This window comes from Acidovorax sp. Root217 (assembly GCF_001428645.1).
GTDB lineage: Bacteria > Pseudomonadota > Gammaproteobacteria > Burkholderiales > Burkholderiaceae_C > Acidovorax.
On record NZ_LMIH01000006.1, the window covers coordinates 152,134 to 207,923 of the forward strand.

Annotated in this window: 51 protein-coding genes (2 of these 51 only partly in view); 29 read left to right on the top strand and 22 right to left on the bottom strand. The window is 68.4% G+C overall.

Annotated features, from left to right (window positions below):
- The 3 genes from rsmG to mnmG form a co-directional block, all read right to left on the bottom strand.
- Positions 1-149, bottom strand: partial view of a 16S rRNA (guanine(527)-N(7))-methyltransferase RsmG gene (gene rsmG, locus ASE31_RS04770; protein ID WP_057200797.1) — the start only. Its footprint begins 529 nt before the window's first position; the window shows 149 of its 678 coding nt (coding positions 1-149); the start codon lies at positions 147-149; the stop codon falls past the left edge of the window.
- A 96-nt stretch (positions 150-245) separates the two neighbouring features.
- Entirely contained in the window at positions 246-1,025 is a 780-nt protein-coding gene (locus ASE31_RS04775) for a hypothetical protein (RefSeq protein ID WP_157412361.1), read from the bottom strand.
- A complete protein-coding gene (mnmG, locus tag ASE31_RS04780; RefSeq protein WP_057200395.1) occupies positions 1,003-2,976 on the bottom strand; it encodes a tRNA uridine-5-carboxymethylaminomethyl(34) synthesis enzyme MnmG in 1,974 nt (657 codons plus the stop codon). The genes ASE31_RS04775 and mnmG overlap by 23 nt, the downstream gene beginning before the upstream one ends.
- Positions 2,977-3,349: 373 nt before the next feature.
- On the opposite strand from mnmG, the gene ASE31_RS04785 reads away from it, so the two are divergent.
- A complete protein-coding gene (locus ASE31_RS04785) occupies positions 3,350-3,940 on the top strand; it encodes an NADPH-dependent FMN reductase (RefSeq protein ID WP_057200396.1) in 591 nt (196 codons plus the stop codon).
- 23 nt (positions 3,941-3,963) lie between these two features.
- Positions 3,964-4,224, top strand: a complete 261-nt coding sequence (locus tag ASE31_RS04790; RefSeq protein WP_057200397.1) for a YkgJ family cysteine cluster protein — start codon at positions 3,964-3,966, stop codon at positions 4,222-4,224.
- Here ASE31_RS04790 and ASE31_RS04795 read toward each other — a convergent pair whose 3' ends face one another.
- Entirely contained in the window at positions 4,225-4,725 is a 501-nt protein-coding gene (locus tag ASE31_RS04795) for an Lrp/AsnC family transcriptional regulator (protein ID WP_057200798.1), read from the bottom strand.
- A gap of 158 nt (positions 4,726-4,883) precedes the next feature.
- On the opposite strand from ASE31_RS04795, the gene ASE31_RS04800 reads away from it, so the two are divergent.
- The 6 genes from ASE31_RS04800 to ASE31_RS04825 all read left to right on the top strand — a co-directional run bounded on the left by ASE31_RS04800 (position 4,884) and on the right by ASE31_RS04825 (position 10,987).
- Entirely contained in the window at positions 4,884-6,056 is a 1,173-nt protein-coding gene (locus ASE31_RS04800) for a M20 aminoacylase family protein (RefSeq protein WP_057200398.1), read from the top strand.
- Positions 6,057-6,069: 13 nt separating this feature from the next.
- A complete protein-coding gene (locus ASE31_RS04805; protein WP_057200399.1) occupies positions 6,070-7,305 on the top strand; it encodes a diaminopropionate ammonia-lyase in 1,236 nt (411 codons plus the stop codon).
- A gap of 32 nt (positions 7,306-7,337) precedes the next feature.
- Positions 7,338-8,063: an aldolase gene (locus ASE31_RS04810; protein WP_057200400.1), complete on the top strand. Its 726-nt coding sequence runs from the start codon at positions 7,338-7,340 to the stop codon at positions 8,061-8,063.
- Positions 8,064-8,143: 80 nt separating this feature from the next.
- On the top strand, positions 8,144-9,043 hold the full coding sequence (locus tag ASE31_RS04815; RefSeq protein ID WP_057200401.1) for an RNA polymerase sigma-70 factor: 900 nt from the start codon (positions 8,144-8,146) through the stop codon (positions 9,041-9,043).
- 125 nt (positions 9,044-9,168) lie between these two features.
- Complete coding sequence (locus ASE31_RS04820; protein WP_057200402.1) at positions 9,169-9,627, top strand: carboxymuconolactone decarboxylase family protein; 459 nt, start codon at positions 9,169-9,171, stop codon at positions 9,625-9,627.
- A gap of 127 nt (positions 9,628-9,754) precedes the next feature.
- Positions 9,755-10,987, top strand: a complete 1,233-nt coding sequence (locus ASE31_RS04825; RefSeq protein WP_057200403.1) for a GAF domain-containing sensor histidine kinase — start codon at positions 9,755-9,757, stop codon at positions 10,985-10,987.
- Between the two features lie 52 nt (positions 10,988-11,039).
- On the opposite strand, the gene ASE31_RS04830 is transcribed toward ASE31_RS04825, so the two are convergent.
- Genes ASE31_RS04830 through ASE31_RS04850 form a run of 5 tightly spaced genes read right to left on the bottom strand, consistent with a single transcriptional unit; the run spans position 11,040 to position 15,477 of the window.
- Positions 11,040-11,921, bottom strand: a complete 882-nt coding sequence (locus ASE31_RS04830; protein WP_057200404.1) for an amino acid ABC transporter substrate-binding protein — start codon at positions 11,919-11,921, stop codon at positions 11,040-11,042.
- A 10-nt stretch (positions 11,922-11,931) separates the two neighbouring features.
- Positions 11,932-13,326 carry an amidase gene (locus tag ASE31_RS04835; protein ID WP_235514267.1) on the bottom strand — a complete coding sequence of 465 codons (1,395 nt, stop codon included), beginning with the start codon at positions 13,324-13,326 and terminating at the stop codon, positions 11,932-11,934.
- 17 nt (positions 13,327-13,343) lie between these two features.
- Entirely contained in the window at positions 13,344-14,030 is a 687-nt protein-coding gene (locus ASE31_RS04840) for an amino acid ABC transporter permease (protein WP_057200406.1), read from the bottom strand.
- Positions 14,027-14,692, bottom strand: a complete 666-nt coding sequence (locus ASE31_RS04845) for an amino acid ABC transporter permease (RefSeq protein WP_235514269.1) — start codon at positions 14,690-14,692, stop codon at positions 14,027-14,029. The genes ASE31_RS04840 and ASE31_RS04845 overlap by 4 nt, the downstream gene beginning before the upstream one ends.
- Positions 14,689-15,477 (bottom strand): amino acid ABC transporter ATP-binding protein, encoded by a 789-nt coding sequence (locus ASE31_RS04850; protein WP_057200408.1) that lies wholly within the window; start codon positions 15,475-15,477, stop codon positions 14,689-14,691. The genes ASE31_RS04845 and ASE31_RS04850 overlap by 4 nt, the downstream gene beginning before the upstream one ends.
- 153 nt (positions 15,478-15,630) lie before the next feature.
- Here ASE31_RS04850 and ASE31_RS04855 point away from each other — a divergent pair, with 153 nt between their 5' ends.
- Positions 15,631-16,773, top strand: a complete 1,143-nt coding sequence (locus tag ASE31_RS04855) for a GlxA family transcriptional regulator (protein WP_057200409.1) — start codon at positions 15,631-15,633, stop codon at positions 16,771-16,773.
- On the opposite strand, the gene ASE31_RS04860 is transcribed toward ASE31_RS04855, so the two are convergent.
- Both ASE31_RS04860 and ASE31_RS04865 read right to left on the bottom strand, forming a co-directional pair.
- On the bottom strand, positions 16,749-18,404 hold the full coding sequence (locus tag ASE31_RS04860) for a methyl-accepting chemotaxis protein (protein ID WP_162261375.1): 1,656 nt from the start codon (positions 18,402-18,404) through the stop codon (positions 16,749-16,751). The two genes, ASE31_RS04855 and ASE31_RS04860, sit on opposite strands and share 25 nt — an antisense overlap.
- A 104-nt stretch (positions 18,405-18,508) precedes the next feature.
- Positions 18,509-19,378, bottom strand: coding sequence for an ABC transporter substrate-binding protein (locus ASE31_RS04865; protein ID WP_057200411.1), 870 nt, complete (start codon positions 19,376-19,378; stop codon positions 18,509-18,511).
- A 237-nt stretch (positions 19,379-19,615) separates the two neighbouring features.
- Here ASE31_RS04865 and ASE31_RS04870 point away from each other — a divergent pair, with 237 nt between their 5' ends.
- Together ASE31_RS04870 and gstA are read left to right on the top strand one after the other, a co-directional pair.
- The gene (locus tag ASE31_RS04870; RefSeq protein WP_057200412.1) at positions 19,616-20,386 is read left to right on the top strand and encodes a class II aldolase/adducin family protein; all 771 of its coding nucleotides are present in this window, start codon (positions 19,616-19,618) and stop codon (positions 20,384-20,386) included.
- A gap of 96 nt (positions 20,387-20,482) precedes the next feature.
- Positions 20,483-21,091, top strand: a complete 609-nt coding sequence (gene gstA / locus ASE31_RS04875) for a glutathione transferase GstA (protein ID WP_057200413.1) — start codon at positions 20,483-20,485, stop codon at positions 21,089-21,091.
- Positions 21,092-21,119: 28 nt separating this feature from the next.
- On the opposite strand, the gene ASE31_RS04880 is transcribed toward gstA, so the two are convergent.
- Positions 21,120-22,340, bottom strand: coding sequence for a YbfB/YjiJ family MFS transporter (locus ASE31_RS04880; protein WP_057200799.1), 1,221 nt, complete (start codon positions 22,338-22,340; stop codon positions 21,120-21,122).
- A gap of 198 nt (positions 22,341-22,538) precedes the next feature.
- Here ASE31_RS04880 and ASE31_RS04885 point away from each other — a divergent pair, with 198 nt between their 5' ends.
- A complete protein-coding gene (locus tag ASE31_RS04885; RefSeq protein WP_057200800.1) occupies positions 22,539-23,669 on the top strand; it encodes an alkene reductase in 1,131 nt (376 codons plus the stop codon).
- Positions 23,670-23,814: 145 nt separating this feature from the next.
- On the opposite strand, the gene ASE31_RS04890 is transcribed toward ASE31_RS04885, so the two are convergent.
- The 3 genes from ASE31_RS04890 to ASE31_RS04900 all read right to left on the bottom strand — a co-directional run bounded on the left by ASE31_RS04890 (position 23,815) and on the right by ASE31_RS04900 (position 28,604).
- Positions 23,815-24,393: a hemerythrin domain-containing protein gene (locus ASE31_RS04890; RefSeq protein WP_057200414.1), complete on the bottom strand. Its 579-nt coding sequence runs from the start codon at positions 24,391-24,393 to the stop codon at positions 23,815-23,817.
- Between the two features lie 150 nt (positions 24,394-24,543).
- Positions 24,544-26,217: a methyl-accepting chemotaxis protein gene (locus tag ASE31_RS04895; RefSeq protein WP_057200415.1), complete on the bottom strand. Its 1,674-nt coding sequence runs from the start codon at positions 26,215-26,217 to the stop codon at positions 24,544-24,546.
- A 149-nt stretch (positions 26,218-26,366) separates the two neighbouring features.
- Positions 26,367-28,604: a cation-translocating P-type ATPase gene (locus tag ASE31_RS04900; protein WP_057200416.1), complete on the bottom strand. Its 2,238-nt coding sequence runs from the start codon at positions 28,602-28,604 to the stop codon at positions 26,367-26,369.
- A 109-nt stretch (positions 28,605-28,713) separates the two neighbouring features.
- Between ASE31_RS04900 and ASE31_RS04905 the strand changes: the two genes are divergently transcribed.
- From ASE31_RS04905 to cueR, 3 genes are all read left to right on the top strand, one after another.
- Complete coding sequence (locus ASE31_RS04905; protein WP_057200417.1) at positions 28,714-29,802, top strand: flavodoxin family protein; 1,089 nt, start codon at positions 28,714-28,716, stop codon at positions 29,800-29,802.
- 107 nt (positions 29,803-29,909) lie between these two features.
- Positions 29,910-30,128: a heavy-metal-associated domain-containing protein gene (locus tag ASE31_RS04910; protein ID WP_057200418.1), complete on the top strand. Its 219-nt coding sequence runs from the start codon at positions 29,910-29,912 to the stop codon at positions 30,126-30,128.
- Positions 30,125-30,586 (top strand): Cu(I)-responsive transcriptional regulator, encoded by a 462-nt coding sequence (cueR, locus tag ASE31_RS04915; protein ID WP_057200419.1) that lies wholly within the window; start codon positions 30,125-30,127, stop codon positions 30,584-30,586. The genes ASE31_RS04910 and cueR overlap by 4 nt, the downstream gene beginning before the upstream one ends.
- On the opposite strand, the gene ASE31_RS04920 is transcribed toward cueR, so the two are convergent.
- Positions 30,583-31,323 carry a TetR/AcrR family transcriptional regulator gene (locus ASE31_RS04920; protein ID WP_057200420.1) on the bottom strand — a complete coding sequence of 247 codons (741 nt, stop codon included), beginning with the start codon at positions 31,321-31,323 and terminating at the stop codon, positions 30,583-30,585. The genes cueR and ASE31_RS04920 overlap by 4 nt on opposite strands.
- Before the next feature lie 150 nt (positions 31,324-31,473).
- Here ASE31_RS04920 and ASE31_RS04925 point away from each other — a divergent pair, with 150 nt between their 5' ends.
- The 9 genes from ASE31_RS04925 (at position 31,474) to ASE31_RS04965 (ending at position 41,459) form a co-directional block, all read left to right on the top strand.
- Complete coding sequence (locus tag ASE31_RS04925; protein WP_057200421.1) at positions 31,474-32,340, top strand: ABC transporter ATP-binding protein; 867 nt, start codon at positions 31,474-31,476, stop codon at positions 32,338-32,340.
- Positions 32,337-33,218: a branched-chain amino acid ABC transporter permease gene (locus ASE31_RS04930; protein WP_057200422.1), complete on the top strand. Its 882-nt coding sequence runs from the start codon at positions 32,337-32,339 to the stop codon at positions 33,216-33,218. The genes ASE31_RS04925 and ASE31_RS04930 overlap by 4 nt, the downstream gene beginning before the upstream one ends.
- Before the next feature lie 90 nt (positions 33,219-33,308).
- Positions 33,309-34,346, top strand: coding sequence for a branched-chain amino acid ABC transporter permease (locus ASE31_RS04935; protein WP_057200423.1), 1,038 nt, complete (start codon positions 33,309-33,311; stop codon positions 34,344-34,346).
- A 43-nt stretch (positions 34,347-34,389) separates the two neighbouring features.
- Positions 34,390-35,580, top strand: coding sequence for an ABC transporter substrate-binding protein (locus tag ASE31_RS04940; RefSeq protein WP_057200801.1), 1,191 nt, complete (start codon positions 34,390-34,392; stop codon positions 35,578-35,580).
- 166 nt (positions 35,581-35,746) lie between these two features.
- Positions 35,747-36,562, top strand: coding sequence for an ABC transporter ATP-binding protein (locus ASE31_RS04945; protein WP_057200802.1), 816 nt, complete (start codon positions 35,747-35,749; stop codon positions 36,560-36,562).
- Positions 36,559-38,358 carry a long-chain fatty acid--CoA ligase gene (locus tag ASE31_RS04950; RefSeq protein WP_057200424.1) on the top strand — a complete coding sequence of 600 codons (1,800 nt, stop codon included), beginning with the start codon at positions 36,559-36,561 and terminating at the stop codon, positions 38,356-38,358. Before ASE31_RS04945 ends, ASE31_RS04950 begins: the two co-directional genes overlap by 4 nt.
- Positions 38,359-38,367: 9 nt before the next feature.
- The gene (locus ASE31_RS04955; RefSeq protein ID WP_057200425.1) at positions 38,368-39,165 is read left to right on the top strand and encodes an enoyl-CoA hydratase/isomerase family protein; all 798 of its coding nucleotides are present in this window, start codon (positions 38,368-38,370) and stop codon (positions 39,163-39,165) included.
- A gap of 31 nt (positions 39,166-39,196) precedes the next feature.
- Entirely contained in the window at positions 39,197-40,384 is a 1,188-nt protein-coding gene (locus tag ASE31_RS04960) for an acetyl-CoA C-acyltransferase family protein (RefSeq protein ID WP_057200426.1), read from the top strand.
- A gap of 175 nt (positions 40,385-40,559) precedes the next feature.
- Entirely contained in the window at positions 40,560-41,459 is a 900-nt protein-coding gene (locus ASE31_RS04965; RefSeq protein ID WP_057200427.1) for a DMT family transporter, read from the top strand.
- Here the strand turns inward: ASE31_RS04965 and ASE31_RS04970 are convergent.
- The gene (locus ASE31_RS04970; RefSeq protein ID WP_057200428.1) at positions 41,443-42,342 is read right to left on the bottom strand and encodes a LysR substrate-binding domain-containing protein; all 900 of its coding nucleotides are present in this window, start codon (positions 42,340-42,342) and stop codon (positions 41,443-41,445) included. The genes ASE31_RS04965 and ASE31_RS04970 overlap by 17 nt on opposite strands.
- A gap of 49 nt (positions 42,343-42,391) precedes the next feature.
- Positions 42,392-43,450 carry a recombination-associated protein RdgC gene (locus ASE31_RS04975; RefSeq protein WP_057200429.1) on the bottom strand — a complete coding sequence of 353 codons (1,059 nt, stop codon included), beginning with the start codon at positions 43,448-43,450 and terminating at the stop codon, positions 42,392-42,394.
- 312 nt (positions 43,451-43,762) lie between these two features.
- On the opposite strand from ASE31_RS04975, the gene ASE31_RS04980 reads away from it, so the two are divergent.
- Positions 43,763-44,320, top strand: a complete 558-nt coding sequence (locus ASE31_RS04980; protein ID WP_057200430.1) for a Spy/CpxP family protein refolding chaperone — start codon at positions 43,763-43,765, stop codon at positions 44,318-44,320.
- A 181-nt stretch (positions 44,321-44,501) separates the two neighbouring features.
- Positions 44,502-45,098 (top strand): acyloxyacyl hydrolase, encoded by a 597-nt coding sequence (locus ASE31_RS04985; protein WP_057200431.1) that lies wholly within the window; start codon positions 44,502-44,504, stop codon positions 45,096-45,098.
- 1,065 nt (positions 45,099-46,163) lie between these two features.
- On the opposite strand, the gene ASE31_RS04990 is transcribed toward ASE31_RS04985, so the two are convergent.
- A complete protein-coding gene (locus ASE31_RS04990; protein ID WP_057200432.1) occupies positions 46,164-51,038 on the bottom strand; it encodes an EAL domain-containing protein in 4,875 nt (1,624 codons plus the stop codon).
- Positions 51,039-51,370: 332 nt separating this feature from the next.
- On the opposite strand from ASE31_RS04990, the gene ASE31_RS04995 reads away from it, so the two are divergent.
- Together ASE31_RS04995 and ASE31_RS05000 are read left to right on the top strand one after the other, a co-directional pair.
- Complete coding sequence (locus ASE31_RS04995; protein WP_057200433.1) at positions 51,371-51,826, top strand: MerR family DNA-binding transcriptional regulator; 456 nt, start codon at positions 51,371-51,373, stop codon at positions 51,824-51,826.
- Positions 51,823-52,287, top strand: coding sequence for a PaaI family thioesterase (locus ASE31_RS05000; RefSeq protein WP_057200434.1), 465 nt, complete (start codon positions 51,823-51,825; stop codon positions 52,285-52,287). The genes ASE31_RS04995 and ASE31_RS05000 overlap by 4 nt, the downstream gene beginning before the upstream one ends.
- A 1-nt stretch (position 52,288) precedes the next feature.
- Here ASE31_RS05000 and ASE31_RS05005 read toward each other — a convergent pair whose 3' ends face one another.
- The gene (locus tag ASE31_RS05005; protein WP_057200803.1) at positions 52,289-53,401 is read right to left on the bottom strand and encodes a 3-deoxy-7-phosphoheptulonate synthase; all 1,113 of its coding nucleotides are present in this window, start codon (positions 53,399-53,401) and stop codon (positions 52,289-52,291) included.
- A 118-nt stretch (positions 53,402-53,519) separates the two neighbouring features.
- On the opposite strand from ASE31_RS05005, the gene ASE31_RS05010 reads away from it, so the two are divergent.
- Positions 53,520-53,879 carry a VOC family protein gene (locus ASE31_RS05010; RefSeq protein ID WP_057200435.1) on the top strand — a complete coding sequence of 120 codons (360 nt, stop codon included), beginning with the start codon at positions 53,520-53,522 and terminating at the stop codon, positions 53,877-53,879.
- Here the strand turns inward: ASE31_RS05010 and ASE31_RS05015 are convergent, their stop codons facing one another.
- Together ASE31_RS05015 and leuA are read right to left on the bottom strand one after the other, a co-directional pair.
- Positions 53,880-54,383: a C40 family peptidase gene (locus ASE31_RS05015; RefSeq protein WP_057200436.1), complete on the bottom strand. Its 504-nt coding sequence runs from the start codon at positions 54,381-54,383 to the stop codon at positions 53,880-53,882.
- A gap of 97 nt (positions 54,384-54,480) precedes the next feature.
- A protein-coding gene (gene leuA / locus ASE31_RS05020) for a 2-isopropylmalate synthase (protein ID WP_057200804.1) crosses the window boundary here: on the bottom strand, positions 54,481-55,790 show its 3' portion. It continues 373 nt past the right edge of the window; only the last 1,310 of its 1,683 coding nucleotides appear in the window; the start codon falls outside the window, past its right edge — the gene reads right to left on this strand; the stop codon is at positions 54,481-54,483.

Sequence of the window (55,790 nt, forward strand, 5' to 3'; positions counted from 1 at the left end):
AGGTTGTAGACCTTGGTCCACTTCTGGATCAGGTCCAGGTAGCACAGCAGGGCATCGGCCTGCGCACCGGTGAGCGGTACGCCCAGTTGCTCGGCGGCCGACAGCAGCGTGGGGCGGAAGGCCGCCGTGGTGGCGGAAGGGGTGTTCATGACCATCTCTCGGTATCCGTTGTTCAGTAGGCAGTGCGTCGGGTTGCGTGGTTTCGCTCGGTGGTTCCACGTGAAACCACCCAACCACTGCGGCCATCAGGAGCCGGCGCTGTTCCAGCAGTTGGCTGGCTGGTCCTTGGTCTGCACCCAGTAGCGGGTGCCCTGACCCAGGGTCGTATTCGTGGTGCGCATGCCCTGCAGGCCGCCGCTGTTCAGGCCATCCAGCACATCGGCCATGCGCCAGCCGCTGCCTAACTCCTTTTCGCACCGGGCCGACGCCAGGGCTGCGGAGGTCAGGATCGCGCCCATCACGGGCTGGGTCGGTGCCAGCATGCCACCGGTCCAACCGGCATAGATGGCATCGGAGGCCCCTGCAGGTTTGGCAGCTGTGCCGGGTTGGATGCACAGCACGGGCAGCACCACGCGGCACGAGGTGTCGCCCTGCTGGTGGTTGCAGGGGTGGTCGTCCTTCAAGGGCCGATCCGTCGCGCGGGGCTCCCCTGCGCAGCCCAGGCGAGCGATCTCGGCGGGCACGGTGGCATCGTCCGCCACCACCGCAAAGGTGAGGCCATGGCCGATGCCCGAGCTGGCCGCCGCTGGCACCGCTGCCGTGGACACCGCCCCGGACGCCACCGTCTGTGCCGGGCGGACGGGAACAGGAGTGCCTCGCGACAACACAGCGCTTTCCTTGCCGGTTTGCGCCTCGGCGCGCTTGTCGCGCTGGTGCTTCATCCACAGCGGAATGGCCAGCAGCAGCACCAAAACAGCCACCACGGCGATGGCACGCACCATCAACAACTCGCCGCGCTGGCGCGCGCGCAGCCCTGCCCTGCCTTTGCCGGCCACGGGCCGCTCAGTGCGCTGTGGTTTCTGCATGGGCACGTGCGCCGGCAATACCACGGAAAGCGCCCTTCTTGAGATGCACCATGAGCAGTGAAATCGTCGCAGGCGTGATGCCCGAGATGCGCGATGCCAGGCCCAGCGTTTCGGGGCGGTGGCGGGTCAAAATCTGGCGCGCCTCGATGGAGAGCGCCGACACCTGCATGTAATCCAGGTCGTCCGGCAGCTTGAGGCTCTCGTAGTGGGCGGCGCGCTCCACCTCATCCTTCTGGCGGTCGATGTAGCCCGAGTACTTGGCCGCGATCTCCAGCTGCTCAACAACAGACTCGTTCAAGCTGCCCAGGGTTTCACGTGAAACATCGGCCGAGGCGTACTTGCCACCGTCCATACCCACCAGCGCCGCGTAGCCCACATCAGGTCGGCGCAGCAGCTCGAACAGGTTGTACTCGTGCTCGATGCTCTTGCCCAATACCCGTTCGGACTCGGCCGCAGGCAGGCTGCGTGGGTTCACCCAGGTGGCCTTGAGGCGCTCTGTTTCACGTGAAACAGCGTCGCGCTTGCGGCTGAAGGCGTCCCAGCGGGCATCGTCCACCAGACCCATCTTGCGGCCCATCTCGGTCAGGCGCAGGTCGGCATTGTCCTCACGCAGCTGCAGGCGGAACTCGGCCCGGCTGGTGAACATGCGGTAGGGCTCGTTCACGCCCTTGGTGATCAGGTCGTCCACCAGCACGCCCAGGTAGGCCTCGTCGCGGCCCGGCAGCCAGGGGCCATCGCCCCGGCACTGCAACGCCGCGTTGACGCCAGCGAACAGACCTTGGGCGGCGGCTTCTTCGTAGCCCGTTGTTCCATTGATCTGGCCTGCAAAGAACAGGCCCTGGATCTGGCGCGTCTCGAAGCTGCTCTTGAGCGAGCGCGGGTCGAAGTAGTCGTACTCGATGGCGTATCCCGGGCGCAGGATGTGCGCGTTCTCCAGACCCGGCATGCTGCGCACCAGCTCGTACTGGATGTCGAACGGCAGGCTGGTGCTGATGCCGTTGGGGTAAAACTCGTGCGTGGTCAGGCCTTCGGGTTCCAGAAAGATCTGGTGGCTGTCCTTGTCGGCAAAGCGGTTGATCTTGTCTTCCACGCTCGGGCAGTAGCGCGGGCCCACGCCCTCGATCTTGCCGGTGAACATGGGGCTGCGGTCGAAGCCGCTGCGGATGATCTCGTGCGTGCGCTCGTTGGTGTGCGTCACCCAGCACGGCATCTGGCGCGGGTGCATGGTCGCATGGCCCATGAAGCTGAACACCGGCACCGTGCCCTCGTTCACGCCGCCCGGCATGCCGTCGCCGGGCTGCTCCGCGCACTTGGAAAAGTCGATGCTGCGCCCATCCAGGCGCGGCGGCGTACCGGTCTTCAGGCGCCCCTGGGGCAGCTTGAGCTCCTTGAGGCGTGCCGACAGCGACACGGCGGGTGGGTCCCCTGCCCGGCCGGCCGCGTAGTTGTTCAAGCCCACATGGATCTTGCCATCGAGGAAGGTGCCGGCCGTGAGCACCACCGTGCGCGAACGGAAGCGGATGCCCACCTGCGTGACGGCGCCCACCACCCGGTCGCCCTCCACCATCAGGTCGTCCACCGCCTGCTGGAACAGCCACAGGTTGGGCTGGTTCTCCAGCATGCGGCGGATGGCGGCCTTGTACAGAATGCGGTCGGCCTGCGCACGGGTAGCGCGCACGGCTGGGCCCTTGGAACTGTTGAGGATGCGGAACTGGATGCCGCCCTCGTCCGTGGCCAACGCCATGGCGCCGCCCAGGGCGTCCACCTCCTTGACCAGGTGGCCTTTGCCGATGCCGCCGATGCTGGGGTTGCAGCTCATCTGCCCCAGCGTCTCGATGTTGTGCGTGAGCAGCAGCGTCTTGCTGCCCATGCGGGCAGCCGCCAGCGCGGCCTCGGTGCCGGCATGGCCACCGCCGACGACGATCACATCAAATTCCTGGGGGTACAACATGGGAACGCTCCGGGGCCTGTCGGGCCCGATAATCAAAAAACCCGGTACGACACCTGTGGGCGGGCCCCGCCAGGGCCTGCCGTATGTACCGGCCCCGCCCGAGTGCGGGGATGCAAGCCTGCACCCTGCCCGGGCGGGCAACCCGGGATTTTCCCACTTTGCGCCAGCCCTGTCTGCGGGCAGCCCTATCGTCCGCCGCCCTACCCGACTGGTGGGCGATTAGCGGGTACGGATGGCAGCGGTCCACACGGACAGCTGCACAGCGATGTTTCACGTGGAACCCTTCACTGTGCAGCTTCCAAGTTGCGCCACGGCGAGAGCACTCCGGCGCGCTTGCAGGAATCCTGCCCTTGCCCTGTGCTCCAATCCAGCTATGCACAAGAACCCGCTCCTCGTCTTCGCCGGCAGCACGCGCCAGCAATCGTTCAACCGCCGCCTGGCCCACGCGACCGCCGCGATCGCCCGCGATGCGGGTGCCGAGGTCACGCTGCTGGAGCTGTCGGACTTCGACATCCCCATGTACAACGCCGACCTGGAGGCGCAAGGCACGCCGGCCGACGTGGTGCGGCTCAAACAGGTGCTGTGGGCGCACCCGGCCTGGATCGTCTGCTCGCCCGAGTACAACGGCAGCTACACCGCCCTGCTCAAGAACACCATCGACTGGGCATCGAGCCCCGTGAACGGCAACCCCGAGTGGCAGGACGGCACCAAGCCCTTCCGCGGCAAGGTGGTGGGCATGCTCAGCGCCTCCAACGGCGGCCTGGGCGGCCTGCGCTCGCAAAGCCACCTGGCACCGCTGCTGCACAACCTGGAGTGCTGGCTGGCACCCAAAGCCTTTGCCCTGGGCCAGGCCAGCACGGCTTTCGACCAAGCGGGTGCCCTGGTGCAACCCGTCCATCGCGAACGCGTGCGTGCCGTGGTCGACCAGGTGCTGTGGGCCTCCGCCCGCCTGAACGCCGCTTAAGCTATAAAATTTATAGCAATCTGATGCAATGCCGATCCGGCTGCGGCGCCTGCTGCACCGCCCCGTCCATCAGCTCGCCCATCCCCGGCATGCCCCAGGGCAAGCCGGCGGGTGTGCGCTGCATCCAGCTCGGGGACGACGCACGCTGCCTCATTTTTGGGCACCCTGCACGCCCTGCCGTCTGCAGCGGCCTGCAGCCCTCGGCCGAGATGTGCGCCGACAGCACGCCAGCGGCCATGGCCTTCCTGACCCGGCTCGAAGACCTTACCCGCCCCTCGGCCTGATCAGTCTTCCTCGTCGTCGTCCTTGTCGGCCTCGGGCGGCACATCCAGCGCCACCCGGGTTTCGAACTTGGAGCAGTTCATCGCGAAGGTGCTCTTGAAGTTGCGCACATTGTTGTTCGACGAAAACACCTCGCGCGTAAACGCGTGGTAGCGCTCCATCGACGCGGAGTTGATGATCAGCAGAAAGTCGAACTCACCCGAGACCTCGTAGCAGGCCATCACATCGTCCTGCGCCGCCATCTTGGCCTCGAAGTTGCGCAGCAGCGCATCGTTCTGCTTGTCCAGCTCCACCGACACGAACACCGTGAGCGCGCGCCCCACGCGCTGCCGGTTCACCACCGCGACCTGCTTGAGCAGGATGCCCGCCGCGCGCAGGATGGCAATGCGCCGCTGGCAGGTGGCCGGCGAGCTGTTGACCTTGCGGGCCAGCACGCGCAGCGGCTGCGAGGCGTCTTCCTGCAGCAGGTTGAGGATCTGGATGTCCAGGCGGTCAAGGTTCATGGGCCCGCCCACGATACCAAAGGACGATGGGACAAATGCATCACGCTTCTCCAAATGGTGAGACAGATACGTCATTGAACGCCGTATTGCGGTGGTTTCAACCGGGCACCCACCCCAACAATGCGTAGGAACCATCCGACATCTGGGAGCGCATTGCCATGACCACCCCCGCCGCCGACTTCGACCAGCAGCTCGTGCGCTGGCGCCACCACCTGCACCGCCACCCCGAGACCGGATTCAACGAGGTGCAGACGGCCGACTACGTGGCGCGCATCCTCTCGGCATTGGGCCTCGACGTCCATCGAGGCATCGGCGGCACCGGGGTGGTGGCCAACCTCAGCGTGGGCAGCGGCGGCCCCACCATCGGCCTGCGCGCCGATATGGATGCCCTGGCAATGGCCGAGGCCGCCCCCGGCCGGGCCCATGCCTCCAGCCACCCAGGCTGCATGCATGCCTGCGGGCACGACGGCCACATGGCCATGGTGCTCGGCGCCGCGCAGCTGCTGGCCGAGCGCCGCGACTTCGACGGCACGGTGCGCTTCATCTTCCAGCCTGCCGAGGAGCATGGCAAAGGCGCCGCCGCGATGATGGCCGATGGCCTGTTCGAGCGCTTCCCCGTCGATGAGATCTACGGCGCACACAACATCCCCGGCATGCCGGCCGGCCACATGGCCATACGCAGCGGCGGCCTCATGGCCAGCGAGGACAACTTCACCATAGCGATCACCGGTCGCGGCGGCCACGCGGCGCGCCCGCACATGGCGGTGGACCCGCTGGTCATCGGCGCCGAGATCGTGCTCGCCCTGCAGACCGTGGTGGCCCGCTCGGTGGACCCGAGCCAGCCCGCCGTCATCTCATGCACCGAATTCACCACCGACGGCATCCGCAACGCCCTGCCCACCCACGTCACCATCCAGGGCGACACGCGCAGCTATTCGCCGGCGGTCCAGGCCCTCCTGGAAAAACGCATGCGCGAGATCTGCGAAGGCATCTGCGCGGCGCACGGCGCCACCTGCCGCTTCAGCTACACACACGAGTTCGCACCCACCGTGAACTGGCCGGCCTGCGTGGAGGTGGCCAGTGCCGCCGCAGAGGCCGTCATCGGTGCCGAGCGCCTGGACCGCAATGTCACACCGATGATGATCTCCGAGGATTTCGGCGCCTTCCTGCAGGTGGTCCCCGGGGCGTTCATGTTCATCGGCAACGGCGAGGCCGGCGGCCCCGGTGGCGTGCCCTTGCACAACGCCGGCTACGACTTCAACGATACCGTGTTGCCTATAGGCGCGCGCTACTTCGCAGAAATCGCCCGCGTGCGCCTGCCCATTTCCTGAATCCGAGAATCCCATGCTGTTCACCAACCCCCAGGCCACACGCCGCCCCTACGACACCCACCTGCAGCGCGTGATGAACCTCGCCCAGGGCCACGAAAGCCGCCTGTGGCTCTCTGGCTGGAATCAGCTGCGCCTTGGCAGCACCCCGCTGCACGCCCTGCCCCACCTGGCGCGGCAACTGGGGCTCGGTCAGATCCATGTGAAGGACGAATCGGTGCGCTCGCCGCTCGCCAGCTTCAAGGCACTGGGTGCGCCCGTGGCGCTGCTGCGCCTGGTGCGGCGCCAGTGGCCCGCTGAAGCCTGGGCACCCGCCGACCTGCTCGCCGGCCGGCATGCGTCGGACCTTGCCGATTTCACGGTCATCAGCGCCACCGACGGCAACCACGGCCGGGCCCTGGCCGCTGCTGCGCAGAGCATCGGCTGCCGCTGCGTCATCGTTCTGCATGCCCACGTCAGCGCCGAGCGCGAGCAGCCCATCCGCGCGCTGGGCGCCGAGGTCGTGCGCATCGCCGGCAACTACGACGATTCCGTGCAGGAGGCCGAGCGCCTGGCCCGCGCCCACGGCTGGTGGGTGGTCTCCGACACCTCGTACGACGGCTACGAAGAGATTCCGCGCGACGTGATGCAGGGCTACGGCATCCTGGTCGAGGAGCTGCTCGAGCAGATCCCCACGCGCACCGATGGCGCCAGCCCCTTCACCCATGTGCTGCTGCAGGGTGGCGTGGGCGGCCTGACCGCGGGCGTCGTCGGCCATTTCTGGGAGCGCTACGGCGCCCGGCGCCCGGCCTTCATCGCCGTGGAGCCCGAACAGGCCGACTGCCTGCTGCAGAGCGCCATCGCTGGCCGGCCGGCACGCGCCACGGGCAGCGTGGACTCGGTGATGGCGGGCCTGGCCTGCGGCGAGACCTCGCCCCTGGCCTGGCGCTTTCTGCAGCCTGCGGTGGACCTGTTCATGACGGTGGGCGACGCCCAGGCCGAGGAGGCCATGCGCACCCTGGCCAGTGGCGCCGCCGGCGACATGCCCGTGCTCAGCGGCGAATCGGGCGCCGCCAGCCTGGCCGGGCTGGTCGCGCTCATGGCCAACCCGGAGCTGGCCGCCCAGGCCGGCCTCGGCGCCGACTCCCGCGTGCTGCTGATCAGCACCGAAGGCGCTACCGCCCCGGGCGTCTACGAAGCCATCACCGGCCGCAGCCCTGCCAGCGTGCTGCAGGCCCAGCTTGCATGGATGGCACGCCCGTCGCACGGATGACAATGGATGAACCCACGACCCCAGGAACCCCGATGACCCCTTCCGCCCTTGATTTCGACGCACCCGAGGTGCGCCGCCTGCGCGACGACCTGGCCCTGGCCCTGCGTGCCGCCGCCCACCACGGCCTGTCCGAAGGCGTGTGCAACCATTTCAGCGTCGAACTGCCCGATGGCTCGGGCCGCTTCCTGCTCAATCCGCGCGGCCTGATGTGGAGCGAGGTGCAGGCCGAGGACATCGTGCTCATCGACGAACAGGGCCAGCGCCTGGCTGGCCGCCACGAGGTGGAACCCACGGCCATGTTCATCCATGCCGCGATCCACCGCATCTGCAAGAAGGCCTGCGTGCTGCACACCCACATGCCCTACGCCACGGCGCTCACGCTCACCACCGACCGCTGCCTGGACACCACGCTCTCGCAGAACGCCATGCGCTTCCATGGCCGCACGGCCGTGGACCCGCACTACAACGGCTTCGCACTCGATGTGCACGAGGGCGAACGCATCGCCGGCGTGCTGCAGGCGGCGGACATCGGCTTCCTCGGCAACCACGGCGTGGTCGTCTGCGGCGACCGCATCGACTACGCCTACGACGACCTGTACTACCTGGAGCGCGCCTGCATGGCCCAGGTGCTGGCGCAGTCCACCGGCCGCCCCCTGGCCCCGGCGAGCGCCGCGCTGGCGCAGCACGTCAGCGAGCAGTCCATGGGCGAGCGCCTGCAGTCCGAGCTGTTCTTCGAGGCGCTGAGCAGGACGCTCTGAGCATTTTGCGGTTCCGGGCTGTCACACAGCGGACCCCTGGCGCGTCTGGTTATCGACCAGACTACGCTTGGAGATGCGCCATGACCACCAACCTGCCCCCGGCCTACCAGGCCGGTGACACCTTCACCGCCCTGCGCCCGCGCCTGTTCGGCATTGCCTACCGCATGCTGGGCGTGCGTGCCGATGCCGAGGACGCCCTGCAGGACGCCTGGCTGCGCTGGAGCCACGCGGACACCAGCACCCTGCAGTCGGCCGAGGCCTGGCTGGTCACCGTGGTCACGCGCCTGTCCATCGACCGGCTGCGTGCCGCCAAGGCTGAGCGCGAGGCCTATGTCGGCTGGTGGCTGCCCGAGCCGCTGGTGGAGCAGCTCGACGAGCACACGCCCGAGGCCGCGGCCGAGCTGGCGGGCGAACTCTCGGTCGCCTTCCTGTACGTGCTCGAACGCCTAGGGCCCGAGGAGCGTGCCGCCTTTCTGCTGCGCCAGGTGTTCGACTACGACTACCCCGAGATCGCCGCCCAGCTGGGCAAGACCGAGGCCACCTGTCGGCAGATGGTGCACCGCGCCAGCGAGCGCGTGCAGCAGGCGCGCACCCGCTTCGAGGTGCCCCGGGGCGTGCACCACCAGCTGCTCGAACGCTTCATCGCCGCCGCCCACAGCGGCCAGCGCGATGCCATACAGGCCCTGCTGTCCGAAGACGCGATGCTCATCGGTGACGGCGGTGGCAAGGTGCAGTCCTTCCCGCACCCGCTGGTGGGCGCCTTCCGCATCGCCAACCTGTTCTGGGCCCAGTGGCGGCGCATGGCCGAGCAGGTGGTCTACCGCCCGGTGCTGATCAATGGCGAGCCGGGCCTGCTGCGCTACATCGACGGCCGGCTCGAATCGGCCCAGGCCATCGTGACCGACGGCGAGCGCATCGTCGCCATCTACGCGATCCGCAACCCGGACAAGCTCGCGGGCATCCCGCTCACACTCGGCTGAAAACTTTTTTGCGATCGGCTGTCACAAGGGCACATGCCCACGCGTCTTGAAGTGTATGGAAGCCAACGAAAGGCCCGGCGCCTTCCAGTTTCCACCCTTCATCACCACCACCAGGAGTTTCCACCATGTCCCAGCACACCGCCCGCCTGCCCTACCACCAGCTCGCCAACAAGGCCTTCATGGGCCTCGTGAACCTGTCCGAGACCATCAAGAAGGGCAGCATCGGCGCCCGCCTGGCCGAACTCGTCTTCCTGCGCGTCTCGCAGATCAACGGCTGCGCCTACTGCATGGACATGCACTGGACCTATCTGGTCAAGGACGGCATGGAGCCGCGCCACCTCAACGCCGTGGCCGGCTGGCGCGAAGCGCCCTTCTTCAGCGAGCGCGAGCGCACCGCCTTGCGCTGGGCCGAGATCATCACCGCCACGCCGCACAGCGACGCCAGCGACGCAGAGTTCGCCCTGCTCAAGGCACAGTTCAACGACACCGAAATCGCCGAGCTGGGCTTTGCCATCGGCGTCATCAACGCCTGGAACCTGATCAACGCAGGCATGCGCGCGCCCATCCCGGTCCAGGCGGGCTGAACGCGCGCGTTTTCCCGCCCTGAACCCAGGTCGGCGACAATACGGGGCCGGCCGGTGTGGTGCGGCCCGGATCCTGATGCGCGCCCTGCCTCGGACCCCAGCGAGCCCCCTGGCGCAAAGGACCGGCATGCCGATCGCCCCGCAGGAGCTGGTGGCCCAACTGGACCCCCTGGTCTCCGATCCCCGCCGGCTGGCCGCCGTCCATAGCGTGGCGCTGCTGGACAGCCCGGCCGAGGAGGCCTTCGACGCCATGAGCCGCCTGGCCGTGAACCTCGTGGGCGCGCCCGCGAGCTTCCTTTCCATCGTCGACGCCGAGCGCGACTTCTACAAGAGCGCCCACGGCTTTCCGCAAGAGCTGGCCTCTGCCCGCGAGGTGCATGGCCGCACCTTCTGCCACTACGCCATCGCCAGCACCGATCCGCTGGTGATCGGAGACACCCACGCCGACCCGCTGTGGCGTGCCGTGCCCATCGTCGACAGCCTGGACGTGCGCGCCTACGTCGGCGTGCCCCTCATCGTCGATGGCCAGCCCATCGGCAGCTTCTGCGTCATCGACAACCAGCCACGCACCTGGACCGAGACCGAGATCGAGACCCTGGTACAGCTCGCCAAGGCCGCCGCGCGCGAGATCCAGCTGCGCAGCGCGCTCAAGGAGTCCGAGGCCAATGCCGAACGCGCCCATGCGCTGGCCAAGGCCAACGAAGAGCTGCTCGCCGTGGTCGCGCACGACCTGCGCTCGCCGCTGCAGGTGATGGGCCTGAACACCACCGTGCTCGCCCGCGCCGGCCATGCCCCCTCGCTGCCGGCCATCCGCCGCATCGAAGGCGCCATCACCTCCATGAAACGCCTGGTGGACGACCTGCTCTCCACCCATGCCGTCGACAGCCGCGAACGCACCTTGTGCGAGACCATCGCACCGACCCGGCTGCTGGCCGATGCGGCAGACGCCATGGGCATGGTGGCCGAGCGCGCCGGCATCCACCTGCACCTGGTGCCCGGGCAGACCGGCGAGGTCTTCGTGGACTACGCCCAGCTGCTGCGCGTGCTGTGCAACCTGATCGGCAACTGCCTCAAGTACTGCCCGGCGGGCAGCACCGTCTCCCTCAGCGCGACGGAGACCGCCGACAGCATCGTCATCCGGGTCACCGACGATGGTCCCGGCATGGGCGAGGCCGAGCAGTCCTGCGCCTTCGAGCGCGGCTGGCAGGGCAGCGCCGGCGTGGCCGGGCAGGACGGCGCGGGCCTGGGCCTGTGGATCGTGCGCACCCTGGTCGAGCAGAACCAGGGCCGCGTCGCGCTGCACAGCGCAGCCGGCCAGGGCACCGAGGTCGCCGTGCGCCTGCCGCGCCACCGCAGCTGAGCGCCCGAGCGGCCGCTGCGGCGGCCCGACGCGAGCAACACCGGCACGGGACTCAGGGAATGCCGTACTTGTTGGGGTAGCGGATGTTCTCGCGCATGTGCGCGCTCATCGGGATGCGCAGCGTGGCCGTGTCGAACCACTGGCGGTACAGCGCCGCCAGCTCGCCCGAGTGCATGAGGCCCAGCACCGTGCGGTCCACCACCTCGCGCAGCGGCAGGTCGTCCTTGGGCAGCATGAAGGCATAGGGCTCCACGGTGAGGTGGCGGCCGGTCACATGCAGCTCGTCGCGCAGCGGCGATGATGCGATGAGGCCGTAGAGCAGCACATCGTCCTGCGCGAAGGCATCGACCTGGCCCCGCTCCACCAGGCGCACGCCCTCGGCGTCGGTGGCCACCAGGGTCACGGCGATCTCCTGCTCACGCTCCACGCGCTGCAGCGTCTCCTGCGCCGTCGTGCCCCGGCTCACGGCAATGCGCCGCCGCCACAGGCTGGGCACCCCGTCGAGCTGCACCGACTGGCGCGCGAGAAAGCGCACACCCGTGGTGAACAGCGTGTGCGAAAAGTCCACCTCCTTTTGCCGGCCCACGGTGTTGGTGTTGCCCCCGCACTCGATGTCGATGCGGCCGGCCGCAAGCAGCGGGATGCGCTGCGCCGCCTCCAGCGGGCGGAACGCCACGCGCAGGTCCGGCAGGCCCAGCTGTTTGCGCAGCGCCTCCATGACCTTGTTGCACACGGCGATCGAATAGCCCACGGTATTGCCCGCCGCATCGCGAAAGGCAAAGGTGCCGGGCGTGGGGATATAGCCCACGTGCACCGTGCCGCTGCGCGCGATGCGGGCCAGTGCGCCGCCCGTGCCCTGGGCATGGGCCAGAGGGCCCAGCAGGGCCAGCACGATCAGGACCGACAGGGACTTCGCGAGAACACGTGCATACATGGCTCACTCCCTAGCCCAGCCCCGGCGGCACCGCCAGGTACCAGCGCGTCGCCTGCTCGAAGGCATGGCCCACGCGCAAGGCCGTGGCCTCGTCGAACGGCCGCGCAATGAACTGCAGCGACACCGGCAGCCCCAGGCGCGTAAAGCCCGCCGGCACCGCCACCGAGCACAGGTCCAGCAGGTTCACGAAGCGGCCGAAGCGCGACAGCGGCGTGGCCAGCTCGTCCACCTCGGTGAGCGGTATCGCGGCGATAGCATTGGTCGGAAAGGCACAGACATCGATCCCGTCCATCGCGGCCAGCATCTCGGCCTTGGCCTGCTCGCGCAGCCTGAGCAGCTGCAGGTACTGCGCCGCGCCGATATCGCGCCCGAGCAGGATGCGCCGGCGCACATGCGGGTCGAACTCCAGCCCCTCCTGCTCGAACAGCGTGCCCAGGTTCGCATAACCCTCGGCGCTCATCAGGCTGCCTGCCACGCGCATGGATTCGGCCAGGCTCTGCGGCAGCGTGCGCTCCACGCGCTGCAGGCCCAGGCCCTCCAGCACGCGCACGGCCTCGTCGCAGGCGGCCAGCACCTCGGGGTCCATGTCCACGCGCTCGGCCTCGGGCAGCACCCACATGCGCATGCCGGCCACACCGCGTGCGGCATCGAGCTGCGGCAGCACCGCGCGTGCAGGCACCGGCAGCGACACGGCATCGCGCGGGTCGGGGCCCGAGAGCACGTCCAGCAAAATGGCGCTGTCGCGCACCGTGCGCGTGAGCGGGCCCACGGTGTCGTGCGTGGGGCACAGCTCGATGAGCCCGTGGCGGCTGATCAGCCCCCGCGTGGTTTTCAGGCCCACCACCCCGCACAGCCCCGAAGGGATACGCACCGAGCCGCCCGTGTCCGTGCCTATGCTGGCCGTGCACAGGCCCGCCGCCAGCGCCACGGCCGAACCGCTGCTGCTGCCGCCGGGCGTGCGGTGGGTGCGCAGGTCCCAGGGGTTCCAGGGCGTGCCCACGGCCGCATTGGTGCCCCAGCCGCCAAAGGCGAACTCCACGGTGTGCGTCTTGCCGATCACCACGGCACCGGCCGCGCGCAGCCGCTCCACCACGGCCGCGCTGATCACCGAGGTGCGCGGCGGCCGTGCCCTGGAGCCCGCCGCGATGGGTTTGCCCTGCACCTCGAACAGGTCCTTCACCGCCACCGCCACGCCATGCAGCGGCCCCAGGCGAATGCCGGCGCGCGCCATCTGGTCCAGGCTGCGCGCCGCGGCGCGGGCCTCGTCGGCATACACGTCGGTGAAGGCGTGCAACTGGCCGCCAAGGCGCGCTATGCGCGCGAGCTGGTGTTCCAGCAAGGCCTCGCTCGACAACTCTCCACAGGCGATGGCTTGGGCCAACTGCTCCAGTGGTGCGTAGGTCATGGATGTCACAAGGTCTTTCATGCCGCACCCACCGTGCGGCGCCCCAGGGCCAGGCGGCGCTCCAGCCACCGCGACAGCATGGACAGGGGAAAGGCGATGGCGAAGTACAGCAGCCCCACCAGGATGAAGATGTGCAGCGGCAGGAAGTACTCGCTGGACATGGCCTTGGCCGTGAGCATCAGCTCGTTGGTGGCGAGCAGCGCGCACAGCGAGCTGTCCTTGAGCAGCGCGACGTAGCTGTTGAGCAGCGGCGGCAGCATCACCCGCAGGGCTTGCGGCAGCGTGACGTGCAGGAACACCTGGCGCGGCGTGAGCCCTGCGGCCAGCCCCGCCTCGCGCTGCCCGCCGTGCACGGATTTCAGGCCGCCGCGCAGCACCTCGGCCACGTAGGCCGAGCCGTGCACCCCAAGGCCAATAGCCCCCGCCCAGTAGCCCGGCAGCGTGATGCCGGCCGCCGGCAGCGCGAAGTAGATGGCCAGCAGCAACGCCAGCAACGGCACCGCACGCAGCAGCTGGATGAAGCCGTTGGCCCCCTGGCGCAGCAGCGCCACGTCGCTGCGCAGCATCCACACCAGCAAGGCGCCCAGCACCAGCGCAATGGCGAAACCGATGGCCGAGAGCTCGGCCGTGACGCACGCCGCCTGCGCCAGGCGCGGCCACCATTCGGCCAGGTACTCGGCATAGGTCGCAAGAAAGGCGTTCATCGCACACCCCCTGCCGTGCGGCGTTCCAGCCGCGCAAAGGCCCAGCTGATGGGCAGCACCATGGCTGCATACAGCAGCATGGCGGTCAGGTAGATCAGCGGCGTCTCGAAGGTCGAGGTGACCAGGTTGCGCGCGTAGAACATGACCTCGGGCGCCGCGATGGCCGAGGCGATGGACGTGTCCTTGACCAGCTGGCTCGCGTAGTTGCCCAGCGAGGGCAAGGTCACGCGCAGCATCTGCGGCAGCAGCACGCTGCGCAGCGCCTGGGCCGGGGTCAGCCCCACGGCCAGCGCCGCCTCGCGCTGGCCGGCATGCAGGCAGCTCAGGCCGGCCGCGAACACCTCGCACAGAACCGCCGCGCCCACCAGGCCCAGGCCGATCACTGCGGCCGTGAGCGGCGACAGCCGCACGCCCACCGAGGCCAGCCCGAAGTACAGCACGAACAGGTGCGCCAGCGCCGGCACGTTGCGCATCCATTCCACATAGGCCGCAATGGTCAGCTGCAGCAGGCGCTGGCGCACGAAGACCACCGCCAACGCCAGCAGCAGGCCCAGGCTGGCTGCCAGCAGGCCGGCGCCCAGGGCCACCTGCGCCGCCGTGAGTGCGCCGCGCGCCAGCGTGGAGACGATGAGGGTGAGGGTGTCGATGCCCGGCATGCTCATGCCCCCAGCCCGGCCTCGGCACCCACCTGGCCCAGGAAGCTGCGCGTGCGCTCCATGCGCGGCTGATTGATCACCTGTGCGGCGGGACCCTCCTCCACGATGTACCCGCCGTCCATGAAGATCACGCGGTCGGCCACGTCGCGCGCGAAGCGGATCTCGTGCGTCACCAGAATCATCGAGCGGCCCTCCTCGGCCAGCTCACGGATGACGCCCAGCACCTCGCCCACCAGCTCCGGGTCGAGCGCCGAGGTGGGCTCGTCGAACAGGATCAGCCGGGGTTTCTGCGCCAGTGTGCGCGCAATGGCCACGCGCTGCTGCTGCCCGCCCGAGAGCTGCTCGGGGTAGGCGTCGGCCTTGTGGCGCAGGTGCACCTTGTCCAGCATCTCCTCGGCCAGCGCATGGGCCTCGTCGCGCCGCATGCCCGCGGCCTTGATGGACGCCAGCGCCACGTTGTCGCGCACGGTGAGGTGCGGCCACAGGTAGAACAGCTGGAACACCATGCCGATCTCGCGGCGCTGCGGCGCCATCTCGGTGTCGGTCATGAAGCGCCAGCCGCCCTTGCGGTCGGGCACCTGGCCGATGCGCTTCGATTCGAGCAGCACCTCGCCGGCCTGCGGCTTTTCCAGGAAGTTCAGGCAGCGCAGGCAGGTCGACTTGCCCGAGCCGCTGGGCCCGATCAGCGACAGCGTCTCACCCTTTTGCAGGTCGAAGGAAATGCCCTTGAGCACCTCGGCCGGGCCGTAGCTCTTCCTGAGGCCGCTGACTTGAAGCAGGGGATGGTTCACATGGTTCTCCAGACAAAACTGCGGGTGCCGCGGCACGGTCCTTGCAGCCGCACCCCTCGATACCCAATGCCTCCATGCTAGGAATACCGACCCTCTGTTCATTGCAGGCGGTCGCCGCTATATTGAACGTATGCGACATGCAGGGAAAACCCGATGCCCCCACCCAAAGCGCCCCCCGATGACCTCTCTGACGAGATTGGTGCAGCCGCGCACCAGGTCAGTGCACAGAACGCAGGCGACATTGGTGCACTGATCGGCCGGCTCGACGCCTCACCGCGGACGGCGGCCACGCGCAAGCGGCCCGCCAGCGCATCGGCCACCGAGCTGCGCGTGGGCATCCTGCTGTGGCCGCAGTTCCCGCTGCTGTCGCTGGCCGGGCTGTGCGATGGCCTGCGCCACGCGGCCGACGTGGGTGACCAGAGCCGGCAGATACGCTGCTCGTGGACCATCCTCGGCGTGCCGGGGCAATCGGTGCAGGCCAGCTGCGGCGTGACCGTGCCGGTGCAGGAATCGCTCTCGTCCGAATGCGACTACGACTACATCGCCGTCATCGGCGGGCTGCTGCCCGCCATCCCCACCGCGAGCCCGCGATACAACGCCTTCTTGCACTTCGCGGCCTCGCTGGGCAAACCACTGATCGGCATCTGCACGGGCACCTTCGCACTGGCGCAGGCGGGCCTCATGGCCGGGCACCGGGCCTGCGTGCACCCCTACCATGTGGAGGACTGGAAGGCTGCCTTCCCGGCCCTCAGCTACAGCACGGACTGCCATTACGTGTTCGACAGCGACCGCATCAGCTGCGCGGGCGGCATCTCCATCGTGGAGCTCACGGCCGAGCTGGTGCGCCTGCATTGCGGGCCCGACCGCGCGGCCAAGGTCATCCACCAGATGACAGTGAACCCGGCCGCCAGCAGCACCCACGTGACGCGCCGCCATGCGCTGGGCTATGGCACGGCCGACCACGACAAGCTGCGCCAGGCCATCGTGCTGATGGAAAAGAACATCGGCACGCCGCTGGAGATCGCGGTCATCGCGCGGCTGGTGGATTCGAGCAGCCGCCAGCTCGAACGCGTCTTCCTGGCCGAGACGCGCACCACGCCGTCGGAGTTCTACCGCAACGCGCGGCTCAAGTACGCGCGCTGGATGCTCACCAGCACCGACCTGCCCATCATCACCATCGCCTACGAGTGCGGCTTCTCGGACGCATCGCACTTCATCCGGCACTTCCAGCAGCTGTACGGCATGCCCCCTGGGCGCATGCGCAAGGCGCTTCAGGCCGGAACCGTGGAGGCCTGAAGCCGCGGCTGCGCGCGCACCGGCGCGGCGCGCTGCAGGGGGCCGCCGTCGCCAGCGGTGCCTTCTTCGCCATGAAAGCGCGCCACCACCGCCACCAGCCGGCCCGACTGGGCGTGCAGCGCCTCCGACGCGCCACGCGCCTGCCCCACCAGCGCCGCGTTGTGCTGCGTGAACTGGTCGATGCGCGAAAGCACCTCGGTGAGCTGGCGCACGCCTGCATGCTGCTCGGTGCTGGCGGTCTGCACGGCGGCCATGAGCGCGGCGAAGGCGTTGACCGCCCCGATCACGCCGGCCGTCTGCGCGCTTGCGCGCTCCACCATGGCGCGGCAGGCGGCGATCTGTTCGTTCGACTGCGCGATGAGCTGGCGGATCTCCCGCGCCGACGTGGCCGAGTGCAGCGCCAGGCTGCGCACCTCGCTGGCCACCACGGCGAAGCCCCGGCCCTGCTCGCCCGCGCGCGCCGCCTCCACCGCCGCATTGAGCGCCAGGATGTTGGTCTGGAAGGCGATGCCATCGATCACCGCCGTGGTTTCGGCGATGCGCGCGCCGTGGCCAGCCACGGCCAGCATGCTCTGCATGGCGCCGTCGACGATGGCCTGGCCCTCGTGCGCCACGCTGCGCGCCGAAGTGGCCAGGGAGTGCGCATCGCGCACCGACTGCTGCGTGTGCCCCATGGTCGCGGCGAACTGCTCCAGCGCCGCGGCCGCCTGCTGCAGCTCGGCCGACTGCATCTCGGTGCGCTGCGACAGGTTGCCCGCCTCGTCGACCAGGCTGCGGCTTTGCAGCGCCACGTCCGCCGAGGCGCTGCGCACCTGCTGCACCGTGTCGGCCAGGCCCGCCACCATGGCGCGCAATGAGGCGATCACCGATCCCTCGGGGGCCACGGCACCCTGCAGGGGTACGGTCAGTTCGCCGCCAGCCACCCGGGCCATGGCCTGCGCCACCGCCGCGGGCTCCGCTCCCAGGCGGCGCGTGAGCGTGCGCACCAGCACCACCGCCACAGCGCAGCCCACCAGCAGCACCAGCGCGAGCGAGACCGCCATGCGCACCAGCATGGCATGCAGCGCGTCGATGGAGGCGGCCGCCGACTGCTCCACCTGCCGCGCCTGGCCCTCGCGCAGCTGCGCCAGTGCCTGCAGGTAGGTCGCTTGCGACTGGCGCAGCGCCCCGGTGAGCATGCCGCGCGCCGGGCCGCGCGCACCGCCTTGCAGATGCGCCAGGAACTGGTCGCGGTCCTGCCGGAAGCGCGTGGCCGCCTGGCCCATGCGCGCCAGCAACTCGCGTGCGGCCGGCTCCGCCACGGCAGCCTGCAGCGCGTCCATGTGCCGGTCGATGCGCTGCTGCGCGGCGTCGATGCGCTCGATCTCGGCCGGCAGGTCCTCCTGCATCTCCACCAGCACCGCATCGCGCAGCGCACGCGACACGGCGCCCACCTCCAGCGACACCTCGTAGGCCGCGCTCCACATCGGCAGGCGCTCGCGGGTGATCGATGCGAACTGCGCATTCGCGGCCAGCCCCGCATGCAACGCAAGCGCCATCGCCATGGCCAGCAGCGCGCCAATGGCGGAAAAGCCCAGGATCAACAACGCGCGAATCGACAGCCCGCGCCCGGCCCGTTCAAGAAGTGCCATGGTGGAGAAGGATGAAAAAAGAAAGAAAAGAGGGGTGAACGAACAAGCCGCATGCGTGCGCAGGGCAGGCATGCGGCTCGTCGGCGATGCAGGCGTTCAGGAGATCACTTGCAGGAAGGCAGCTTCCAGTCTGCCGCGCGGTCCACGCCGGCCCGGGCGTTCTGGCCCACCGGGATGTACCAGACGTCCTGCACAAGGCCGTAGGTCTTGCCGATCTTGCGCAGCTCGCAGGTCTGCCAGAGTTTGGCGATCTCGGTGTTGACCGCCTTGACCAGCTCGGGGTTGTCCTTGTTCAGGCCGAATACCACCTGCCCCAGGCCGGTGAGCAGCGGGTAGTCGGGCGAGGCATCGCTGAAGGCGTTGAACTTGATCTTCCACTGCGGGTTCTGCGAGATCGCGTACTGCATCACCGGCGGGTCGCCGATCACCGCGTCGATGCGCCCGGCCAGCAGGTCGCGCACGGCCGCGTCCGAGGTGTCGTACAGCGCCAGCTGCAGGCCACTGATCTTGCGCAGCTCGGGGATGAACGAGAAGCCGGTGATCGTGCCGACCTTCTTGCCCTCCAGGTCCTTCAACTTGCTCCAGTCGGTCTTGTCGGACTGCGTGATGCCGTTCTTGAAGTAGTGGATGGGGTCGCTCAGCGCCATGATCTTCGAGCGCTGTTCCGTCCAGCCCATGGTGCCGGCCATCACGTCCACGCGCTTCGATTGCACCGAGGCGATGGTGCCCGACCACTCCATCAGCGCCGGCTTGACCTTGAGCTGCAACGCCTCGGCGACGCGCTGCAGGATCTCGCCGTCGTAGCCCACCATCCGGCCGTCCTGGTAGCCCGTGCCCGGCATGTCGCCCGAGAAGGCGATGGTGAAGGCGCCCTTGTCCACGGTCTCCAGGGCATGGGCCGAAAGCCCCAGGGCGGACAGACAGGTGGCGGCCGCGAACGAGGCCAGCAGCCTCGCGATTTTGAGTGTTGGCATGGTGGTGATCTCCAGAAGTCCGGTGGTGGTTCCCTCCCATCGGGCGATGGGGTAAATCGACTGTAGGGACGCCTGCCGCGTGGCGATTGGAGGTGCGCACGGCGAAATGGAATGCCCGCGACATCGCGGGAAATCCCCAGGAAACAGGTCCGTTGTGTAGCCTTCCTGACAGCGCCCGCCGCACAGGCGGCCTACAGTGGGCCTTCCGATACCCACAACTCCAGGAGACACCACCCCATGATCGCCATCCCCTCCCTGCAAGAAAGCGTCAGCCCCGAAGAATGGCAGCTGCGCTGCGACCTGGCCGCCTGCTACCGCCTGGTGGCGCTGTACGGCTGGAGCGACCTGGTGTTCACCCACATCAGCGCCAAGCTGCCCGAATCGGTCTCGGGCCCCGAGCACCAGTTCCTCATCAACCCCTACGGCCTGATGTTCGACGAGATCACGGCGTCGAGCCTGATCAAGGTGGACATGCAGTGCAACAAGCTGCACGACTCGCCCTTCCCCGTGAACCCAGCCGGCTTCGTGATCCACAGCGCCGTGCACGAGGCCCGGCACGATGCGCAGTGCGTGCTGCACACCCACACGCGCGCGGGCGTGGCCGTGAGCGCGCAGAAGTGCGGCGTGCTGCCCATCAGCCAGCAAAGCACCTTTGTGCTTGCCTCGCTGGCCTACCACGGCTACGAGGGCGTGGCCTTTCGCGATGAGGAAAAGCCGCGCCTGCAGGCCGACCTGGGCGAGGCCAACTTCCTCATGCTGCGCAACCACGGCCTGCTCACCGTGGGCAAGTCGATTGCCGACGCCTTCCTGTCGATGTACACCTTCGAGAACACCTGCCGCATCCAGATCGACGCCCAGGCCGGCGGCGAACTCAATCCGGTGGACCCGCAGATCGTGAGCGGCGTGGCCCAGGCCATGCGCGTGCAGACCGGAGGCCTGGGCGGCGCCTTCGTCTGGCCGTCGCTGCTGCGCAAGGCGCAGCGCGATGCACCCGGTTACGACAGCTGACATCTGCCTGCTGCCTTTACGGCCCGCGCCATGCAGAAAACAGGCACAGCGCATAGGATCGGGGGTTCCCGCCGTATCCAACCCAGAGGACCCAAAATGAAACTCTACTACTCTCCTGGCGCCTGCTCCCTGTCCCCACACATCGCACTGCATGAAGCGGGCCTCGCGTTCACGCCCGTGCTGGCCAGCACCAAGAGCCACAAGCTGCAGGATGGCACCGACTACTACACCATCAACCCGCTGGGCTACGTGCCCCTGCTGGAGCTGGACGACGGCACGCGCCTGCGCGAAGGCCCGGCCATCCTGCAGTACATCGCCGACCAGGTGCCCCTGAAGATGCTGGCACCCCAGAACGGCTCGCTGCAGCGCTACCGCCTGCAGGAATGGCTGACCTTCATCGGCACCGAGATCCACAAGGGCTTCAGCCCCCTGTTCAACCCCGCCACGCCCGAGGAATACAAGACCATCGCGCGCGACAAGCTGCTGCAGCGCCTGCAGTGGGTGGACGGCCAGCTGGCGGACAAGCAGTACCTGATGGGCGAACAGTTCACCGTCGCCGACGGCTACCTGTTCACCGTGACCAACTGGGCCAAGCCGACCAACGTGGACATCTCGGCCTTCACCCACCTGGCCGCCTACCGCGACCGCGTGGCCGCCCGCCCTGCCGTGCAGGAAGCCATGAAGGCCGAAGGCCTGCTCAAGTAAGCAGCGCCGCGCGGCCGCCGCTGGCGCGTCATGCCGCCAGCGGTTTCTGCCGCGACGCCACGGCCGCGCCGATCCACAGCGCGCAGGCCGAGAACACCAGCCCGCGCGCCAGCCCGCCGGGGCCATCGGCGATCCAGCCGACCACCGTGGGCCCGACGATCTGGCCGGCCGCGAAGACGATGGTGAAGGCGCTGATGCCGCTGGCCCACAGCGCCTGCGGCAGGTTGTGCCGCACCAGCGCCGTGGTGGACGCCACCACCGACAGGAACACCGCGCCGAACAGCAGGCCCGAGGCCAGCACCACGGGCCACGCCGAGGTCAGCGCCGGCAGCACCGTGGCCACGCCCAGCAGGCCGTTGAGCAGGGCCAGCGCCTGCCCTCCCCGGCTGCGGTCCAGGAGGCCCGCCCAGATGCGCGAGGACAGCACCACCGCCAGCCCCAGTAGCGCATAGAACCAGGTCACGGCCGTGCCGCTGGCGCCCTGCTCACGCAGCAGCGCCACCACGAAGGTCATGTAGCCGATATAGCCCACACCGAACAGGCCATAGCCCAGCAGCGCCGGCGCAAAGGCCGCCCAGCGCATGCCACCGGTTGCCGGCTGCGAGGAAGCTGCGGCAGCGGCAGGTGCGGCCAGGGCCTGCAGCGCCCGCGCCGGCCACAGCAGCACCAGCGTGGCTGCCACGCAGGCCAGGGCCAGTGCCCACCACGCCCAGGCCCAGGGGTGCGGGCCCGGTGCAGTGGCCAGCACCGCCGGCACCAGCACCGCCGACAGGCTGATGCCCCAGCCCGTGCCGCCGTAGTACAGGCCCAGCAGCAGGCCGCTGCGCCCGGGCTGCTGCGCGCCCAGCCGCGCCGCGAGCAGGCCGCCGCAGACGAAGACCAGCGCACTCGCCACCCCGGCCAGCAGGCGCTGCACCAGCAGCGGCACGGCATCCACGAAAAAGCCGCACAGCCCCATGAACACGGTGGCCAGCACCGACCCCGCCACAAGCAAGGTGCCGGGCGAAAAGCGGCGCAGCAACATCGGCGTGGCCAGGGCGCCCAGCAGGTAGCCCAGCGCGTTCACGGTGTTCATGGCCCCGGCCAGCGTGTAGGACCAGGAGAGGTCCTCGCGCATCGGCGGCAGCAGCAGCGCGTAGGCAAAGCGCGTGATGCCGAGCGAGACAGCCGCCCCCATCGACAGGGCCACGGCCAGCCACAGGCCATTGCGCAGCAGGGCGGAGGAAGGCGCGGGCAGGTCATGGCTCATGGCGGCCATTGTGCCGGGCCAGTGCCCGTGGCGCTGTCGCAGGAGGTTCCCCGTGCGAAGCCTCCCGAGCCTTGCGGTAACACAAATCCCTTGCCCTGTGTTGCGCCAGCCCACTGCAGCCTTTGCCGAATGCGAATACGCTTGTCCGTCATTTCCGGTCCCTGCGACCTCCGCACGAACGAACGAAAGTACCACCGCATGTCCACACCTACGCTTTTCGATCCCATCCAGGTCGGTGACATCCACCTGGCCAACCGCATCGCCATGGCACCGCTCACGCGCAACCGCGCACCCAATGCCGTGCCGGCCGAGATCACCGCCACCTACTACGCGCAGCGCGCCAGCGCCGGCCTGCTGATCACCGAGGCCACGGCCATCAGCCACCAGGGCCAGGGCTATGCCGATGTACCGGGCCTGTACGGCACCGAGCAGCTCGATGCCTGGAAGAAGGTCACCACCGCTGTGCACAAGGCCGGCGGCAAGATCGTGACCCAGCTGTGGCACGTGGGCCGGATCTCGCACAACGACCTGCAACCCGATGGCGGCGCACCCGTGGCGCCCTCGGCCATCATCGCCAAGTCCAAGACCTACCTGATCGACCGCGCCACCGGCAAGGGCAGCTTCGCCCCCACCTCGCAGCCGCGCGCGCTCGACGCATCCGAGCTGCCCGGCATCGTGCACAGCTACGCGGCCGCCGCCCGCAACGCGGTGGAGACCGCCGGCTTCGACGGCGTGGAGATCCATGGCGCCAACGGCTACCTGCTCGATCAGTTCCTCAAGACCGGCGCCAACCAGCGCACCGACGACTACGGCGGCAGCATCGAGAACCGCGCCCGCCTGCTGCTCGAGGCCACGCGCGCCGCCGTGGATGCCGTGGGTGGCGGCAAGGTCGGCATCCGCCTGTCGCCCGTCACGCCGGCCAACGACATCGTGGACGAAGACCCCCAGCCCCTGTTCGACTACGTGATCCGCCAGCTCGCCCAGCTGCGCCTGGCCTACATCCACGTGATCGAAGGCGCTACCGGCGGCCCGCGCGAACTGCCCGACCGCCCCTTCGACTACGCCGCCCTCAAGACGGCCTACCGCGAAGCCGGCGGCAAGGGTGCCTGGATGGTCAACAACGCCTACGACGCCGGCCTGGCCGAGAAAGTGGTGGCCGACGGCACGGCCGACATCGTGGCCTTCGGCAAGCTCTACATCGCCAACCCCGACCTGGTCGAGCGCCTGCGCACCAAGGCCCCGCTCAACGCCTGGGACCAGAGCACCTTCTACGGCGGTGGGGAAAAGGGCTATACCGACTACCCGACGCTCGCTGAGACAGCAGCGTAACAAGCGTTGTCAGCTCTCGGGCGGTGCCTGCCGCAGCAGCGCATGCGATGCGCGCTGTACACGCCAGTGCCCCCGTGCAAGGGCCGCCCCGCCGCACCGGGGGCGTCCCCCCTTTGGGGGGATGACGCGAAGCGGCTCAGGGGGGCTACCCCAGCCCTATCGGACTGGGGGCCCGCATCACGATGCGGGTGAACAAGCGGTCATAGGCCCCGTCGCGGGCCGGGCCCTGCGCCAGGGGATTGGTGTTGCTGGCAAACGCCGCATCCACGGCCGCCCAGTCCTGCGCATCCAGGTGCGCGTGGGCTGCGGGAAGCACCACGGTCTCTTCGATCCGCATGTGCTCCAGGTAGAAGGCCACATAGCGCTGCAGAGCCTCTTCGAACGCGCTGCGCCGCGTGTCCCCCAACAGCTCCCAGGCCAGCAGCAGGTGTTGCAGTTCGCGCACCGCGGCCTCTCCGCCCACATGCTCGCGCTCGAGCTGCGCGATGGCTGTGGCCGCCTCCGGTGCACGCTCGGCAACGCGCGGGAACAGCCACTGAGACTCCTTGGGATGGTGCTGCCTCTCAGGAAACTCGTCGATATAGAACAGCATCGCGCGCATCACATCGAAGAACGCAGCCGGCGCATCGGTCGGCCCCCGCTCCAGCATCAGCTGCAGCGAGCGCAGCACCGCTGCCAGCGAAGCGTGCTCGTCGCGGATGGTCCGCACACTGGCATGAGGCATGGCCTTGCTCCCAAAGGGTATTGAACAGATTCCAAGGGTGCCATGCCTGTGCCCAAGCCGAACTGACGCAGGTCAATGAACGCCCCATGAAAAAAGCCCCGCTCGCCGAAGCGTGCGGGGCCTTGCCCTGGGGCCGAAGACGGCGTGGCGTCAGCGAGCCAGCAACTGGCGCGAGCCCGTGGGCGCACGCAGCGATGCATGCTGCTGGGGCTGGGCCACGGGGCCGCCGCTGTGGCCGCCATGGCCGCTGTGGGCCATCGACTCGTCGAGCTGGAACTGCTGCACCACTTCCGACAGGCGCGCCGCCTGCTCGCGCAGCGACTCGGCAGCGGCGGCGGACTCTTCCACCAGCGCCGCGTTCTGCTGCGTCATGCGGTCGATCTCGCCCACCGACTGGTTCACCTGGCCGATGCCGGCCGACTGCTCGGTGGCCGCCGCCGTGATCTCGCCGATGATGTCGCCCACGCGCTGCACGCTGGCCACGATCTCCTTCATCGCCGTGCCCGCGTCTTCCACATGGCGCACGCCGCCGTCCACGGCGGTCACGCTGTTGCTGATCAGCGCCTTGATGTCGCTGGCCGCAGCGGCCGAGCGCTGGGCCAGGCTGCGCACTTCGCTGGCCACCACGGCAAAGCCGCGGCCCTGCTCGCCCGCACGGGCCGCTTCCACGGCGGCATTCAGCGCCAGGATGTTGGTCTGGAAGGCGATGGAGTCGATCAGGCCGATGATGTCGCCGATCTTGCGGCTCGATGCCGAGATCTCCTGCATGCTGGCCACGGCCTGCTGCACCACCGAGCCGCCACGCGTGGCGGTGTTGGAGGCCGATGCCGCCAGCTGATTGGCCATCTGCGAGGACGATGCCGTCTGCTGCACGGTAGAGGTCAGTTGCGACAGCGAGGCCACGGCCTCCTGCGCGTTGCTGGCCGTCTGCTCCGTGCGCTGCGACAGGTCCTGGTTGCCCGTGGCGATCTCCTGGCTGGCCGTGGCGATGTTGCCGCTGGCGTCGCGCACCTGCGCCACCAGCGCGCCCAGGCCCTGCTGCATGTCGCGCAGCGCGCGCTGCAGATCGGCCACCTCGTCCTTGCCCTGCGGGTTGATGGGTTGCGACAGGTCGCCACCGGCAATCGCCTGCGCCATGCGGCGGGCTTCGGCCAGTGGGTTGCAGATGGACTGCATGTTCAGCAGCGTGAGCGGCACCACCACCACCACCGTGATCAGCACAGCCAACGCGAACAGCAACTTGGTCTGCGCAGTGACGCTGCTCTGCTGCTCCACCGCCTTGGCCACATCGGCGCGCAGCACCTCATCGAGCTGCACCATGAGCTTGTCGGCCTGGTCGAACTCGGACACGGCCTTGCCGCTCATGCGGTTGGCGATGGTGGCCGTGTCGTAGCCACCCGCCTCCAGCTGGCGCGCCACATGGGCGAACTGCTCGCGGTAGCTGTCCAGGCGCTTGATGATGTCGCGCACCACGGGGTTGTCGCTGTCCTCGGGGCCGTCGAGGAACTTGGTGGCGATCTTCTTGGCCTTCTCCTGGCTGGCCAGCCACTTGGCCTGTGCCACCTTCACGACCTCGGGCTTTTCGTAACCGATGATCATGTCCTTCTCGAGCTGGCGGATGGTGCCCATCTCGCCGCGCAGCTCGGCCATGTAGCCCACCGAAGTGAACGAGTGGGCCATGAAGTCCTCGCTGAGATCAGCGATGCGGAACATGCCCAGCATGCCGGCACCCCCGAGAAGGCCCAGCAGGCCCAGCACCACGGCAATGGCCCCGAGCATGCGGAATCGAATGGTGAACTGCCGCATGAGCGCGAAGAGATTCATGATCTGTCGTCCTTATGGATGTGTGTGCCCGTGCCGAACTGCAAGGAAGGTGTCTGCGACGCAGGGCCTTCCCCACCCCCGTGTCCGCCGGGCTGCAACAAAACGTTGCAGTTTGCCAGACAAGTGTGACCATGCGCCATACGTGTTTATCACATGCGCCAGCGCTTGAGCAAAAGGGCATTCGCCATCACGCTCACCGAGCTGAGCGCCATAGCGGCCCCGGCCACCACCGGGCTCAGGTAACCCAGCGCCGCCAAGGGGATGCCGGCCACGTTGTAGGCAAAGGCCCAGAACAGGTTCTGGCGGATCTTCATCACTGTGCGGTGCGAAATGTCGAGCGCTGCCGCCACCAGCAAGGGGTCGCCGCGCATCAGCGTGATGCCCGCCGCATGCATGGCCACGTCGGTGCCATTGCCCATGGCCATGCCCACGTCGGCAGCGGCCAGGGCCGGCGCGTCGTTCACGCCATCGCCCACCATGGCCACCACATGGCCGGCCTGTTGCAATGCGGCCACCCGCACGGCCTTGTCACCCGGCAGCACCTCGGCCATGACCTCGCCCGCCGCCGGGTCGAGACCCAGGCGGCGCCCCATGGCCTCGGCCGCGCCCCGGTTGTCGCCCGACACCATCACCGTGCGGATGCCCCGGGCCTTCAGGGCCGCCAGCGCCTCGCGCGCGCCCGGCTTGGGCTCGTCGCCAAAGGCCAGCAGCGCGCGCAGGGCCAGGCCCTGGGCCGTGCGCTCGGCCACCGCAGACACCGTGGCACCCTCGGCCTGCAAGCCTTGCGCACGCACGGCCAGCACGCCCAGGTCCACGCCCAGTTCCTGCATCCAGCGCAGGCTGCCCACCAGGTAGCTGGAGCCCTGCACTTCGCCCTCGGTGCCCCGGCCCGGCACGGCGCGCACGGCCAGCGGGGAACCAACGGCCATCTGACGATCCTGCGCGGCGCGCACCACCGCGCGTGCCAATGGGTGTTCGCTGCCACTTTGCACAGCAGCCACCGCCGCCAGCACGGCGCCTTCATCCACGCCCGGCACCACCTCAAAAGCGGTCAGCCGGGGCTGCCCCACCGTCAGAGTGCCGGTCTTGTCGAAAGCCACCGTGTCCACCTGGTGCGCGCGCTCCAGCGCCTGCGCATCCTTGATCAAAATGCCGTGCTTCGCGGCCACCCCCGTGCCCGCCATGATGGCGGCCGGCGTGGCCAGGCCCAGCGCGCAGGGGCAGGCGATCACCAGCACCGCAACGGCGTGGATCAATGCTGCCTCCATGCCGGCACCGGCCCACAGCCAGCCCAGCAGGGTGGCCAGGGCAATGGCCAGTACCACCGGCACAAACACGGCCGAGACCTTGTCCACCAGCCGCTGCAGCGGGGCCTTGGCGGCCTGCGCGTCTTCCACCAGGCGGATGATGTGCGCCAGCACCGTCTCGGCGCCCACGGCCGTCACCGCCATCACGACGCGCCCGTCGCCATTGATCGAACCACCCGTGAGGGGCGCGCCCACGTCGCGCGCCACGGGCAGGGGTTCGCCGGTCAGCATGGATTCATCCACCTGCGTGTGGCCTTCATGCACCGTGCCGTCCACCGGGATGCGCTCGCCCGGGCGCACCACCAGGCGGTCACCCACCAGCACCTCGGCCACGGGCACATCCACCTCGCCGCCCTTGCCCAGCAGGTGCACCACGTCGGGCCGCAGCGCGTGCAGCGCGCGGATGGCCGTGGTGGTCTGGCGCTTGGCGCGCGCCTCCAGCCACTTGCCCAGCAGCACCAGCGTGACCACCACGGCCGAGGCCTCGAAATACAGGTGCGGCGCATGGCCAGCATGTGCAGTAAGCCATAGCCACACCGACAGGCCCCAACCCGCGCTGGTGCCCAGCGCCACCAGCAGGTCCATGTTGCCCGTGAGGGCCTTCAGTGCATGCCAGCCCGCTTTGTAGAAGCGCGCACCCAGGATGAACTGCACCGGCGTGGCCAGTGCGAACTGCAGCCAGGCGGGCAGCATCCAGTCCTGGCCGAAGAGATCGGCCACCATGGGCAGCACCAGCGGTGCCGACAGCGCCAGGCCCACGCCCACCGGCAGAAAGCCGGCCCAGGGCGACAGGTCCTCGGCTGCATCGGCGTGGTCCTTCGCCAACGGCTCGTAGCCCGCATTGCGCACGGCGCGGCGCAGTTGCGCCTGCAGCGCAGCGGCATCGCTGCCGGCGGGCGCCGCCACGCCGATGCGGGCGGACTCCGTGGCCAGGTTGACCGAGGCATCCTGCACCCCCGGCACCTTGCGCAGCGCACGCTCCACGCGGCCCACGCAGCTGGCGCAGGTCATGCCGCCGATGCCCAGGTCGAAATGTTGCAAGGCCTCAAGGGCCCGGTCAGGGGTGGTGTCGTTGGTCATGAGGGGTACCTTACAGCTTGCCATGGTGTCAAGGTCAAGCCCTTGCCGCAGATCAAGTCGGCGCCTTGTCCGATACGGTGGCATTGCCGGCGGTGGTCGAATTTTGTGCATGACAAGCCCTACACCACCACGGGCGCGCACCGGCCAGGCCCCCAAGCCGCTGGACCGCGCCGAATTCCGCGAACGCTTCCTGCTCGACTACCAGGACCCGCGCTTTGCGGATGAGGCCGGCGACGCCCTGGACCGCATCGAGGCCATCGCCTGGCGCAACTACGACGACAACCGCAAGGCGCCGCGCACGCGCAAGGCCGGCCCCGGCTATGCCGACCCGGACTACGCCCTGTCGGTCGACTGGCTGGAGGCCAAGGAGCGCATCGACGCGGCGCGTGCGCGCTGGGCCGACCCGGCCAGCCCCTCGCGCGTGCTGCTGGTCTGCGGCTCCGCGCGCAACGACGGCACCTGCCCCGGCGAGATCTCCAAGAGCTGGCGCATGCTCAACATGGCGCGCGACGTGCTGGCGGCCGAGCACATCGAGATCGACCTGCTCGACCTGAGCCGCGTCACCTCCGACTACGGGCGCCACATCCACCCCTGCAAGGGCTGTGTCTCCACGGCCATGCCGCTGTGCCATTTCCCGTGCAGCTGCTACCCCAACCACGCCATGCGCCAGACCGGCGACTGGATGAACGAGATCTACGAGCGCTGGACCGCTGCGCACGGCGTGATGATCATCACCCCCGTGTACTGGTACCAGTCGCCCAGCCCGCTCAAGCTCATGATCGACCGCCTGGTCTGTGCCGACGGCGGCAACCCCGACCCGACCAGCACCCACGGCAAGAAATCCGCCGAGGCCAAGGCGCTGGAGCTGGCCGGCTGGGGCTACCCCAAGCACCTCGAAGGCCGCGCCTACGCCCTGGCCGTGCATGGCGACGTGGCCGGCATCGAGATGACGCGCCGCGGCCTGTCGGACTGGCTCGACTGGATGGGCTTCATCGACGCCGGCCCCGCCGCGCGCCTGGACCGCTACATCGGCTACTACGAAAGCTACGCCCAAAGCCACGAGGTGCTGGACCGGGATGCCGCCATGCAGGCCGAGATCCGCGGCGCCGCCCAGGCCCTGGCGGTGGCGGTGGGCGAACTGCGCGCGGGCACCCTCTCGCGCCCCGATGCCGGCGTGCGCCGCGCCCGACCGAAGTAAGCCGCCCCTCCCCAAGGTCTTGCAGCAAGGCCTTGACCTTGCCACCATGTGAAGGTTTACGCTCCAGGCTGTTCAATGCAATCAGCCAACCAGCAAGGAGTCTTCACATGCAGCCATCCACCACCACCAGCCATGACTTCCAGGTCCAGGGCATGACCTGCGGCCACTGCGAGCGCGCCGTGACCCAGGCCGTGCAGGGTGTGGACCCGGCCGCCAACGTGCGCATCGACCGCGCCAGCGGCAATGTGCATGTCGAGCACAGCAGCGCCGCGCGCGAAGCGCTGGCCGCAGCCATCGCCGAAGAAGGCTACAGCGTCGCGCCATGAAGGCCGCCGTTCAGCCAGCCGGCGGCGCGCCCCGCGCGCTCGCCTGGCCCGTGTCCATCGGCGAGGCCGCGCGCCGTGCCGGTGTCTCGGCACGCATGGTGCGCCACTACGAGTCCCTGGGCCTGGTGGCCGGTGTGGCGCGCACCGACAGCGGCTACCGCCAGTACACCGCGGCCGATGTGCACGGGCTGCGCTTCATCCGCCGCGCACGCGACCTGGGCTTTTCGATGGAAGAGATCGCCGGCCTGCTCGCCCTGTGGCAGGACCGCAGCCGCGCCAGCAGCCAGGTCAAGCGCATCGCCCAGGTCCACATCGAGGACCTGAACGAGCGCATCGCCGCCATGCAGGCCATGCAGCGCAGCCTGCAGACGCTGGTGTCGTGCTGCCATGGGGATGAGCGGCCGGACTGCCCGATCCTGGATGACCTGGCGGGGGAGCCAGCTCCCCCCAGGCACTAGGCGCGCTTGCGCGGTGCCGCTGCTGCAGCCGGTGCCGCCTTGCGCACCCGCTTGGCAGGCGCCTTGGCCACCACCGCGCCATCGGCGCGCCGCAACACCCCCTGGCACAGCGTCGCTATGCACTGCTCGGCCACCTGCTCGGCCGTGTACTCGCCGCCGGGCTGGTACCAGCGGCCGATCCAGCTCAGCGCCCCGGCGATCACGAAGGCCGTCATCTTCGGATCGCACGGCTCCAGCGAGCCCTCCTGCACGCCCTCGGCCACCAGGCGTCGGAACTCCCGGTCGATGGCGGATTTGTGGCGGCGTAGTTCGGCGCGGCTCTCGGGCGGCAGCTGCTCGTCGCCCACACGGATCAGGCACTTGCCGAAATCCTCTGTGACGATGCGCGCATAGACCTGCATGCAGGTCATGAGCTGGTCGACGGCCTTGCCGCCAGCCGCGCGCGAGGCATCGATGCCCTCGAGCATCATCTGCAGGCCCTTGCTCACGCACTGCAGCAGGATCTCGTCCTTGTTCTTCACGTAGTAGTACAGCGTGGGCTTGGTGACGTTCAGCCGCGCGGCGATGTCGTCGAGCGAGGTGGCATGAAAGCCGCGTTCGTTGAACAGCTGCGCGGCGGCCTGCAGCACGGCATTGCGCTTGGCCTCGCGCTGCTGTTCGCGGTGGGACGCGGGCGCCCAGGGCGACGCAGGCGGGCGGTCAGCACTGCGGGGGGGCGACACGGTGGGGCTGGGCATGGCGGGCTGGTTCCTCGGGAAAGTACGGATGCTGGTTTGGCGCGGGGCCTTCCAGAATCTACTCGCGAGTAAACAGTTTACGCACAAGTAGGAAATATCCGCCGGTCCGCGGAAATTTTCTGGTCAGCACAAACCCGCATTAGAAAGCCAATGGAGACACACCCACCCGGCATTCCCCCCGCCAGCGCGCCGCCCCTGCTGCAGGTCGATGGCGTCACGCTGGCCTTCGGCGGGGTCAAGGCGCTCACCGGCGTGGGCTTTGGCGTGCAGTCCGGCTCCATCACCGCCGTGATCGGGCCCAACGGCGCGGGCAAGACCTCGCTGTTCAACACCATCTCGGGCTTCTACCGCCCGGGCAGCGGCGCCATCCGTTTCAAGGGCCAGGACATCACGCGGGTGCCGGCCCCGCAGCGCGCCCGGCTGGGCCTGGGGCGGAGCTTCCAGAACATCGCGCTGTTCCGCGGCATGACGGTGCTCGACAACATCAAGCTCGGGCGCCACGCGCACCTCAAGGCCAACGTGCTCGACGCGCTGCTGTACATCGGCCGCGCACGGCGCGAAGAGGCCGCCCTGCGCGCCGACATCGAGGAGCGCATCATCGACTTCCTGGAGATCGACCACATCCGCCACGCGCCGGTCTCGGCCCTGCCCTACGGCCTGCAAAAGCGCGTGGAGATGGCCCGCGCCCTGGCCATGCAGCCCGAGATCCTGATGCTCGACGAGCCCGTGGCCGGCATGAACCGCGAGGAGACCGAGGACATGGCGCGCTTCATCCTCGACGTGCGCGCCGAATGGGGCGTCACCGTGCTCATGGTCGAGCACGACATGGGCATGGTCATGGACCTGTCGGACCACGTGGTGGTGCTCAACTTCGGCCAGGTCATCGCCCAGGGTACGCCGGGTGAGGTGCAGGCCAACCCCGAGGTCATCCGCGCCTACCTGGGCTCGGGCGACGTAGGCGACCTGCGGGCCCGGCTGCATGCCGGCGCTGCGGCGCCGCTGCAAGGGGTCGCATGATGGATTGGGCCTACCTCTTCGAAATCAGCCTCACCGGCATCTCCGGTGGCGGCCTCTATGCACTGGCGGCGCTGGCCTTCGTCATGGTCTACAAGGCCACGCGCGTGGTGAACATCGCCATCGGCGAAATGCTCATGGTCGGCGCCTACCTGTTCTTCACTTTCGCTGCCACCTTCGCGTTGCCGCCGTGGCTGGCCATCCCGGCAGCGGTGCTCGGCTCGGGCCTCTTGGGCGCGGTGATTGAGCGCACCATGATCCGCCCGCTGCTGGGCGAGCCGCCGATCTCCGTCTTCATGGTCACCGTGGGCTTGGCTTCGGTGCTCGTGGGCCTCGTGGAGATGATCTGGACGGCCGACCAGCGCCGCCTGCCCGAGTTCATGCCGACCAAGCCCATCATGATCGGCGAGGCCTTCCTCGCGCCCAAGGTGTTCTGGGGCGCCATGATCGCCGTGGCCTTCATCGCCGCCGTGCTGCTGGTGTTCCGCTTCTGGCGCGGCGGCGTGGCCCTGCGCGCCACGGCCAGCGACCAGGCCGCCGCCTACTCGGTGGGCATCAACGTGCCGCGCGTGTTCTCGCTGGCCTGGGTGGTCTCGGCCATGATCGCCGCAGTCTCCGGGATCATCGTCGGCTCCATCGGCGGCATCTCGTCGAGCATGGGCGTGTTCGGCCTGTCGGTGCTGGTGGTGGTCATCGTCGGCGGGCTCGACAGCGTGCTCGGCGCCCTCATCGGCGGCCTGCTCATCGGCCTCATCGAGGCCCTGGCCGGCGCCTACCTGGGCGGCGAATACAAGCTCCTGGCCACCTTCATCGTGCTCGTGGCCGTGCTGCTGGTGCGGCCCTATGGCCTGTTCGGCACGCACGAGATAGAGAGACTCTAGAAACATGCGCCCCCACGTTCATCACTTCGTGTACTCACTGCCCCCCAGGGGGGCGCAGGCCTGCCTTGGGGCGGCCCGGCGGGAGGCCTGATGCGCATCGGTACTCTCAAGGAATCCTACGTCGCCGACTCGGCGCTGTTCGACTCGCGCACGCAGAAGGTGTGGCTGGCCGTGGCCGCCGCGCTGCTGCTGCTCTTTCCCTTCATGGCCAGCGACTACTGGCTGTACCTGGCCTGCCTGGTCAGCATCAACGTGGCCAGCGCCACGGGGCTCAACATCCTCACGGGCTACACGGGGCTGGTGAGCCTGGGGCAGGCCGCCTTCATGGGCCTGGGGGCCTACACCGTGGCCGTGCTGGAGACACGCGCGGGCACGCCCTTCCTCCTGAACCTGCTGGCTGGCGGCTTCGTGGCCATGCTGGGTGGCATCGTCGTGGGCATCCCCTCGCTGCGCGTCAAGGGCCTGTACCTGGCCATCGCCACCATCGCCGCATCGTTCATCGCGCACTTCATCTTCGCCAACTGGAAGTTCACGGGCGGCACCGGGGGACTGAGCGTGCCGCCCGCCAAGCTGTTCGGGCTGCCGCTCGACACCTCGTTTCGCCTGTACTGGGTGATCTTGCCGGTCACCGTGCTCATGCTGCTGGGCGCGGCCAATCTGTTTCGCACGCGCGTGGGCCGCGCCTTCATCGCCATCCGCGACCGCGACATCTCGGCCGAGGTGCTGGGCATACCGCTGTTGCGCTACAAGCTGCTGTCGTTCGGGCTGTCCTCGTTCTACGCGGGCGTGGCCGGCGGGCTGTGGGCGTACTTCTTTCGCGTGGTCACGCCCGAGAGCTTTCCGCTGCTCATGTCGATCTTCTTCCTGGCGGCCATCATCGTCGGCGGCATGGGCTCCATCCTGGGCGGCATCCTGGGCGCGGTGTTCATGACCATGGTGCCCGAACTGCTCAAGCTGGTGGTCAACCTGCTGCCCGGCGGCAACGAGCTCACGGTGTTCCTCTCGCCCGTGCGCACCGTGATCTTCGGCCTGCTGATCATCGGATTTCTGGTGTTCGAGCCGCAGGGGCTCGCAGAAGTGTGGCGGCGCATTCGCCGCTTTTTCCATCTGTGGCCGTTCCGCAATTGAGAGAGCCGCTGCAGCCCATAAAACCATGAAGGAGACAAGCACCATGCCCACGACCACCACCCCATCCCTCGCATCCCAGCGCCGCCGCACCCTGCTGCTCGCTGCGGGCGCCACGCTGGCCGCACCGCTCACCGCCACCGCACAGGCCAGCGGCGAGGACATCGTCATCGGCGGCTCCATCCCGCTCACGGGCGTGTTCGCGTTTGCGGGCGTGGGCATCAATGCCGGCATCGGCGACTACGTGAAGATGGTCAACGACGCGGGCGGCATCAAGGGCCGCAAGCTCAAGTACGTGCCCGAGGACACGGGCTACAAGGTAGACGTCTCGGTGGCGGCCTACAAGAAGATCACCAGCCAGAACAAGGTCAACCTCTACTACGGCGACTCCACGGGCTTTGCCAAGACCATCAATCCCGAGCTCGACCGCGCGCGCAGCACGCTGATGGCCGGCGCCTCGTTCGCGTCCGAACTCAACGACCCGGCCAAGTACCCCAACCAGTTCCTCGTGGGGCCCGACTACACGGAGATGTTAGGCATCCTGCTCAAGCACATCGCCAAGGAAAAGCCCGGTGCCAAGGTGGCCTTCGTGTACTCCGACTCCGAGTTCGGCCGCGACCCCATCGACAAGAGCGAGGCCGCCGCCAAGGCACTGGGCCTGTCGGTGCCCGTCAAGATCATGACGCCCGCCGGCAGCGTGGACGTCTCGGGCGAGGTCATCAAGCTGCGCCGCGCCGCGCCCGACTACACCATCTTCCACGGCTACATCCTGGCCCCCATCCCCGAGTTCATCACCCAGGGCAAGCAGCAGGGCATGACCAGCAAGTGGATGGGCACCTTCTGGACCATGGACAGCTCCACCGTGATGAAGATGGGCGAGGCCGCCGACGGCTTCATGGGCGTGATGCCCTACCGCTACTACTACGACACCGAGAAGGCGCCCATGCTGGAGAAGATCCGCGCGCTGCGCCCCGAGTACCAGAGCACGGCCTACATCCAGGGCTTCCTCGCCGCCATGCTGTTCACCGAATCGGCCAAGCGCTGCCTGGACGCGGGCAAGCCGCTCGACGGCAAGAACCTCAAGGCTGCGCTCAACAGCATCAAGGACTTCGACACCGGCGGCCTGATCGGCGTGCCGATCACCATCAGCGGCAACTCCATCCCCGTGGGCCGCGTGTACCGCGCGGACATGAAGGCACAAAAAATGGTCGCCGCTTCCGACTGGATCAAGCTCTGATGTCCCTGACACCCCCCCTGAGTCGCTTCGCGCCTTCCCCCTTCAGGGGGACGCACCCCGAGGCCCGGCAAAGCCGGTTCCACGGGTGCGCTGGCAGAGCAGCGCCCACGGCATGCGCCGGGTGCGGCGCGGTTCGCAGTGCTCCTCCCCAGCCGCCGAGACCGTGATGCCGCACGCCCCTGAGTTCGTCCTCGAAGTCAACAACATCGAGGTCATCTACAACAAGGTCGTGCAGGCACTGCGCGGCCTGTCGCTGTCCGTGCCGCGCGGGCAGATCGTGGCGCTGCTGGGCAGCAACGGCGCGGGCAAGTCCACCACGCTCAAGGCGGTGTCGGGCCTGCTGGCACTCGAAGACGGTGAAGTGCAGGGCGGCAGCATCCGCTTCAACGGCCAGCCCACGGCCCACCTGGCGCCGCAGCAGCTGGTGCGCAACGGGCTCTCCCACGTCATGGAGGGCCGCCGCGTGTTCGAGGACCTCACCGTGGAGGAGAACCTCGTGGCCGCCACCTATGCACTCACGGGCCGCAAGGATGCGAAGCCCGATTTCGACAGCGTCTACAGCTACTTCCCACGCCTGCACGAGCGCCGCAAGGGCCTGGCCGGCTACCTTTCGGGTGGCGAGCAGCAGATGCTGGCCATCGGCCGCGCGCTGATCGCGCAACCCCAGCTGATCCTGCTCGACGAACCCTCGCTGGGCCTGTCCCCCAAGCTCGTGGAAGACATCTTCACCATCATCGCGCGCATCAACGCCGAGCGCGGTACCTCCATGCTGCTGGTCGAGCAGAACGCCACCGTGGCGCTGGCCGTGGCGCACCAGGGCTACATCATGGAGAACGGCAAGATCGTCATCGACGGCACGGCCGAGCGCCTGGCCAGCGACCCTGACGTGCGCGAGTTCTACCTGGGCATGGGTGGCAGTGGCGAAGCGAAAAGCTTCAAGGACATCAAGCACTACAAGCGCCGCAAGCGTTGGCTGTCATGACACTCCCCGAACTCACCCTGCCCCAGATGCTGCGCGAGCGCGCACGCACCGAGCCCGGCCGCGTGGCCATCCGGCAAAAGGACTTCGGCATCTGGAAGCCCTTCACCTGGGCCAGCTACCACCAGCGTGCCTGCCACTTCGGCCTGGGGCTGCGCGCGCTCGGGCTGCCGGCCAGCGGCCATGTGGGCGTGATCTCCGAGAACCGTACCGAGTGGGTGCTGTGCCAGATGGGCGCGGGGCTGGTTGGTGCGGTCACGGTGGGCGTCTACCCCACCAGCCCCACCAACGAGGTGGCCTACGTGGTCGGCCATGCCGACATCGAGATCATGGTCTGCGAGGACCAGGAGCAGACCGACAAGCTGCTCGCGGCGCTGCCAGAGTTGCCGCGCCTGAAAAAGATCATCGTCATGGAGACCAAGGGCCTGCGCAGCTTTGCGCCCGAAGTGCGTGCATTGATCACCACCTTCGCCGAGGTCGAGGCGCTGGGCGCCGCATCGGGATCGCAGGCGCTGGTGGACGAGGCACTCGCGCGCCAGACACTCGACGACGTGGGCCTGATGATCTACACCTCGGGCTCCACCGGCAAGCCCAAGGGCGCCATGATCAGCTACCGCAACATCCGCGGCGTGGTGCCCGGCATAGTGGACAGGCTGCAGCTTGATGCGGCCACCACGCACCTGTCCTACCTGCCGCTGTGCCACGTGGCCGAGCAGATGCTCACCAGCTTCGTGCCGGTGTACATCGGTTCGCAAGTGAACTTCGGCGAATCCATCCGCACCGTGCAGGAGGATCTGCGCGAAGTGGCGCCCACCATGTTCCTCGGCGTGCCGCGCATCTGGGAGAAGATGCACGCCGCCATCCACATCAAGCTGCAGGAGACCGGGGGCCTGCGCCGCCGGCTGTTCCACCGTGCCGTCGCCGCCTGCCAGCCCCTGGCCGAGAAGCCACGGAGCGCCTGGAACCTGGGCGAGCGCCTGGCCTTCGCCGCCAGCTACTGGCTGGTGTTCCGCGCGCTGCAGAACTTCATCGGCCTGCGCGATGCGCGCGTGGCACTCACCGGGGCCGCACCCATCCCGCCCGATGTGGTGCGCTTCTTTCGCGTGCTCGGCCTGCCGCTGGTCGAGGTGTATGGCCTGACCGAATCCACCGGCATGGTCACGGGCCACCGGCTGGACCAGGTGGTGGTCGGCACCGTGGGCGTGCCCACGCTGGGCGTGGAGCACCGCATTGCACAGAATGGCGAGCTGCAGCTGCGCGGCAACATGGTGTTCGCGGGCTACTACAAGAACCCCGAGGCCACGGCCACCAGCATCATCGACGGCTGGCTGCACACCGGCGACGTGGTGCGCGAAGAGCAGGGCCAACTGAAGATCGTCGACCGGCTCAAGGACATCATGATCACGGCCGGCGGCAAGAACCTCACGCCCTCGGAGATCGAGAACACTATGAAGGGCAGCCCCTTCATCAAGGAATGCATCATCGTCGCCGAGGGACGCAAGTTCGTCGGCGCGCTGGTGATGATCGACTACGAGACCGTGGGCAAGTGGGCCGAGGCCCGGCGCCTGGCGTTCACGCATTTCCGTTCGCTGGTCGAGGCACCCGAGGTGCGCGAACTCATCGACACCGAGATCCGCCGCGGCAACGAGCGCCTGGCCCAGGTCTCGCAGATCCGCCAGTTCCACCTGCTCACCAAGGAACTGGACCACGACGACGGCGAGGTCACCGCCACCATGAAGGTGCGCCGCTCCAGCATCTACAAGACCTACGCTGCCGAGATCGAGGCGCTGTACCGCTGAGGAACCGACATGACCGACGACACCGAGGCTGCGCCTCCCGCCCTGCTGCACGAGCGCCAGGGCGCCATCGCCACCTTGCGCTTCAACCGCCCCGCCGCGCTCAACGCCATCGACGTGCCCATGGCCCAGGCCTTCCTGGCCGCCGTGCAGGCCATTGCGGCAGACGCCAGCGTGCGCGCCGTGGTGCTGCGCGGCAACGGCAAGGGCTTCATGGCCGGCGGCGATCTGGCCACCCTGCGCGCCAACCCCGTGCACGGCGCGATGGAACTGCTCGGGCCGTTGCACGCGGGCCTGGCCCTGCTGGCGCAGATCGATGCGCCCGTGATCGCCCAGGTACACGGCGTGGCCGCAGGCGCCGGCCTGTCGATGCTGCTGCAGGCCGACTACGTGCTCATGGCCGAGGGCACGCGCCTGAACCTGGCCTACATCAACCTGGGCACCAGTTGCGACGTGGGCGCCTCCTGGGCGCTGCCGCGCATGGTGGGCCTGCGCCAGGCGCTGGAGATCGCGCTGCTCGGCGATTCCTTCACGGCCGAGGATGCGCTGCGCCTGGGCCTGGTCAACCGCGTGGTACCCATGGCCGAACTCGACGCCGCCACCACCGCCGTGGCCGAGCGCCTGGCCGCCGGCCCCACCGTGGCCTACGGCGCAATGAAACGCCTCATGCGCCAGTCGCTGGAACGCAGCCTGCCCGAGCAGCTGGCGGCCGAGCAGCAGGCCTTCGCGCACTGCGCCGCCACCGCAGACTTCCGCGAAGGCATAGCGGCCTTCTACGCACGCCGGCCCGCCCAGTTCAACGGGCGCTGAATTCCCTTTCTTCTCCTTCGACACATTCCCTATGAGCAGCCTCCAAGACGTCTACGTCCTCTCCACCGCGCGCACCGCCATCGGCACCTTCGGCGGCAGCCTCAAGGACGTGCCCAACACCGACCTGGCCACCACCGCCGTGAAGGCCGCCATCGCGCGCAGCGGCCTGCCGGCCGATGCCATCGGCCACGTGGTGATGGGCAACGTGATCCCCACCGACACCAAGGACGCCTACCTCGCGCGCGTGGCCGCTATCGACGCCGGCTGCCCCATCGAGACGCCGGCCTTCAACGTCAACCGCCTGTGCGGCTCGGGCCTGCAGGCCATCATTTCTGCAGCGCAGGCCATCGGCTACGGGGATTGCGACATCGCCATCGGCGGCGGCAGCGAATCCATGAGCCGCGGCCCCTATTTCGACACCGCCGCGCGCTACGGCGCGCGCATGGGCGACGCGAAAAGCATCGACTACATGCTCGGCATCCTGCATGACCCCTGGCAGAAGATGCACATGGGCATCACCGCCGAGAACGTGGCCGAGCGCTACCGCATCGGCCGTGAAGCGCAGGACCAACTGGCCGTGCAGAGCCAGCAGCGCGCAGCGCATGCCATCGCTGCGGGCTACTTCCGCGAGCAGATCGTGCCGGTGGAGATCACCACCCGCAAAGGCACGGTGGTCTTCGACACGGACGAGCATGTGCGCGCCAATACCACCCTGGAAGTGCTGGCCGGCATGAAGCCCGCGTTCAAGAAGGATGGGCTGGTCACCGCCGGCAATGCCTCGGGCATCAATGACGGCGCCGCCGCCATGGTGCTGGCCTCGGGCGCGCGTGCCTCCGCCCTGGGCCTGAAACCCCTGGCCCGCCTGGTGGGCTACGCGCATGCGGGCGTGGAGCCGGCCTACATGGGCATCGGCCCCGTGCCGGCGACGCAGAAGGTCCTGCAGCGCACCGGCCTCACGGTGCAGGACATGGACGTGATTGAGGCCAACGAGGCCTTCGCCGCCCAGGCCTGCGCCGTGATCCAGGAGCTGGGCCTCGATCCGGCCAAGGTCAACTCCAACGGCTCGGGCATTTCGCTCGGCCACCCCGTGGGCGCCACGGGCGCCATCATCACCACCAAGGCCATTGCCGAGCTGCACCGCACCGGCGGCCGCTATGCGCTGGTCACCATGTGCATCGGCGGCGGCCAGGGCATCGCAGCGATCTTCGAATGGGTCTGATCCGCCCCGCCGCCTGCTGCCGGGCGCATTGCTGAAAGCGGCACAGCAATGCGTGGCCATTTCCCATCAATCGGCGGCGCCATGTTTCTACGCTTGGGGGCTTCTTCCTCCTTGCTGAAAAACACCCCGTGCCGCACTTCACCGTTGTCCCGTCCCCTACCCGCTGGGGTGCTCCATGACCTGGGTCGCCCTGGGTCTCTTTGCCGGCCTGGTGCTGGGCACCTACGACTTCCTCACCAAGCTCGCGCTGCGCGAAAAGAGCGTGCTCGACGTGGTCGTGCTGAGTTCCGCGCTCGGCGCATTCCTGTGGCTGCCCTTTCTGCTCGCACCGGCCACTGCGGCACCTGCATTGCAGCCCTGGGGCCTCTACCCCGCACCGCTGGGCTGGCGCGAACAGGCACTGGTGCTGCCCAAGTCGCTGATGATGGTCGCCACCTGGGTACTGTCGTACTACGCGGTCAAGGCACTGCCGCTGTCGATCTCGGCCGGCGTGCGCGCGTCGGGCCCGCTGTGGACGGCGGCCGGTGCCATCGTGCTGCTCGGCGAGCAGCTCACCGGGTGGCAGTGGCTGGGCCTGGCGGTGTCCATGCTGTCCTACCATCTGTTCGCGCGCATCGGCAGCCGCGAGGGCATCCGCTTTCACCGCGACGGCTGGGTGCTGTGCATGCTGGCCGCCACGCTGCTGTCCTCGGCCAACGCGCTGTACGACAAGCACATCCTCGCCGGGCTGCGGCTGGACCTGGCGGCCGTGCAGGCCTGGTCGGCGCTGCAGCGCGGCGTGATCGCGCTGGCCCTGCTGCCCTGGGTGTGGCGCAGCCTTTCGCTGCGCGGCCTGTTCACGCGCCACTGGGCCGTGCCCGTGATCGCGCTGGCCTATCTGGCGGCGGAATACCTCTACCTTGCTGCCGTGCAAACCGAGGGGGCCATGATCTCGGTGATTTCGGTGCTGCGCCGTACCAACCTGGTCATGGTGTTCGGGCTCAGCGCGCTGTTCTTCCAGGAGCGTTTCATTCACCAGAAGACACTGGCCATCGCCGGCGTGCTGGCCGGCATCGTGCTCACGCTCTGGAACTGACGCGGTCCGGGGGCGCCAGACTTCGGATCCATGCCATCACCTGCTGCCCCTGCGGCGTGATGGCCATGCGCTCCGAGGCGAGCAGGTAGTACGACTGCTCGCAGGGCAGTGCCACCTCGCCCAGGCGCACCAGCGCACCGCTGGCCAGCAGGTCCTGCACCAGAGAACGCCGGCCCAGTGCGATGCCCTGCAGACCCAGGGCAGCGTCGAGCACAAAGCCCGTGTCCGTGAAGGCCATGCCCTGTTGGCGCGCTGCGGCAACCCGGATACCCGCCTTGTCCAGCCACGGCTTCCAGGGCTGGCGCGTGTGCGAGAGCAGCACCGCCTTGCGGAACGCAGCCACGCCCGCGGGCACGCCCAGGCGCGCCAGGTAGGCCGGCGCCGCCACGGGGAACCACTCGTCGTCCATGAGTTTTTCGCAGTGGTAGGCGGCCGGTCGGGTGCGCGCAAAGCGCACCGCAATGTCGGCATCGCCCCGGTCCACGTCCACCGTGTCGATGGAGGGGTGGATCTCCACGCCCCACCCCGGCGGCTGTGCGTCCAGGCGCGACAGGGCCGGCACCAGGCGCCAGCGCGCGAACGAGGGCAAGGCGCTGATGCGCACCACGGGCAGCTGGCCCGCACCATCCGCACCGAAGATCTGCTGCAGGCGGTGCAGCGGCTCCTTGAGCTGCTGGTGCAGATGCACCCCTTCGACCGTGAGCGCCACGGCGCGCGTGCTGCGCACGAACAGCGGCCGCGCAAGCAGCCGCTCCAGCGCGCGGATGCGGTGGCTCACTGTGCTGTCGGACAGGTGCAGCTCCTCGGCCGCCTTGCTGAAGCTGCACAGTCGCGCCACCGTGTCGAAGGCCAGGATCAGGTGGATGGGCGGAATGGCTTTCATCGACCGCAGGCCGCGTTGTCCATGCCAGCCATTGCCGCGCCCCGCCCGCTCAGAACGGGGCCGAGTCGGGGTCGGTGTCAGCCGGTGCCGTCGCCGGCCCGGTGATCGCGCGCCCCGCCACATCCTTGCCGCGCGGCGGCACGGGTGCAGCGGCCGCCAGGCCCGGGCCCGAGGGGCCGCTGCCCGCGGGGATGGCTTGCGCAACAGCGCTGGCCCCAATGCCATCGGATTCACCACCCAGCGCCTCGATCAGGTCGGGGATCAGCTTGGACAGCTCCCCCGTGGCGATGGCCACGTCGGTGTCGAAACCGCCGTCATCGGCCTTGGTGCCTTCGAACACGGTATCCAGGAAGGACACCTTCTTGATCTGAAGCCCCTCGGTCAGCATCAGCGAGACGCGGTCGTCCCAGGTCAGCGCCAGCTTGGTGGGCAGCTTGCCGGCGGCGATGTGCGCCTGCACCTCCTCGATGTCCAGCGGGTGGCGCGAATAGCGCACCACGGCCTTGGACTCGTCGGCGCTCTTCAACTCGCATTCGCGGTCCACGGTGAAGCCCACGGGCGGCTCCTGCGTGCTCAACCAGTGCGACATGGCCACCTGCGGGCTGGTCTCGGTGTACAACAGCGAGACCGACAGGCCCGGCAGGTATTCGACCAGCAGCGAAACGACCTCGTCGGCACGGCCCTGGCTGGACGTGTCGAACACGATGGTGCGTGCTTCCCTGTCGATCCATACCCACATCGAGCCCTGCTTGGTGAAGGCCATGGGCAGCAGGTCGAGCTTGGCTTCTTCCTTGAGCTCCTTGCTCTCCTTCTTGCCGGGCTTGCGCCCGGTTTCCTTCTCGATGCGCTCGGCCTTTTCCTTCACGCGGCGGTTGAGCACCGAGCCTGGCAGCACCTTGGACTCGACCATGAAGCGCAGGATCCACTGCCCTCCCACCGATTCGACCATGGCGCCATGCTCATCGCCGCGCGGCGGCACCCAGCCCAGCGACTTTTCCTGCGTGGCACCGCACTCCATGAAGGGGGCCTTGGCCAGCGCCTCTTCCACCTGCGTCAATTCCACCTGCCATTGCGGAGCAATGCGGTACACGATCATGTTCTTGAACACGAAAAACCCTCTGGTTACCGGACGAAGCTGTCCACCGGTGCCATGCACGCCTGCGGCGCTGGCACGGAACCCTCCATTGTCGGTGGTCGGCGCCCCTTGCGTACCGGGCCGCAGCGCAACACGGGGAAAATCCATGCGCCTGCTCCGCTTTTGATAGCTGCAAGGGCCCGCAGGTAAAGACGATCTTCTTGTCACAACTTTACACTGGGACAAACAACGTGCATGCGGGCGATACATGGCAGGCAGACACTGCAGTCAACCGCTGGAACCACCGTTCCGGGGCCCCTTCCTCCCTCTGAAAGGACTCTCACCATGGCTTTCCTGTCCCGCCACACCGTTGCCGCCGCCGTCCTCGCCGCCCTGGCCCTGCCAGCGCTGGCACAGCCCACCCCTGCCAACCCGCCCGCCGTGGGTGCGGCAGCCGCCCCCGATACCCGCAAGGGCCCAGGCGAACACCGCGAACGCCACCAGGCCCACATGGCCCACATGGCCCAGCGCGCCGCCGCGCTCAAGGCACAGCTCAAGCTGACCCCGGCGCAGGAACCTGCCTGGAACACCTTCACCGCCTCCATGCAACCGGGCGAACGCCAGGCCCGCCTGGACCACAAGGACATGGACAAGCTCACCACCCCCGAGCGCATCGACCGCATGCGCGCCATGCGTGCACAGCACGCCGCCGAGGCCGACCGCCGCGGTGAAGCCACCAAGGCCTTCTATGCCGTGCTGACGCCCGAGCAGCAAAAGACCTTCGATGCCCGCGCCCAGCGCATGGGCCCGCGGGGTGAACATGGCAAGCACGGCCCCCATGGCCACCGCGGCCATGGCGACAAGCCCGCCGGTGCAGCAGCAGCACCGGCAGCGCAGAAGTAAGCGCCGGGCGTGCGACACCCGCCTGCGCGGCAGCGGTGTCGCAACCATCAGAAGGGCTCCATTCGGAGCCCTTTTCCTTTTTCCGCCATCAAGCTGCGGTTGCGGCCTACAAAACCACTGGTGGGGGCGTTCCTACACTCATTTACATACAGCTGTGTATGTCAAACCACGGAACAAAACCATGAACACCAAACCCTTCCGCCCGGCTTCTTCCCCACTCTCCGTTGCGCTGGCAGCCGCCGTGGCGCTGGGCGCCCTGGCCGCTGTGCCGCAGACCGCCATGGCACAACAGAGCGCACAGGCCTCACCCTCCATCTACATCCAGGGCTCCCAGGCCCGCCGGGATACCGATGCCATCACCCTCGGCGGCACCTTGCCCTGGAAGGACTGGCAACGCCCGCTGTGGGGTGGCCAGCTCACGGGCTACTGGGATCTCTACGCCAGCCGCTGGACCTTTGACGGTGCGCAGGGCGGGCGCTCGCACACCACAGTGCTCGGCGTCATCCCCACCCTGCGCCTGCGCATGGACGAAGGCCGCTCGGCCTGGTTCTGGGAGGGCGGCATCGGCCTCACGGTGGCCGACAAGCGCTACGTCACGCCCGAACGCACCTTCAGCACCCGTGCCAACTTCGCCTCCCACCTGGGACTGGGGGTCAGCCTGGGCGAGCAGCGCCGGCACGACATCGTGCTGCGTGTACAGCATGTCTCCAATGCCGGCGTGAAGAAGCCCAACCCGGGCGAGAACTTCGCGCAACTGCGCTACGGGTACCACTTCTGAGCCGGCCACCAGCCCCGGCGACCGGCCTACCCGGCACCTGGCCCCACAGCCCGCCTCTTCGGCGGGCTTTTTTGTGCCCAGGCTCCGATCCATCTGTGGATAACCATGGGTATGGTTGCCGAACAACCCATTGGTTATCCACAGAACTGCGGCGCAGCCGAAAGTTGTTGTCATCCAACCGCAAAGTTCAGCCCCGTCGTGCCACAGGGTTTGAAGCCACGCAAGTGCGCGCCAGCATTGGGAAAAACGGGCTTGTCCACAAAAAAGCCCCTGCTCTACTACTACTGCTATTGATTTATAGAGCTATTAAAGAATAACAAGCAAAACCTGATGCAGGGCGCGTCGACCGACCTGGAGCCTGTTGTACCCACAGGGCAACGCGCTGGCACCCTACAGGGAAGAAAGAGCTGCCCGTGCCCTTCACAGGCCGCAGAAGGCCCCTTCTTTGCAACGGCAGGCCAGGGGCAGCTGCAAGGGCCAGGCTGGCTTGCGGAGGCACGCCTGGCTGAACAGGAGGCCGCAGGGGGCCGATAAGCCATCGCCAGTTTGCAGACGACCCTGAAGGGGTGCAAAAAGCCGCACCCCCAGGAGAAAAGCCCGCCTGCGCAGTGACTTCTCCACGTATCAGCCGGTCCTTGTGCATAACTTTGGGGGAATTGCTGGCACAACTGCCCGGTTGTCCACAGAGAAGAGCCATCTCCGGTATTTGTCCCCGTTGGCGCGACAGCAGGAACCGCGTGCGGCACACAGGGTTCAGCGCCACGCAAGTGCTTGCCAGGCCACGGAAAAATGCACTTGTCCACACAAAATGCCGCGCTCTACTACTACGACTATGTATTTATAAAGACTATAAGAAGAAGACAGGGAACAACATTCATCGTCGCTCCACTCCCTTCTTCTCCGGTCGAACTGGCTTCAGGCGCGAAAAGCGGCAGCTCTGCACTCCACGTAGCACATGTTCTAAAAAATGGCGCTACCGAAGCCAGTGCCCCCGCGCAAGGGCCGCCCCGCCGCGCTGGGGGCGTCCCCCTCCGGGGGAAGGCGCGAAGCGACTCAGGGGGTTTCTTATCCAGGACTGCGCAGGAAGGCCTCCAGCGCGTCCACAGGCAGGGGGCGGCTGAAGAGGTAGCCCTGGTAGAGCTGGCACCCTGCGCGGGCCAGCAGCTCGCGTTGCTCGGCGGTTTCGACGCCTTCGGCGATGACCTCCAGGCCCAGGCTGCGCGACAGGCCGATGATGGTGTCCACGATGGCTGCGTCGTTCGGGTCGGTGAGCAGGTCGCGCACGAAGCTCTGGTCGATCTTGAGCTGGTCCAGCGGCATGCGCTTCAGGTAGCTCAGGCTCGAGTAGCCGGTGCCGAAGTCGTCCAGCGAGAAGCCCACCCCGTAGGAGCGCAGCGCCGCCATGGTGGCAATGGTGGTTTCCATGTCCTCCACCAGCAGGCTCTCGGTCAGCTCCAGCTTGAGCAGGCCCGAGGGGGCGCCCGTGATGGCCAGCACCCGGGCCACGTCGTCGACGAAGCTCGCATGCCGGAACTGGCGCGAGCTCACATTGACGGCCACGGTCAGGTGGCTCAGGGCCGGGTCGTCCTGCCAGCTCGCCAGGAGCTTGCACGCGGTGTGCAGCACCCAGCGGCCCAGCGGCAGTATCAGGCCGGTTTCCTCGGCCAGCGGAATGAACTGCGCCGGTGAGACCATGCCGCGTTGGGGGTGGGCCCAGCGCAGCAGCGCCTCCACCCCCACCACCAGGCCCGACTGGCGCACCTGGGGCTGGAAGTGCAGCAGAAACTCATCCTGCGCCAGGGCCGAGCGCAGGTCGGTCTCGAGCGAGGCGCGCTCGGTGACCACGGCCTGCATCTGCGGGTCGAAAAAGCGCAGCGTGTTGCGGCCCGCCGTCTTGGCCTGGTACATGGCCAGGTCGGCCTGCTTGAGCAGCTCGCCCACGCTGGTCTGCTCGCTCGTGAAGGGGGCCACGCCGATGCTCGGCGTGCTGCGGTACTGGTAGCCCGCCAGGGCATAGGGCATGGCCAGCGTGGCCAGGATCTTCTCGCCCACCGAGCGCGCATGCAGTACCAGCTCGTCGGGCCGGGCGCTCAGCTCCTCGAGCATCACCACGAACTCGTCGCCGCCCAGGCGGGCCACGGTGTCCACGGCGCGCACGCAGGTGTTCAGGCGCTGCGCCACCTGCTGCAGCAGCATGTCACCCTGGTCATGGCCCAGGGTGTCGTTCAGGGTCTTGAAGTTGTCGAGGTCGATGAACAGCAGCGCCCCGCCCTGCTGGTGCCGCCGGGCACTGGCCAGCGCCTGGTGCATGCGGTCCATCAGCAGCATGCGGTTGGGCAAACCGGTGAGGGGGTCGTAGAACGCCAGGCGCTGGATCTCGCGTTCGGTGGCCTTGCGCTGGCGGATGTCGGTGTTGATGGCCAGGATGGAATGGGGCTGGCCGTTGTCGCCGCGCACCAGGGTCCAGCGGCCCTCCACATCGATGGAACTGCCATCGCGGTGCTGCTGCACGATCTCGCCGGTCCACTCCCCATGCTCCAGCGTGGCCTGGGTGGCGCGGCGAAAGTGCGTGGGGTCCTCGTACAGCAGGGTCTCGATCGACTGGCCCAGCACCTGCAGCTTCGACCAGCCGTACAGGCGCTCGGCACTCAGATTCCAGAAGATGATGCGGTGTTCCAGGTCGCGCACGATGATCGCGTCCTGCGCCTTGTCCAGCAGCGAGGCCTGGTGGCGGATGCGTGCGTCCGCCACCTGGCGCTCGATCTCGGCCGAGGCGCGCGCCGCAAAGATCTGCAGGGTGGAGATGACGAAATTCGGGTCGGCGATGGCATGGCGGAACAGCACGAACACCAGGCCCACCACCTCGCCATCGGCGTTGCACAGCTGCTGCCCGGCGTAGCCACGGGCCTGCACCATGCGCAGCACCGGCGCATCCGGGTACAGCTGCTGTACCCCGTCGGCCACCACGAACTGGCGCTGGTCCAGCAGCTGCAGGCTGGGCGTGCCTTCGAGCGCGTAGTCGGTGGGCGCAAGGAACTGGCCGTCGAGCACCGCCGCCAGCGTGCTCACGCGCGGTGGCTGGTCATGGTACTGCGGCAGCAGGCGCACCACGCAGCCGCCCTGGGCATCCAGGGCCTCGGCCATGTTGCGCACCAGCTGCTCGAAGAATTCCGTGCCCGTGCTGGCCGACACGGCCGCCGCCACCTTGAGCACCGAGGCCTGCAGCCGCTGCTGCGCCTTCTGGGTGCGCAGGCTGTTGATGCCAAAGGCCAGGTCATTGGCCAGTTCCTGCAGCAACCCGGTCTCTTCGGTGCTGATCTGCAGGATATCGGGTGCGTACAGGTAGAGCAGGCCGAAGGTGCGGTCGCGGTCGCGCAGCGGCAGGCAGATCACGGCGTGGAAACCGTGCTCCAGCATGCGCTCGGTCCAGTCCACGAAGTGGTTTTCCTGGCGGATGTCCTGCACGATCACGGGTTTGCCCGAGCGCACGGCTCGGCCCGCCGGGCCGCGCCCGTAGGCGTCGTCTTCCGACCAGCTCAGGTGCAGCGCTTCCAGGTACTGGTTGTTGTAGCCCGCATGGGCCACCGGTTCGATGGACTTGCGCTCATCGTCGCGCGCAAAACCCACCCAGCCCATGCGGTAGCCGCCAATGTCCACCGCGATCTGGCAGATGGCCTGCAGCAAGGCGGCCTCGGAGGTGGCGCGCACCAGGGTTTCGTTGCAGGCACTCAGCAGGCGCTGGGCCCGGCCCATGCGGGCCAGTTCGGCCTCGTTGCGCACGCGCTCGGTCACATCGGAGGCCAGGACCTGGCGCGCCCCCACGCCGTTGAAATCGATGTTGCCCGCCGTGATCTCCATGTCGATCAGGCTGCCGTCCTTGCGCACATGGCGGCGCACCTTGGGCAGGCTGCGCTGCTGCGGGTCGATGGCGCGCAGCCGGCGCTCGGCAGTTGCGCGGTGCTGCGCGGGCCACAGGTCCTGCATGTGCATGCGCAGCAGTTCCTTTTCGCTGTAGCCGTAGTGGTGCACCATGGCGTGGTTCACGGCCAGCAGGCGCAGGCTGCCCCGGTCATACACCCACATGGGCTGCGGGTGTTCGTCGAACAGCATGCGGTACTGCAGCTCCGAGGCATGCAGCTGCCCGGCCACGTGGCGCAGCTGCACCATGGCGCCGAGCGATTCGGCCAGGATCTCCAGGTGCGCCACGTCGCGCCGCGAAAAGGCATTGACCCGGTCCGAGGTGACCGTGAGCGAGCCCACCACCACGTCCCCTGCGCGCAGCGGCGCGGCCATCACCGAGCGCACGCCATGGCGGTGGACCATGGACTGCATGTCCCAGCCCTCGCCCTCGGTGTCGTTGCAAAGCACCGTGCGGCCCTGCTGGAGCGAGGGCCAGAGGATGCATTCATCCACCGCCAGCAGGTCGCCCTCGGGCCGCACCATGTCGCCGGCCGAGGCCTTGGCCGCCAGGTGCCGGCCCTCGATCAATTCCACCATGGCGCCGCGGGCGCCGGTCTGGCGCTTCACCGCCTCGGCCACCATGTGCAGCACGTCGGCGAGCGGCATGTCCAGCGAGGAGATGCGCTGCTGCAGGTGCAAGAGCTCGGCATGGTTGCGCGTGTCGCGCTGGGCTTCCAGTTCTACCGCCTTCTGTGCACTGTGGTCGGCCATGCCGCCGACCATGCGCACGGCGCGCCCGCTGCTGTCGCGGATCAGGAAGCCGCGGTCGAGCACCCAGGCATAGCTGCCGTCCTGGCGCCGAAAGCGGTAGGCGTCCGACCAGTGGCTGTCGGTTCCGTCGATGGCCGCGTGGATGCCCTTGAGCACCGCTTCGCTGTCCTCGGGATGCAGCCGCAGCGTCCAGGAGGTGCTGTCCGGCGGCAACTGGTCGAGCGGCACGCCGAACAGGGTCTGCATGCCCTCGTTCCACCACATGGCGTCGGTGGTGAGGTTCCAGTCCCAGATCGCATCGGCCGTGGCGCGCGAGACGAGCTGGAAGCGCTCTTCGCTGCGCTGCAGCGCCAGGTCGGCCTGGTGGCGTGCCGAGATGTCCTGGAAGGCCCCCTGGATGCGGATGACCCGGCCCTGCGCATCCCGCACCGCCTGGCCGGCGGTGCGCACCCAGAAATGCCGGTCCCCCGGCATGACGACTTCGGCCTCCAGGTCGAAGGGGGTACCGTGCCGCAGGCAGGCCCTGAACGCATTGCGCAAGGCGCTGCGGTACGGCGGCGTGTAGAGGTCCAGGATCTGGCCCACGGCACCCACCCGCCGGGTCAGCCCGTAAGTGGCGGCGATTTCCTGCGACCAGCTCAGCCGCATGCTGGGCAGCTCCACGATCCAGCCGCCCACCTGGGCGATGCGGCCAGCCACGCGCAGCGTTTCTGCCTGCTCCACCAGCTCGTCGTGCATGCGGTCGCGCTGCTCCACCAGCTGTGCCAGCAGGCGCTGCTGGCGGCGCAGCTCCAGCTGCACCATGGCCTGCTCGGCCAGCACCTTGAGGCCGTCGAGCTGCTCGGCCTCCAGGCGGCGTGCACGGGTGTCCAGCACCGCCAGCGTGCCCAGGGCAAAGCCGTCGCCATTGACCAGCGGAACACAGGCGTAAAAGCGGATGTGCGGGCTGCCGGTGACCAGCGGGTTGTGGGAGAACACCGGGTGCGCGCTGGCATCGTCCACCACCACCGGGTCCTTGCTGCCGTTCAGTGCGTGGGCGCAGAAGGCAACCGCGCGGTCGGTCTCCTGGAACGGGATGCCCACGGCGGCCTTGAACCACTGGCGCTCGCTGTCCACGAAATTGACCACCGCCATCGGTGTCCGGCAGATGCGTGACGCCAGAACGGCCAGCTTGTTGAAGGCGTCCTCGGAGGGCGTGTCCAGGATGGCGTAGGACTGCAGTGCATGGAGCCGCGCAGCCTCAGCGGTGGCGTGCTCTGGATGCTGCATGGTCAGTCGCGCAAGGTGCCGCTCGGGCCGTGCGTGTCCGGGCGTCGGTGACACGTTCTTGCGGGGAGCGGTGTAGCCAGCATGGAAAGAGGAGCCCGGACCGGAGTCGATGGTGAAAAAAGGGGTGGCAAAAGTCGCAGCGAAACACCCCCCGTCTGTCCTGGGGTGCCAGATGACCGTTTCTAGACGCAAACCGTGGTCGCTGCAACCTTAAAAAGGCAATCCTACACCGGGAAGCGCTTGCCCCATGTCGGCCCTAACCCGCACTGTGGGCGGTGTGGCAGTCGCGGATGCAACCTTCGTGCAGGGCGAGGCTTGCTAGCCTTGCCGGCATGCAGATCTCCGAACTCGCCCGCCGCACCTCGGTCTCGGTGCACGCCCTGCGGCACTACGAAAGCCAGGGCCTGTTGCAGCCCGGGCGCCGGGCCAACGGCTACCGTGACTATGCCGAGGGTACCGAGCGCGAGGTGGTCTTCATCGCCATGTCGCGCCAGCTGGGCTTTGCGCTGCCGCGCATTGCCGAGCACCTGGCGGACTTTCGCGGCGGCCGGCTCACCATCGCCGCCATGGTGCAGGCCCTGCACCAGCGGGCGCAGGAGCTGGCGGACCAGGTGGCCCTGCTGCAGGCCCAGCGCCAGACGGTGCTGGACCACATCGCCTGGCTGCAGGCCAGGGAACCTGCCGCCAAGACCCCCAACCCGGCGCCGGCCCCCTGGCCGCGCGTGCGCAAGCGCCCGCTGGCCCCGGCCAGTTCCCCCATCCCCCGTGTCTCCAGGAGAAAACCATGACCCCACACGCCCCCGATTCCTCCGCGCTGCTCCAGGCCCATGTGCTGGCCATGCCGATTGCGCAAACCCTGGGCCTGCGCTTCACCCGGGTGGCCCATGGCCAGGTGGACCTGGAGATGCCGGTGCAGGAATCCCTGTGTTTCCGCCCAGGCCAGCTGCAGGCCACGGCGATCTTCGCGCTGGCCGACTTTGCCGCGGTGGCGGCTGCCGGCAGCACCCTGCCGGCCGGCTGGACGAATGCCACCGTGGATGCGCACGTGAAGCTGCTGGCCCCGGCCCGTGGCACCTGCCTGCGCGCCCGGGGCCGTGTGGTGGACGCGGGCCGCACGCTCACCGTCTGCGCGGCGGATGTCTATGCCGTCGCAGAGTCAGGTGATGAAACGCTGTGCGCCACGTTGCTGGCCACGGCGCGCAATGTGGAGGGTGCGGCGGCGCGCCCTCCACGTGAAGTCCTGTCCTGAATCAGCCCTTCCGTGCGCGGCGTGCGCGCACGGCCTGTGCCAGGCCTTCGAGCACCGGCACGGTCTGCACGAGGCTGATGCAGGCGTCCGTCACCGAGACGCCGTGCGCCAGCGGCTGGCCGGGCACGATGTCCTGGCGGCCTTCCTGCAAATGGCTTTCGACCATCAGGCCGGTGATGCGCGCATCGCCCGCGGCGATCTGGCGCGCCACGTCCTCGGCCACGGTGACCTGGCGCTGGTGCTGCTTGCTGCTGTTGGCGTGCGAGACGTCGACCATCACCTGCGGGCGCAGCCCGGCCGATTGCAGCATGGCGCAGGCGGCATCCACATCGGCCGCGCTGTAGTTGGGCGCCTTGCCGCCGCGCAGTATCACGTGGCAGTCGTTGTTGCCGCGCGTCTCGAAGATCGCCGCCTGGCCCATCTTGGTCATGCCCATGAAGGCGTGGGGCGCGCTGGCCGCCTGGATGGCATCGCTGGCCACCTTCACGCCGCCGTCGGTACCGTTCTTGAAGCCCACCGGGCACGACAGCCCGCTGGCCAGCTGCCGGTGGCTCTGGCTTTCCGTGGTGCGGGCGCCGATTGCGCCCCAGCTCACCAGGTCGCTGATGAACTGCGGGCTCAAGAGGTCCAGGAACTCCGTGCCCACCGGCAGGCCCAGTGCCAGCACGTCGAGCAGCAGCGCACGCGCCATCTCCAGCCCCTCGTTGATGGCGAAGCTGCCGTCCAGGTGCGGGTCGTTGATGTAGCCCTTCCAGCCCACGGTGGTGCGTGGCTTCTCGAAGTACACGCGCATCACCACCAGCAGGTCGTCCGCGAGCACATCGGCCTGTGCCTTGAGCGCCCGTGCGTATTCCATGGCCTGGCCGTGGTCGTGGATGGAGCACGGCCCCACCACCACGACGAGGCGGTCGCCGTGCCCGTGCAGCACGCGCGAGATCGCGGCGCGGCTGGTTTCCACCAGCGTCTGCGCCGCCTCGGGCGCGGGCTGCCACTCCTGCAGCAGGGCCGGCGTGATCAGCGGGCGCACGGCCTTGATACGGGTGTCGTCGATGCGGGTCGTGTCGTGGGTGGACAGCGCGGTGGTCGCGGGGGCGGTGTGTACGTGGAGGGTCATGGGCGCCATTTTCGCCTTGGATGCCGGAGGGCTTTGCGCCAGGGTGCTGTCCTGCAGCGTTTCACCCACGCCGCAGATATACCTATAGCCAGTCCCAGCCCCGTCTCCAGGAGTTTCCATGGCCATCCAGAATGCCCTTGCCAGTGTCGCTGTCAGCAGCCTGCCCGACGCGGTGCAATGGTATGGCGCCCTGTTCGAACGCGGACCCGATTCGCAGCCCATGCCCGAACTGGCGGAATGGACCCTGCCGCAGGGCGGCTGGCTGCAGGTCTACGAACTGCCCAGGCGCGCCGGCCGCTGCTCGGTCACGCTGGCGGTGGACGACATCGACGAACAGGGCGAGCAACTGGAGCGCATGGGAGTGGACACCGCCCAGCGCTCGAACAGCAAGAAGGTGCGCGCCATTTTGGTGACGGACCCGGACGGCAACCACCTGGCCTTTGCCCAGGCCCTTGGCGGTCAGCGCCTGGCGAGTTGATCAAGGCCGGCGGAAGGCGGGCCTTTGCCCGGCCCAGTGCTTGGCACTGAGGTAATCCAGCCGCACCGTGCCGCCGCTCGAAGGCGCATGCACGAAGCGCCCCTCTCCCACATAGATGCCGGCATGGTTGGGTTGGCGTCCGGTGCCGAACACCACTAGGTCACCCGCGCGCAGCTCACCGGACTCGAGCGGGTAACCCCAAGAATTGAGCGCGGCCACGGTGCGCGGCGGCGGCGTGCCGACCTGGTTGCGGTAGACATAGCCGATCAGCCCGCTGCAGTCGAAGCCTGAATCCGGCGTATTGCCGCCGTAGCGGTAGGGCGTGCCCACCAGGCCCAGCGCATGGATGGCAATGCCGTGCGCCTGGTCCGGGCTCAGCGGCGGCGTCGTGCGGACCGGGGCGGACGGAAAAGAGGAGGACGACGACGAGGGGGGCCGGGAGGTGCCGCAGCCTGCGATCAGCAGCGCAGCGGACACCAGGGCCAGACAGGAAAGAACACGCATGGATCGCAAGCGTACCGCACCCTGTGCGCGGGGGTGAATGCCCCGCCGTGGCAACCGCCTTTTGTGAAGGCATCGCCACTGTTGTCTCCGTCTTCGTTTACACCGTTGCGGTCGCTGCCCGGGCGCCTTCGCTGCGCTCGGCGAGCCGGTTGGCCACGCTCACGATGGCCTGCACCGAGGCGGTCACGATGTTGTGGCTGGTGCCCGCGCCGAAGGTGGAGCCGGCCACGCCTTCGAGCGCCGCCTCCACGATGGCCAGGGCCTGCGCGTTGGCACCTGTGCCCGTGGCGCGCTCCTCGTAGTGGTCCACGCGCAGCGGCAGGCCCAGCGCATCCACCGTCGCGGCGATCGGACCATTGCCCTGGCCTTGCAGGGTCTGGCGCACGCCATCGATGCTCACATCGAGCTCGATGCCCTGGCCGTCATCGGCCAGCTTGTGGCCATGGCAGACGATGGCCGCGTCGGAGCCGCTGGCCAGGTAGGTGGACTGGAACAGCTTCCACAGCGCATCGCCGGTCATCTCGCCCTCGCTGGCGTCGGTCTGGCGCTGCACCACGGCGCTGAACTCCACCTGCATGCGCCGTGGCATCACCACGCCATGCTCGCGTTCGAGCAAAAAGGCGATGCCCCCCTTGCCCGACTGGCTGTTCACGCGGATCACACTGTCGTAAGTGCGGCCGAGGTCGGCCGGGTCGATGGGCAGGTAGGGCACTTCCCACAGGCCGTTCGGGTCCTGCGCGGCAAAGCCCTTCTTGATCGCATCCTGGTGCGAGCCCGAGAACGCCGTGAACACCAGGTCGCCCGCATAGGGGTGGCGCGGGTGCACGGGCAGCGCCGTGCATTCCTCGGCCACGCGCGCCACGGCGGTGATGTCCGAAAAATCCAGCCCCGGGTGTACGCCCTGGGTGTACATGTTGAGCGCCAGGGTCACGATGTCCACGTTGCCGCAGCGCTCGCCGTTGCCGAAGAGGCAGCCCTCCACGCGGTCGGCGCCGGCCATCATGGCCAATTCGGCTGCGGCCACTCCGGTGCCGCGGTCGTTGTGCGGGTGCACCGAGAGCACCACGTGCTCGCGCGGCGCCAGGCGCCGGTGCATCCACTCGATCTGGTCGGCGAACACGTTGGGCGTGGCGTTCTCCACCGTGGTCGGCAGGTTGATGATGATGGAGCGGCCCGGGCCCGCGCCCCAGGCGGCAATCGCCGTCTGGCAGGCGCGCAGCGACACGTCGAGTTCGGTGGCGCTGAAGGTCTCGGGCGAGTACTGCAGCGTCCACTGCGTTTCCGGCTGGGCATCGGTCAGGCGCTTCAAGTGCGACACATGCTGGTCGATGAACTCCATGACCTGCGTCACGTTCATGCCGAAGACGATGCGCCGCCAGGCCGGTGCCGTGGCGTTGTACAGGTGCA

What these genes read in the sequence shown, in the direction of transcription:
- ASE31_RS04775 (WP_157412361.1), bottom strand. Translation starts at nt 1,025, where the DNA reads ATGCAGAAACCACAGCGCACTGAGCGGCCCGTGGCCGGCAAAGGCAGG.
- mnmG (WP_057200395.1), bottom strand. Translation starts at nt 2,976, where the DNA reads ATGTTGTACCCCCAGGAATTTGATGTGATCGTCGTCGGCGGTGGCCAT.
- ASE31_RS04785 (WP_057200396.1), top strand. Translation starts at nt 3,350, where the DNA reads ATGCACAAGAACCCGCTCCTCGTCTTCGCCGGCAGCACGCGCCAGCAA.
- ASE31_RS04790 (WP_057200397.1), top strand. Translation starts at nt 3,964, where the DNA reads ATGCAATGCCGATCCGGCTGCGGCGCCTGCTGCACCGCCCCGTCCATC.
- ASE31_RS04795 (WP_057200798.1), bottom strand. Translation starts at nt 4,725, where the DNA reads ATGAACCTTGACCGCCTGGACATCCAGATCCTCAACCTGCTGCAGGAA.
- ASE31_RS04800 (WP_057200398.1), top strand. Translation starts at nt 4,884, where the DNA reads ATGACCACCCCCGCCGCCGACTTCGACCAGCAGCTCGTGCGCTGGCGC.
- ASE31_RS04805 (WP_057200399.1), top strand. Translation starts at nt 6,070, where the DNA reads ATGCTGTTCACCAACCCCCAGGCCACACGCCGCCCCTACGACACCCAC.
- ASE31_RS04810 (WP_057200400.1), top strand. Translation starts at nt 7,338, where the DNA reads ATGACCCCTTCCGCCCTTGATTTCGACGCACCCGAGGTGCGCCGCCTG.
- ASE31_RS04815 (WP_057200401.1), top strand. Translation starts at nt 8,144, where the DNA reads ATGACCACCAACCTGCCCCCGGCCTACCAGGCCGGTGACACCTTCACC.
- ASE31_RS04820 (WP_057200402.1), top strand. Translation starts at nt 9,169, where the DNA reads ATGTCCCAGCACACCGCCCGCCTGCCCTACCACCAGCTCGCCAACAAG.
- ASE31_RS04825 (WP_057200403.1), top strand. Translation starts at nt 9,755, where the DNA reads ATGCCGATCGCCCCGCAGGAGCTGGTGGCCCAACTGGACCCCCTGGTC.
- ASE31_RS04830 (WP_057200404.1), bottom strand. Translation starts at nt 11,921, where the DNA reads ATGTATGCACGTGTTCTCGCGAAGTCCCTGTCGGTCCTGATCGTGCTG.
- ASE31_RS04835 (WP_235514267.1), bottom strand. Translation starts at nt 13,326, where the DNA reads ATGACCTACGCACCACTGGAGCAGTTGGCCCAAGCCATCGCCTGTGGA.
- ASE31_RS04840 (WP_057200406.1), bottom strand. Translation starts at nt 14,030, where the DNA reads ATGAACGCCTTTCTTGCGACCTATGCCGAGTACCTGGCCGAATGGTGG.
- ASE31_RS04845 (WP_235514269.1), bottom strand. Translation starts at nt 14,692, where the DNA reads ATGAGCATGCCGGGCATCGACACCCTCACCCTCATCGTCTCCACGCTG.
- ASE31_RS04855 (WP_057200409.1), top strand. Translation starts at nt 15,631, where the DNA reads ATGCCCCCACCCAAAGCGCCCCCCGATGACCTCTCTGACGAGATTGGT.
- ASE31_RS04860 (WP_162261375.1), bottom strand. Translation starts at nt 18,404, where the DNA reads ATGGCACTTCTTGAACGGGCCGGGCGCGGGCTGTCGATTCGCGCGTTG.
- ASE31_RS04865 (WP_057200411.1), bottom strand. Translation starts at nt 19,378, where the DNA reads ATGCCAACACTCAAAATCGCGAGGCTGCTGGCCTCGTTCGCGGCCGCC.
- ASE31_RS04870 (WP_057200412.1), top strand. Translation starts at nt 19,616, where the DNA reads ATGATCGCCATCCCCTCCCTGCAAGAAAGCGTCAGCCCCGAAGAATGG.
- gstA (WP_057200413.1), top strand. Translation starts at nt 20,483, where the DNA reads ATGAAACTCTACTACTCTCCTGGCGCCTGCTCCCTGTCCCCACACATC.
- ASE31_RS04880 (WP_057200799.1), bottom strand. Translation starts at nt 22,340, where the DNA reads ATGAGCCATGACCTGCCCGCGCCTTCCTCCGCCCTGCTGCGCAATGGC.
- ASE31_RS04885 (WP_057200800.1), top strand. Translation starts at nt 22,539, where the DNA reads ATGTCCACACCTACGCTTTTCGATCCCATCCAGGTCGGTGACATCCAC.
- ASE31_RS04890 (WP_057200414.1), bottom strand. Translation starts at nt 24,393, where the DNA reads ATGCCTCATGCCAGTGTGCGGACCATCCGCGACGAGCACGCTTCGCTG.
- ASE31_RS04895 (WP_057200415.1), bottom strand. Translation starts at nt 26,217, where the DNA reads ATGAATCTCTTCGCGCTCATGCGGCAGTTCACCATTCGATTCCGCATG.
- ASE31_RS04900 (WP_057200416.1), bottom strand. Translation starts at nt 28,604, where the DNA reads ATGACCAACGACACCACCCCTGACCGGGCCCTTGAGGCCTTGCAACAT.
- ASE31_RS04905 (WP_057200417.1), top strand. Translation starts at nt 28,714, where the DNA reads ATGACAAGCCCTACACCACCACGGGCGCGCACCGGCCAGGCCCCCAAG.
- ASE31_RS04910 (WP_057200418.1), top strand. Translation starts at nt 29,910, where the DNA reads ATGCAGCCATCCACCACCACCAGCCATGACTTCCAGGTCCAGGGCATG.
- cueR (WP_057200419.1), top strand. Translation starts at nt 30,125, where the DNA reads ATGAAGGCCGCCGTTCAGCCAGCCGGCGGCGCGCCCCGCGCGCTCGCC.
- ASE31_RS04920 (WP_057200420.1), bottom strand. Translation starts at nt 31,323, where the DNA reads ATGCCCAGCCCCACCGTGTCGCCCCCCCGCAGTGCTGACCGCCCGCCT.
- ASE31_RS04925 (WP_057200421.1), top strand. Translation starts at nt 31,474, where the DNA reads ATGGAGACACACCCACCCGGCATTCCCCCCGCCAGCGCGCCGCCCCTG.
- ASE31_RS04930 (WP_057200422.1), top strand. Translation starts at nt 32,337, where the DNA reads ATGATGGATTGGGCCTACCTCTTCGAAATCAGCCTCACCGGCATCTCC.
- ASE31_RS04935 (WP_057200423.1), top strand. Translation starts at nt 33,309, where the DNA reads ATGCGCATCGGTACTCTCAAGGAATCCTACGTCGCCGACTCGGCGCTG.
- ASE31_RS04940 (WP_057200801.1), top strand. Translation starts at nt 34,390, where the DNA reads ATGCCCACGACCACCACCCCATCCCTCGCATCCCAGCGCCGCCGCACC.
- ASE31_RS04945 (WP_057200802.1), top strand. Translation starts at nt 35,747, where the DNA reads ATGCCGCACGCCCCTGAGTTCGTCCTCGAAGTCAACAACATCGAGGTC.
- ASE31_RS04950 (WP_057200424.1), top strand. Translation starts at nt 36,559, where the DNA reads ATGACACTCCCCGAACTCACCCTGCCCCAGATGCTGCGCGAGCGCGCA.
- ASE31_RS04955 (WP_057200425.1), top strand. Translation starts at nt 38,368, where the DNA reads ATGACCGACGACACCGAGGCTGCGCCTCCCGCCCTGCTGCACGAGCGC.
- ASE31_RS04960 (WP_057200426.1), top strand. Translation starts at nt 39,197, where the DNA reads ATGAGCAGCCTCCAAGACGTCTACGTCCTCTCCACCGCGCGCACCGCC.
- ASE31_RS04965 (WP_057200427.1), top strand. Translation starts at nt 40,560, where the DNA reads ATGACCTGGGTCGCCCTGGGTCTCTTTGCCGGCCTGGTGCTGGGCACC.
- ASE31_RS04970 (WP_057200428.1), bottom strand. Translation starts at nt 42,342, where the DNA reads ATGAAAGCCATTCCGCCCATCCACCTGATCCTGGCCTTCGACACGGTG.
- ASE31_RS04980 (WP_057200430.1), top strand. Translation starts at nt 43,763, where the DNA reads ATGGCTTTCCTGTCCCGCCACACCGTTGCCGCCGCCGTCCTCGCCGCC.
- ASE31_RS04985 (WP_057200431.1), top strand. Translation starts at nt 44,502, where the DNA reads ATGAACACCAAACCCTTCCGCCCGGCTTCTTCCCCACTCTCCGTTGCG.
- ASE31_RS04990 (WP_057200432.1), bottom strand. Translation starts at nt 51,038, where the DNA reads ATGCAGCATCCAGAGCACGCCACCGCTGAGGCTGCGCGGCTCCATGCA.
- ASE31_RS04995 (WP_057200433.1), top strand. Translation starts at nt 51,371, where the DNA reads ATGCAGATCTCCGAACTCGCCCGCCGCACCTCGGTCTCGGTGCACGCC.
- ASE31_RS05000 (WP_057200434.1), top strand. Translation starts at nt 51,823, where the DNA reads ATGACCCCACACGCCCCCGATTCCTCCGCGCTGCTCCAGGCCCATGTG.
- ASE31_RS05005 (WP_057200803.1), bottom strand. Translation starts at nt 53,401, where the DNA reads ATGACCCTCCACGTACACACCGCCCCCGCGACCACCGCGCTGTCCACC.
- ASE31_RS05010 (WP_057200435.1), top strand. Translation starts at nt 53,520, where the DNA reads ATGGCCATCCAGAATGCCCTTGCCAGTGTCGCTGTCAGCAGCCTGCCC.
- ASE31_RS05015 (WP_057200436.1), bottom strand. Translation starts at nt 54,383, where the DNA reads ATGCGTGTTCTTTCCTGTCTGGCCCTGGTGTCCGCTGCGCTGCTGATC.